The organism is Streptomyces sp. NPDC007896 (assembly GCF_042959425.1).
Classification (GTDB): Bacteria; Actinomycetota; Actinomycetes; order Streptomycetales; family Streptomycetaceae; genus Streptomyces.
The window spans coordinates 321,210-378,880 of sequence record NZ_JBIBKX010000012.1; the positions used below are offsets into that span (position 1 = coordinate 321,210).

Annotated in this window: 42 protein-coding genes and 1 pseudogene (1 of these 43 only partly in view); 31 read left to right on the top strand and 12 right to left on the bottom strand. The window is 70.5% G+C overall.

The genetic code is table 11. The features are described from left to right. From ACFZDJ_RS34640 to ACFZDJ_RS34655, 4 genes are all read left to right on the top strand, one after another. Nucleotides 1-4,954 carry the 3' portion of an SDR family NAD(P)-dependent oxidoreductase gene (locus ACFZDJ_RS34640; RefSeq protein ID WP_391064936.1) on the top strand. 521 nt of this gene lie to the left of the window's left edge, so 4,954 of the gene's 5,475 nt are visible here — the last part of the coding sequence; the start codon falls outside the window, past its left edge; the stop codon is at nucleotides 4,952-4,954. A gap of 27 nt (nucleotides 4,955-4,981) precedes the next feature. Beyond that, a complete protein-coding gene (locus ACFZDJ_RS34645) occupies nucleotides 4,982-8,098 on the top strand; it encodes a beta-ketoacyl synthase N-terminal-like domain-containing protein (RefSeq protein ID WP_391064802.1) in 3,117 nt (1,038 codons plus the stop codon). A gap of 64 nt (nucleotides 8,099-8,162) precedes the next feature. Next, a complete protein-coding gene (locus ACFZDJ_RS34650; RefSeq protein WP_391064804.1) occupies nucleotides 8,163-8,942 on the top strand; it encodes an arylamine N-acetyltransferase in 780 nt (259 codons plus the stop codon). A gap of 29 nt (nucleotides 8,943-8,971) precedes the next feature. Then, a complete protein-coding gene (locus tag ACFZDJ_RS34655) occupies nucleotides 8,972-10,591 on the top strand; it encodes a bifunctional 3-(3-hydroxy-phenyl)propionate/3-hydroxycinnamic acid hydroxylase (protein ID WP_391064807.1) in 1,620 nt (539 codons plus the stop codon). Nucleotides 10,592-10,678: 87 nt separating this feature from the next. Here the strand turns inward: ACFZDJ_RS34655 and ACFZDJ_RS34660 are convergent, their stop codons facing one another. Continuing rightward, on the bottom strand, nucleotides 10,679-11,164 hold the full coding sequence (locus tag ACFZDJ_RS34660; RefSeq protein ID WP_391064810.1) for a MarR family transcriptional regulator: 486 nt from the start codon (nucleotides 11,162-11,164) through the stop codon (nucleotides 10,679-10,681). Between the two features lie 109 nt (nucleotides 11,165-11,273). On the opposite strand from ACFZDJ_RS34660, the gene ACFZDJ_RS34665 reads away from it, so the two are divergent. The 5 genes from ACFZDJ_RS34665 (at nucleotide 11,274) to ACFZDJ_RS34685 (ending at nucleotide 21,669) form a co-directional block, all read left to right on the top strand. Next, nucleotides 11,274-12,818 (top strand): MFS transporter, encoded by a 1,545-nt coding sequence (locus ACFZDJ_RS34665; RefSeq protein ID WP_391064813.1) that lies wholly within the window; start codon nucleotides 11,274-11,276, stop codon nucleotides 12,816-12,818. Between the two features lie 104 nt (nucleotides 12,819-12,922). Continuing rightward, on the top strand, nucleotides 12,923-13,354 hold the full coding sequence (locus ACFZDJ_RS34670) for a DUF6069 family protein (protein ID WP_391064816.1): 432 nt from the start codon (nucleotides 12,923-12,925) through the stop codon (nucleotides 13,352-13,354). Nucleotides 13,355-13,629: 275 nt separating this feature from the next. After that, nucleotides 13,630-14,244 (top strand): hypothetical protein, encoded by a 615-nt coding sequence (locus tag ACFZDJ_RS34675; RefSeq protein ID WP_390941324.1) that lies wholly within the window; start codon nucleotides 13,630-13,632, stop codon nucleotides 14,242-14,244. 274 nt (nucleotides 14,245-14,518) lie between these two features. Then, nucleotides 14,519-19,900, top strand: a complete 5,382-nt coding sequence (locus ACFZDJ_RS34680; protein ID WP_391064819.1) for a hypothetical protein — start codon at nucleotides 14,519-14,521, stop codon at nucleotides 19,898-19,900. 248 nt (nucleotides 19,901-20,148) lie between these two features. Beyond that, nucleotides 20,149-21,669 (top strand): FAD-binding protein, encoded by a 1,521-nt coding sequence (locus tag ACFZDJ_RS34685; protein ID WP_391064822.1) that lies wholly within the window; start codon nucleotides 20,149-20,151, stop codon nucleotides 21,667-21,669. A 364-nt stretch (nucleotides 21,670-22,033) separates the two neighbouring features. Here the strand turns inward: ACFZDJ_RS34685 and ACFZDJ_RS34690 are convergent, their stop codons facing one another. Both ACFZDJ_RS34690 and ACFZDJ_RS34695 read right to left on the bottom strand, forming a co-directional pair. Then, nucleotides 22,034-22,576 (bottom strand): YceI family protein, encoded by a 543-nt coding sequence (locus ACFZDJ_RS34690; RefSeq protein ID WP_391064826.1) that lies wholly within the window; start codon nucleotides 22,574-22,576, stop codon nucleotides 22,034-22,036. 17 nt (nucleotides 22,577-22,593) lie between these two features. Beyond that, complete coding sequence (locus ACFZDJ_RS34695) at nucleotides 22,594-23,808, bottom strand: cytochrome P450 (RefSeq protein WP_390941316.1); 1,215 nt, start codon at nucleotides 23,806-23,808, stop codon at nucleotides 22,594-22,596. Nucleotides 23,809-24,081: 273 nt separating this feature from the next. Here ACFZDJ_RS34695 and ACFZDJ_RS34700 point away from each other — a divergent pair, with 273 nt between their 5' ends. From ACFZDJ_RS34700 to ACFZDJ_RS34715, 4 genes are all read left to right on the top strand, one after another. Beyond that, nucleotides 24,082-24,516, top strand: a complete 435-nt coding sequence (locus ACFZDJ_RS34700) for a type II 3-dehydroquinate dehydratase (protein WP_390941314.1) — start codon at nucleotides 24,082-24,084, stop codon at nucleotides 24,514-24,516. Nucleotides 24,517-24,593: 77 nt separating this feature from the next. Beyond that, nucleotides 24,594-25,772, top strand: a complete 1,179-nt coding sequence (locus tag ACFZDJ_RS34705; protein ID WP_390941312.1) for an aminotransferase class I/II-fold pyridoxal phosphate-dependent enzyme — start codon at nucleotides 24,594-24,596, stop codon at nucleotides 25,770-25,772. Then, complete coding sequence (locus ACFZDJ_RS34710; protein ID WP_391064829.1) at nucleotides 25,769-26,887, top strand: Gfo/Idh/MocA family oxidoreductase; 1,119 nt, start codon at nucleotides 25,769-25,771, stop codon at nucleotides 26,885-26,887. The genes ACFZDJ_RS34705 and ACFZDJ_RS34710 overlap by 4 nt, the downstream gene beginning before the upstream one ends. Next, a complete protein-coding gene (locus tag ACFZDJ_RS34715) occupies nucleotides 26,884-27,576 on the top strand; it encodes an HAD-IA family hydrolase (protein ID WP_390941308.1) in 693 nt (230 codons plus the stop codon). The genes ACFZDJ_RS34710 and ACFZDJ_RS34715 overlap by 4 nt, the downstream gene beginning before the upstream one ends. A gap of 228 nt (nucleotides 27,577-27,804) precedes the next feature. Here ACFZDJ_RS34715 and ACFZDJ_RS34720 read toward each other — a convergent pair whose 3' ends face one another. Then, a complete protein-coding gene (locus ACFZDJ_RS34720; protein WP_391064939.1) occupies nucleotides 27,805-28,821 on the bottom strand; it encodes an iron-containing alcohol dehydrogenase in 1,017 nt (338 codons plus the stop codon). 127 nt (nucleotides 28,822-28,948) lie between these two features. Further along, entirely contained in the window at nucleotides 28,949-29,677 is a 729-nt protein-coding gene (locus ACFZDJ_RS34725) for a lantibiotic dehydratase C-terminal domain-containing protein (RefSeq protein WP_390941306.1), read from the bottom strand. A 289-nt stretch (nucleotides 29,678-29,966) separates the two neighbouring features. Between ACFZDJ_RS34725 and ACFZDJ_RS34730 the strand changes: the two genes are divergently transcribed. Continuing rightward, the gene (locus ACFZDJ_RS34730) at nucleotides 29,967-30,839 is read left to right on the top strand and encodes an ROK family protein (protein WP_391064942.1); all 873 of its coding nucleotides are present in this window, start codon (nucleotides 29,967-29,969) and stop codon (nucleotides 30,837-30,839) included. A gap of 25 nt (nucleotides 30,840-30,864) precedes the next feature. Here the strand turns inward: ACFZDJ_RS34730 and ACFZDJ_RS34735 are convergent, their stop codons facing one another. After that, nucleotides 30,865-33,552, bottom strand: a complete 2,688-nt coding sequence (locus tag ACFZDJ_RS34735; protein ID WP_391064832.1) for a BTAD domain-containing putative transcriptional regulator — start codon at nucleotides 33,550-33,552, stop codon at nucleotides 30,865-30,867. A 586-nt stretch (nucleotides 33,553-34,138) separates the two neighbouring features. Between ACFZDJ_RS34735 and ACFZDJ_RS34740 the strand changes: the two genes are divergently transcribed. The 7 genes from ACFZDJ_RS34740 (at nucleotide 34,139) to ACFZDJ_RS34770 (ending at nucleotide 43,553) form a co-directional block, all read left to right on the top strand. Beyond that, the gene (locus ACFZDJ_RS34740) at nucleotides 34,139-36,970 is read left to right on the top strand and encodes an AAA family ATPase (RefSeq protein WP_391064945.1); all 2,832 of its coding nucleotides are present in this window, start codon (nucleotides 34,139-34,141) and stop codon (nucleotides 36,968-36,970) included. A 182-nt stretch (nucleotides 36,971-37,152) separates the two neighbouring features. After that, nucleotides 37,153-38,478 (top strand): class II 3-deoxy-7-phosphoheptulonate synthase, encoded by a 1,326-nt coding sequence (locus ACFZDJ_RS34745; protein ID WP_390941336.1) that lies wholly within the window; start codon nucleotides 37,153-37,155, stop codon nucleotides 38,476-38,478. Next, the gene (locus ACFZDJ_RS34750) at nucleotides 38,475-39,284 is read left to right on the top strand and encodes a shikimate dehydrogenase family protein (protein WP_391064835.1); all 810 of its coding nucleotides are present in this window, start codon (nucleotides 38,475-38,477) and stop codon (nucleotides 39,282-39,284) included. Before ACFZDJ_RS34745 ends, ACFZDJ_RS34750 begins: the two co-directional genes overlap by 4 nt. A gap of 345 nt (nucleotides 39,285-39,629) precedes the next feature. After that, nucleotides 39,630-40,685 carry a JmjC domain-containing protein gene (locus ACFZDJ_RS34755; RefSeq protein WP_391064839.1) on the top strand — a complete coding sequence of 352 codons (1,056 nt, stop codon included), beginning with the start codon at nucleotides 39,630-39,632 and terminating at the stop codon, nucleotides 40,683-40,685. Further along, complete coding sequence (locus ACFZDJ_RS34760) at nucleotides 40,682-42,019, top strand: MFS transporter (RefSeq protein WP_391064843.1); 1,338 nt, start codon at nucleotides 40,682-40,684, stop codon at nucleotides 42,017-42,019. The genes ACFZDJ_RS34755 and ACFZDJ_RS34760 overlap by 4 nt, the downstream gene beginning before the upstream one ends. Further along, the gene (locus ACFZDJ_RS34765; RefSeq protein WP_390941294.1) at nucleotides 42,019-42,147 is read left to right on the top strand and encodes a hypothetical protein; all 129 of its coding nucleotides are present in this window, start codon (nucleotides 42,019-42,021) and stop codon (nucleotides 42,145-42,147) included. Before ACFZDJ_RS34760 ends, ACFZDJ_RS34765 begins: the two co-directional genes overlap by 1 nt. 38 nt (nucleotides 42,148-42,185) lie before the next feature. Continuing rightward, nucleotides 42,186-43,553 carry a YcaO-like family protein gene (locus ACFZDJ_RS34770; RefSeq protein WP_391064847.1) on the top strand — a complete coding sequence of 456 codons (1,368 nt, stop codon included), beginning with the start codon at nucleotides 42,186-42,188 and terminating at the stop codon, nucleotides 43,551-43,553. 472 nt (nucleotides 43,554-44,025) lie between these two features. On the opposite strand, the gene ACFZDJ_RS34775 is transcribed toward ACFZDJ_RS34770, so the two are convergent. Continuing rightward, nucleotides 44,026-44,991: a helix-turn-helix domain-containing protein gene (locus ACFZDJ_RS34775; RefSeq protein WP_391064850.1), complete on the bottom strand. Its 966-nt coding sequence runs from the start codon at nucleotides 44,989-44,991 to the stop codon at nucleotides 44,026-44,028. Between the two features lie 77 nt (nucleotides 44,992-45,068). Between ACFZDJ_RS34775 and ACFZDJ_RS34780 the strand changes: the two genes are divergently transcribed. The 4 genes from ACFZDJ_RS34780 to ACFZDJ_RS34795 all read left to right on the top strand — a co-directional run bounded on the left by ACFZDJ_RS34780 (nucleotide 45,069) and on the right by ACFZDJ_RS34795 (nucleotide 48,404). Continuing rightward, complete coding sequence (locus ACFZDJ_RS34780) at nucleotides 45,069-45,416, top strand: DUF6616 family protein (RefSeq protein ID WP_391064852.1); 348 nt, start codon at nucleotides 45,069-45,071, stop codon at nucleotides 45,414-45,416. Further along, nucleotides 45,413-46,075, top strand: a complete 663-nt coding sequence (locus ACFZDJ_RS34785) for an HD domain-containing protein (protein ID WP_391064855.1) — start codon at nucleotides 45,413-45,415, stop codon at nucleotides 46,073-46,075. The genes ACFZDJ_RS34780 and ACFZDJ_RS34785 overlap by 4 nt, the downstream gene beginning before the upstream one ends. A gap of 282 nt (nucleotides 46,076-46,357) precedes the next feature. Further along, nucleotides 46,358-47,035 carry a response regulator gene (locus tag ACFZDJ_RS34790; protein WP_390941282.1) on the top strand — a complete coding sequence of 226 codons (678 nt, stop codon included), beginning with the start codon at nucleotides 46,358-46,360 and terminating at the stop codon, nucleotides 47,033-47,035. A gap of 40 nt (nucleotides 47,036-47,075) precedes the next feature. Further along, nucleotides 47,076-48,404: an ATP-binding protein gene (locus tag ACFZDJ_RS34795; RefSeq protein ID WP_391064858.1), complete on the top strand. Its 1,329-nt coding sequence runs from the start codon at nucleotides 47,076-47,078 to the stop codon at nucleotides 48,402-48,404. A 278-nt stretch (nucleotides 48,405-48,682) separates the two neighbouring features. Here the strand turns inward: ACFZDJ_RS34795 and ACFZDJ_RS34800 are convergent, their stop codons facing one another. Then, nucleotides 48,683-49,144 (bottom strand): winged helix-turn-helix transcriptional regulator, encoded by a 462-nt coding sequence (locus ACFZDJ_RS34800; RefSeq protein ID WP_391064860.1) that lies wholly within the window; start codon nucleotides 49,142-49,144, stop codon nucleotides 48,683-48,685. A 146-nt stretch (nucleotides 49,145-49,290) separates the two neighbouring features. On the opposite strand from ACFZDJ_RS34800, the gene ACFZDJ_RS34805 reads away from it, so the two are divergent. After that, entirely contained in the window at nucleotides 49,291-49,908 is a 618-nt protein-coding gene (locus tag ACFZDJ_RS34805; RefSeq protein WP_391064863.1) for a hypothetical protein, read from the top strand. Between the two features lie 74 nt (nucleotides 49,909-49,982). Continuing rightward, the gene (locus tag ACFZDJ_RS34810; RefSeq protein WP_391064866.1) at nucleotides 49,983-50,843 is read left to right on the top strand and encodes an MBL fold metallo-hydrolase; all 861 of its coding nucleotides are present in this window, start codon (nucleotides 49,983-49,985) and stop codon (nucleotides 50,841-50,843) included. 105 nt (nucleotides 50,844-50,948) lie between these two features. Here ACFZDJ_RS34810 and ACFZDJ_RS34815 read toward each other — a convergent pair whose 3' ends face one another. Together ACFZDJ_RS34815 and ACFZDJ_RS34820 are read right to left on the bottom strand one after the other, a co-directional pair. Then, entirely contained in the window at nucleotides 50,949-51,290 is a 342-nt protein-coding gene (locus ACFZDJ_RS34815; protein ID WP_391064870.1) for an aldehyde dehydrogenase family protein, read from the bottom strand. A gap of 86 nt (nucleotides 51,291-51,376) precedes the next feature. Further along, nucleotides 51,377-51,523, bottom strand: a complete 147-nt coding sequence (locus ACFZDJ_RS34820; protein WP_391064948.1) for an aldehyde dehydrogenase family protein — start codon at nucleotides 51,521-51,523, stop codon at nucleotides 51,377-51,379. Nucleotides 51,524-51,852: 329 nt separating this feature from the next. On the opposite strand from ACFZDJ_RS34820, the gene ACFZDJ_RS34825 reads away from it, so the two are divergent. From ACFZDJ_RS34825 to ACFZDJ_RS34835, 3 genes are all read left to right on the top strand, one after another. After that, on the top strand, nucleotides 51,853-52,215 hold the full coding sequence (locus ACFZDJ_RS34825) for a hypothetical protein (protein ID WP_391064873.1): 363 nt from the start codon (nucleotides 51,853-51,855) through the stop codon (nucleotides 52,213-52,215). A 281-nt stretch (nucleotides 52,216-52,496) separates the two neighbouring features. After that, nucleotides 52,497-53,147, top strand: a complete 651-nt coding sequence (locus ACFZDJ_RS34830) for a DsbA family protein (protein ID WP_390941268.1) — start codon at nucleotides 52,497-52,499, stop codon at nucleotides 53,145-53,147. 38 nt (nucleotides 53,148-53,185) lie between these two features. Next, the gene (locus ACFZDJ_RS34835; protein ID WP_391064876.1) at nucleotides 53,186-53,995 is read left to right on the top strand and encodes an MBL fold metallo-hydrolase; all 810 of its coding nucleotides are present in this window, start codon (nucleotides 53,186-53,188) and stop codon (nucleotides 53,993-53,995) included. Nucleotides 53,996-54,144: 149 nt separating this feature from the next. On the opposite strand, the gene ACFZDJ_RS34840 is transcribed toward ACFZDJ_RS34835, so the two are convergent. Continuing rightward, the gene (locus ACFZDJ_RS34840) at nucleotides 54,145-55,098 is read right to left on the bottom strand and encodes a helix-turn-helix domain-containing protein (protein ID WP_391064879.1); all 954 of its coding nucleotides are present in this window, start codon (nucleotides 55,096-55,098) and stop codon (nucleotides 54,145-54,147) included. Nucleotides 55,099-55,201: 103 nt separating this feature from the next. Between ACFZDJ_RS34840 and ACFZDJ_RS34845 the strand changes: the two are divergent. Beyond that, nucleotides 55,202-55,510: pseudogene (locus ACFZDJ_RS34845) on the top strand (NADPH-dependent FMN reductase); the annotation flags it as partial. Nucleotides 55,511-56,759: 1,249 nt separating this feature from the next. On the opposite strand, the gene ACFZDJ_RS34850 reads toward ACFZDJ_RS34845, so the two are convergent. After that, nucleotides 56,760-57,602 (bottom strand): hypothetical protein, encoded by an 843-nt coding sequence (locus ACFZDJ_RS34850; RefSeq protein ID WP_391064882.1) that lies wholly within the window; start codon nucleotides 57,600-57,602, stop codon nucleotides 56,760-56,762. Nucleotides 57,603-57,671: the final 69 nt, after the last annotated feature.

The following is a 57,671-nucleotide window of genomic DNA, read 5'->3' on the forward strand; positions in this document are numbered from 1 at the left end:
GTCGTACACCCTCGGTCTGGAGGGCCCGGCCATCACCGTGGAGACGGCCTGTTCCTCCTCGCTGGTGGCGCTGCACCTGGCGGTGCAGGCGCTGCGGTCCGGCGAGTGTTCGATGGCGCTCGCCGGCGGCGTCGCCGTGATGTCCACCCCCGACGTGTTCATCGACTTCTCGCGGCAGCGCGGCCTGGCCGCCGACGCCAGGATCAAGGCGTTCGCGGGGGCCGCCGACGGCACCAGCCTCGCCGAGGGCGCCGGAATACTGCTGCTGGAACGGTTGTCGGATGCGCGGCGGTTGGGGCATCCGGTGCTGGCGGTGGTGCGGGGTTCTGCGGTGAATCAGGACGGTGCGAGCAATGGTCTGACGGCGCCGAACGGTCCGTCGCAGCAGCGGGTGATTCGTGCGGCGTTGGCGTCGGCGGGTCTGACGGCTGTGGATGTGGATGTGGTGGAGGCGCATGGTACGGGGACCACGCTGGGGGATCCGATCGAGGCGCAGGCGGTGCTGGCGACGTATGGCCAGGGGCGTGAGCGGCCGGTGTGGTTGGGGTCGTTGAAGTCGAACATCGGTCATGCGCAGGCGGCGGCGGGTGTGGCTGGTGTGATCAAGATGGTGTTGGCGTTGCGGCATGGGGTGTTGCCGCGGACGTTGCATGTGGATGAGCCGACGTCGAAGGTGGACTGGTCGGTGGGGGCGGTGGAGCTGCTGACCGAGGCGCGGGAGTGGCCGCGGACGGGACGGCCCCGCCGCGCCGGCATCTCCTCCTTCGGCATGAGCGGAACCAACGCCCACGTCATCATCGAAGAGGCCCCCCCTGAAGAGGCCTCCGCCGAGGGAGCCCCTGCCGAGGAGCCGCCCGCCCAGGCGAAGCCGGCGCCGGAGGGTGTCGTCGCGCGTCCCGCGGCCGTCGCCCTCCCCTGGCTGTTGTCCGCGAGGTCCGCGCCCGCGCTGCGGGCTCAGGCCGCCGCCCTGCTCGCTCGCGTCGAGGGCGATCCGGGCCTCTGTCCGGCCGACGTCGCGCACGCTCTGGCCACCACCCGCGCGGCCCTGCCCCGGCGGGCCGTGCTGACCGCCGAGGAGCGCGAGGGCTTCGTCAGCGGCCTCAGGGCCCTCTCCGCCGGGGAGCCGGCACCCGTCGTCACCGAGGGTGCTGTCGTCGCCGGTCGGCTGGCGTTGCTGTTCACCGGGCAGGGCAGTCAGCGGGTGGGTATGGGCCGTGAGTTGTACGAGGCGTTCCCGGTGTTCGCCGAGGCGTTCGACGCGGTGTGTGCCGAGGCCGACGGGCAATTGGGGTGTTCGCTGAGGGAGTTGGTGTTCGAGGACGCCGGTGGGGTGTTGGACCGTACGGAGTTTGCTCAGCCGGCGTTGTTCGCGGTCGAGGTGGCGTTGTACCGGTTGCTGGAGTGGTTCGGCGTACGGCCCGATTTCCTTGCCGGGCATTCCGTCGGTGAGGTCGCCGCCGCGTATGTCGCGGGTGTCTGGTCGTTGCCGGATGCGGTACGGCTGGTCGTTGCCCGGGGGCGGCTCATGGGCGGTCTGCCATCTGGCGGGGTGATGGTCGCGGTCGAGGCCTGCGAGTCGGAGGTGGTCGAGACCCTGGCCGGTCGGTCGGGGGTTGATGTCGCTGCTGTCAACGGGCCCACTGCCGTGGTTCTGTCCGGAGTGGCGGAGGCGGTCGAGGAGGTGGCCGCGGAGCTGGCTGCGCGGGGGCGCCGTACCAAGCGGCTCACCGTGAGCCATGCTTTCCACTCCGTTCTGATGGAACCGGTACTGGAGGAGTTCCGTGCGCTGGTCGCCGGGCTGACCTTCAACGCTCCCTCGATTCCTGTTGTCTCCAACCTGACGGGAGAACTCGCGGGCGCCGAACTGCTGACCGCTGACTACTGGACCCGTCACATCAGGGCCGCGGTCCGTTTCGGTGACGGGGTGCGGCAGTTGGCCGCCTTGGGCGCTGTCACCTTCCTGGAGGTGGGCCCCGGCGGAGTGCTGACCGCGATGACCCAGGAAGTGCTGCGCGACGGTGCCGGACCGGACGGCGGGTTCGTGCCGCTGCTGCGCCGCGACCGCCCGGAGCCCGGTTCCCTGCTCGCCGGGCTGGCCCGGGCCCATGTGCGCGGCGTACACGTCCACTGGGCCGCGCTGTCCGCGGGCACGGACACGCGGCGGGTGGAGCTGCCCACGTACGCGTTCCAGCGCGAGCGTTACTGGCTGGCCGTAGACATCGCCTCCGCCGACGTGGCCTCCGCCGGACTCGACACCGGTGACCATCCGTTGCTCGGCGCCCTCGTCACCCTTCCGGGCTCCGGCGGTGTGCTCGCGACCGGTCGGCTGTCGGCGGGTACCGATGGCTGGCTCGCCGACCACCGGGTCGCCGGCGCGGTCGTGCTACCGGGTACGGCCCTGGTCGAACTCGCCGTCCGGGTCGGCGACGAGGTGGGTACCGGCGCGGTCGAGGAACTCGTCGTCGAAACCCCGCTGGCCGTCCCCGACAAGGGTGGGTTGCGGTTGCAGGTCGCCGTCGCGGGCCCGGACGAGACCGGACGGCGCGAGGTGACCGTACACAGCTCGCACGACGGCGGCGGATGGACCCGCCATGCGCGCGGCACGCTGGTGGCCCAGCCCGACCCGCCCGCCCGTGAACGGGGGGCATGGCCGCCGGCCGGCGCCGAACCCGTGGCACTCGACGGCTTCTACGAGAGTCGGTCGGACGCCGGGGTCGAGTACGGGCCGCTGTTCCAGGGGCTGCGGGCGGCCTGGCGGCGGGGCGAGGAGGTGTACGCCGAGGTCGCGCTGGACCAGGACGTCGACGCGGGCGGCTTCGGGCTCCACCCGGCGCTGTTCGACGCCGCGCTGCACGCGGGCGGCGCGGTCGGCGTCGGCGACGACGGCCAGGAGGGCACCCTGCTGCCGTTCGCCTGGAACGACGTGGCGCTGTTCGCGTCGGGCGCGACCGTTCTGCGCGTGACCCTCGCACCCGCCGCCGACGGCGGCATGGCCCTGCGGGCGGTGGACCCGGCGGGCGCGCCGGTGCTGTCGGTGGGTTCGCTGGTGCTCCGGCCGCTGACGGCCGGGTCGCCGGGCACCGGCCAGGGCACGGACGACGCGCTGTTCCGGGTCGACTGGAGGCCCGTGCCGGCGGGCGAACAGCCGGGTGCGCTGGAGGAGTTGACGGATGTCACGGCGCTGGTCGAAGCCGTGCGCCAGGGCGGCAGCGTGCCCCAGGCGCTGGTCGTCGACCTCACCGAGGCCGCTGCGGCTGTCGACTCCGCCTCCCTCCCCGACGCCCCCCGACGGGCCCGCACCCTCACCACCCGCGCCCTCGACGCCCTCGTGTCCTGGTCCGCCGCCGACGAACTCGCCGCCTCCCGGCTGGTTCTGGTCACCCGCGGCGCCACCTCCGACGTCCCGGACCCGGCCGCCGCCGCCGTATGGGGGCTCGTCCGGTCCGCGCAGTCCGAGAATCCCGACCGGGTCGTCCTCGTCGACCTCGACGACGACCCCGCCTCCCGCGCCGCGCTGCCCGCAGCCGTCGCCACCGGCCAGGCCCAGCTCGCCATACGCGCCGGAGTGCTCCTCGTACCCCGGCTCACCCGCGCCGCCGCGCCGCCCGCCACCGCCGCCCGTGACCTCGACCCCGACGGTACGGTCCTGATCACCGGCGGCACCGGTGCCCTCGGCCGGGTGGCCGCCCGGCACCTGGTCACCACGCACGGCGTACGGAGACTGCTGCTCGCCAGCCGGAGCGGCGAGCGCGCCGAGGGCGCCGTGGAGTTCGCGGCCGAGCTGCGGGCCCTCGGCGCGGAGGCCACGGTGGTGGCGTGCGACGCCGCCGACCAGGAGGCGCTGCGCGCCCTGCTCGACACCGTTCCGGCGGAGCATGCGCTGACCGCGGTGGTGCACACCGCGGGTGTTCTCGACGACGGCGTGATCTCCGCGCTCACCCCCGAGCGGCTCGACACCGTGCTGCGGCCCAAGGCGGACGCCGCCTGGAACCTGCACGAGCTCACCCGGGACCTGGACCTGGCCGCATGGGTGCTCTACTCCTCGGTCGCCGGCACGGTGGGCAGCGCGGGCCAGGGCAACTACGCCGCCGCCAACGCCTTCCTCGACGCGCTGGCCCGGCACCGGCGCGCCCAGGGGCTGCCCGCCACCTCGCTCGCGTGGGGCCTGTGGGACCAGGACAGCGACATGACCGGCGGGCTGGCGGCCGCTGACCTCGACCGGGTGGCCCGCAGCGGCCTGTTGCCGATCTCCGCCGAACAGGGCATGACGCTGTTCGAGACCGCGCTGCGCGGCGAGGAGCCGGCGCTGGTGGCGGCCCGGCTCGATCTGGCGGGCATTCGAGAGCGGGCCGGGACGGCGGGCGTGCCCACCTTGCTGCGCGGGCTGGTGCGGCCGCCGCGCGGCACGGCTGCCGGGAACACCGCGGGCGGCGGCGACTCGCTGGCCGTACGGCTGGCGGGGATGACCGCACCGGACCGTACCAGGACCCTGCTGGAGCTGATCAGAAGTCAGGTCGCCCTGGTGCTCGGGCTGCCGGGGGCGGACGCGGTGGAAGAGGAACAGGCGTTCAAGGACTCCGGGTTCGACTCGCTCACCGCGGTCGAGCTGCGCAACCGGCTGGCGGCCGCCACCGGGATCCGGCTGCCGGCGACGCTGGTGTTCGACTTCCCGACACCGGTGGCGCTGGCCCGCAGGCTGCTGGCCGAACTGGTAACGGAACCGGCCGCCGGCGAGGAGCTCGGCGAGGCGCGGGAGAGCGAGCTGCGCGCCGTGCTGGCGACCGTGCCGATCCGCCGCCTCCGTGAACTCGGTGTGCTCGACGCCCTGCTGGGCATCGTGGAGCCCCCCACGGCGCGGACACCGGCGCGTCCGGCCGAGGACGCCCGTGCCGCCATCGCCGAGATGGATGTCGACAGCCTCATCGCCAGGGCGCTGGACAGCGCCGACCACTGAAGCCGATTGCGAACGGGGAGCCTTTCGATGAATGCCCAGCCTGCCCGCGATGAGAAGCTCGTCGCGGCCCTGCGCGCCTCGCTGCTGGAGAACGAGCGGCTGCGGGTGGAGATCCAGCGCGCCACCGAACCGGTCGCCGTCGTCGGCATGGCCTGCCGGCTGCCCGGCGGAGTCGCCTCGCCCGAGGAGCTGTGGCGGCTGGTCTCCGAGGGCGGCGACGGGATCACGGAGTTTCCCGGAAACCGGGGCTGGGACCTGGACCGGGTCTACCACCCCGATCCCGACCAGCCGGGCCGCACCTATGTGAAGGAGGGCGGGTTCCTGCATGACGCCGGGGAGTTCGACGCCGGGTTCTTCGGGATCTCCGACCGTGAGGCGCTCGCGATGGACCCGCAGCAGCGGCTGCTGCTGGAGACCTCCTGGGAGGTGTTCGAACGCGCGGGCATCGATCCGACATCCGTACGCGGCACCGACGTCGGCGTGTACGTGGGGCTCATGCACCACGACTACGCGACGGGCCTGGAACGGCTGCCCGAGGGCGTGGAGAGCTTCCTCGGCATGGGGAAGTCGGGCAGTGTGCTCTCCGGCCGGGTCTCGTATGTGATGGACCTGGTCGGCCCGTCCGTCACCCTGGACACGGCGTGTTCGTCCTCGCTGGTCAGCCTGCACCTGGCGGTACAGGCACTGCGGTCGGGCGAGTGCTCGATGGCGCTGGCGGGTGGGGTGACGGTGATGGCCACGCCGGCCCCCTACGTCGACTTCTCCCGCCAGCGTGCGCTGGCGGCGGATGGCCGGATCAAGGCGTTCTCCGGTATGGCGGACGGTACGGCCTGGTCCGAGGGCGTTGGTGTGTTGCTGGTGGAGCGGCTTTCGGACGCGCGTCGGTTGGGCCACCCGGTGCTGGCGGTGGTGCGCGGTTCGGCGGTCAACCAGGACGGTGCGTCCAATGGGCTGTCCGCCCCTAATGGTCCGTCTCAGGAGCGGGTGATCCGCGGGGCGCTGGCGGTGGCGGGGTTGACGACGGCGGATGTGGATGTGGTGGAGGCGCACGGTACGGGTACCACGCTGGGTGATCCGATCGAGGCGCAGGCGCTGCTTGCGACGTATGGGCAAGAGCGGTCGGCGGAGCGGCCGTTGTGGCTGGGTTCGTTGAAGTCCAACATCGGTCACGCGCAGGCCGCCGCCGGTGTCGCTGGAGTGATCAAGATGGTGATGGCGCTGCGGCACGGTGTTCTGCCGAAGACGCTCCATGTCGACGAGCCGACGCCGAAGGTGGACTGGTCGGCGGGTGCGGTGGAGTTGCTGACCGACAACCGGGACTGGCCAGCTGTGGACCGGCCGCGCCGTGCGGGTGTGTCCTCCTTCGGTGTCTCCGGTACGAACGCCCACGTCATCCTGGAACAGGCCCCCGCCGACGAGACCGACGAGACCGACGAGACCCCCGAGCCCGTGCGGCCGGCACACGGGCTGCTGCCCTGGGCGGTGTCCGGCAAGAGTCCCGCGGCACTGCGCGCCCAGGCCGCCCGCCTGCTGGCCTTCGCGGAGGCCGACCCGGGGCTGGACCTGGTGTCCGCGAGCCATGCCCTGACCACCACACGGACCGCGTTCGAGCACCGCGCCGTGGTCGTCGCCGGCACCAGGGACGAACTGCTGCGTGGGCTGGAGCAGCTGAGCCAGGACCAGCCGGCCCCCGAGGTGGTGCGCGGCGCGAGGGTCTCGGGCCGGCTTGCGGTCCTCTTCACCGGGCAGGGCAGCCAGCGCCTGGGCATGGGCCGTGAGCTGTACGCCGGGTTCCCGGTCTTCGCCGCGGCCTTCGACGAGGTGTGCGCCGAGCTCGACGTACGGATCGGCCGCTCACTGCGGGAGCTGGTGTTCGCCGCCGCCGACGACGAGGGACTACTGGACCGCACCGGGTACGCCCAGCCCGCCCTGTTCGCGCTGGAGGTGGCGCTGTTCCGGCTGCTGGAGAGCTGGGGGATCCGCCCCGACCACGTCGGCGGACACTCGATCGGCGAGCTGACCGCCGCCTACGTCGCCGGCGTCTGGTCGCTGCCGGACGCGGTCGAACTGGTCGCCGCCCGCGGCCGGCTGATGCAGGGGCTGCCGGCGGGCGGTGCCATGACCGCGGTGCAGGCCACCGAGGACGAGGTGCTGCCGCTGCTCACCGAACGCGTCGGGCTCGCCGCGGTCAACGGACCCCGCTCGGTGGTGCTCTCCGGAGACGCCGACGCGGTCGCCGCGATCGCCGACGGGTTCGCCGCCGAGGGACGCCGGGTGAAGCGGCTGAAGGTGTCGCACGCCTTCCACTCCCCGCACATGGACGGCATGCTCGCCGCGTTCGAGAAGGTCGCCGCAGGGCTGGAGTACCACGAGCCCACGCTGCCGGTGCTGTCCAACCTGACCGGCCGCACCGCCACCGCCGCCGAACTCACCTCGCCACGCTACTGGGTGGACCATGTGCGGCAGGCCGTGCGCTTCCTCGACGGCGTCCGCGCCCTGCAGGGCCAGGGGGTCACCACCTTCCTGGAGCTGGGCCCCGGCGGCGTGCTGACCGGCATGGGCCAGGACTGCGTCACCGGTGACACGGCGAAGCTCGCTTTCGTACCGGCCCTGCGGCCCGGGGTGGCCGAGAGCCGCGCCGTGCTGACCGCGCTGGCCCAACTCCACGTCAGGGGCCGGGCCGTCGACTGGCCCGTCTCGCTGACCGGCACGCGGCGGATCGACCTGCCGACGTACGCCTTCCAACACCGTCACTACTGGCTGGAGGCCACGACTTCCATGACTTCCATGGACACGACCACCGAGGATGCCGCACCCGAGGAGACCGAGCAGGCGGAGGCCACCCGGAAGGCGCTGATCGCCAGCCTGGAGGGGCTCAGCGACGACGAGCGGCTGCAGAAGCTGCTCGACCTGGTCATCGCCGAGGCGACCGTGGCGATGTCGCTGCTGGAGGAGCCGACGGTAGAGGCCATCGAGGCGGACAGCGCCTTCTTCGAGATCGGCTTCAACTCGCTGACCGCCGTGGAGCTCCGCAACCGGCTCGTGGAGGCCACCGGGACCGCGCTCACCCCGATGCTGCTCTTCGACTACCCGACCCCTGAGTTCATCGCCGACTTCCTCAACGACGAGCTGAAGACGGCCTGACCCCCACGTTCCTGCCCCGGCTCCCGCGACGCGGGAGCCGCTCAACCCCGAGGTGGTACCGGACATGTTCGACGTCGACCTCTACTTGCGGAAACTCGGCTGCACCGGGTCGCGGGAGCCCTCCCTCGACCTGCTGAACGAGCTGCAGAAGCGGCACATGATGGCCATCCCCTTCGACAACTCCCTCAACGCGGACGCCGAGCGTGGGTTCGACGTGCTGCTGGAGGTGGACATCGACGACGACACCGTCTTCAGGGCCGTCGTCGAGGGCGGCCGTGGCGGGGTCTGCTATGAGCTCAACGGCCTGTTCCGGCGACTGCTCACCGAACTGGGCTTCGAGGTGAAGGTCCTGGCGGCCGCCGTCATCCAAGTGAACGGCACCTTCGGCCCGGAGCTCGAGCACATCTTCAACTGCGTGGAACTCGACGGCGAGCGCTATCTGGTCGACGTCGGGCTCGCCGGCCCCTCGTACCTGGAACCGCTGCGGATCACCGACGAGATCCAGGAGCAGCACGGCTGCCAGTACCGGCTGGTGGAAGAGGACGGCTACCAGGTGCTGCAGCGCCGCGCCAAGGGCGGCGACTGGAGCGCCTCGTACCGCTTCAAGGACCAGTACCGCGAGATCTCCGACTGGCAAAAGCTCGTGCCCGACATCGCGAACTTCCCGCTGGAGCAGGTGCTGATCGGCACCCGGATACACAGCCGCGCCTTCGACAACGGCCAGATGGTGCTGATCGGCAAGCGTTACCTGCGGGTGGAGGACGGCGTGGAGGAGATCAAGGTGCTCACCAGTCCCTCCACGTTCAAGCAGGTCGTACGCCAGATCCTCACGCCCGACGCCTGACCCGAGGCCCGACCCGAGCGGAGAAGACGATGCACACCTCACCCACCGACGGCCACGCCGATGTACTGATCGTGGGATACGGGCCCGTCGGCCAAGTGCTGGCGCTGCAACTGGCCGGTCGAGGCCGGCGGGTGACCGTCGTCGAGCGGTGGCGCACCGGCTACCCGATGCCGCGCGCCGTGGCCTTCGACAGCGAGGGCGCCCGGATCCTGGCCGCCGCCGGCATCGGTGAGCGGATCGGCGAGATCGGCGAGCCGTCCGGCGACTACACCTGGAAGAACGCGGCGGGGGACGCGCTGCTCCACATCGACGTGGCCGAGCGGGGCCGGTGCGGCTGGCCGGAGTCGACCTCCATGTACCAGCCGGCCCTGGAGGCCGCGCTGGTGGAGCAGGGAGCCACCCTGCCGGAGCTGACGGTGCTCCGCGGCGAGGAGGTCGTGGCGATCACCGACCACGGTGACCGGGTGGAGGTCACCTCGCGCGCCCCGGACGGTCCGGAACGGGTCCACAGCGCGAGCTGGGTGGTTGGTTGCGACGGTGCCAACAGTTTCGTACGCCGGGGCATCGGCACCGCGATGGCCGATCTCGGCTTCTCGCACGACTGGCTGATCTGCGATGTGCTGCTGCACGAGGAGCGTCGGTTCCGGCCGAACAATCTGCAGATCTGCGATCCTCGGCGGCCGCGCACCTCCGTGTCGGCAGGCCCCGGCCACCGGCGCTGGGAGTTCATGCGAGCGGCCGACGAGACGGTGGAGGAGCTGAACACGGAGAAGAGCGCCTGGCGGCTGCTCGAGCTCTTCGACGTCCACCCGGGCAACGCCACGCTGGAGCGGTTCCACGTCTACTCGTTCTCGGCCGCGTACGCCCAGACCTGGCGCTCCGGTCGGCTGCTGCTCGCCGGTGACGCCTGCCATGTCATGCCGCCCTTCGCCGGCCAGGGCATGACCGCGGGTTTCCGCGACGTCACCAACCTGTCCTGGAAGCTGGACGCGGTGCTGCGCGGCACGGCCGGCGAACAACTGCTGGACAGCTACCCGGTGGAGCGCCGCCCGCACGCCAAGCACGCCATCCAGATGTCGGTGAACCTGGGCCGGATCATCTGCCAGACCGACCCCAAGGCCGCCGCCGACCGGGACATGGTGATGCTGGCCACCGCCGAACGGCCGGTGACGGCAGCCGCCGCGCAGCAGCGTTCGCCCCTCCAGCCGCTCACCGGCGGTCTGCTGGACCTGGGCGAGAAGGGCCGGCCGGTACGCCCGGCCGGGGTGCTCACCCCGCAGGGCCGGGTCGCCCGCGGGGGACGTGCGGGCTGGTTCGACGAGGTGGCGGGGGAGGGCTTCGTGCTGATCTCCACCGAGGACCCGGCGGCTCAACTGTCCGACGAGGACCGGGAGTTCCTCGACACGCTCGGCGCCCGGCTGGTACGGGTCCTGCCGCAGGGTGCCGACCCGCACACGGCGGACGAGGGCGCGGTCGTCGACACTGACGGCGTGTACCTGCCGTTCCTCGCTGAGACCGGCTCCACGGCCGTACTCGTACGGCCCGACTACTACGCCTTCGGCGGCGCCGCGGACCGGGCGGGGCTGGCACGGCTGGTGGCTGGTTTGAGGGCGGGGCTGGCGGCGCCCGCGCCGTCGAGCGCGGGCTGACCCCGCCGCAACACCCCCTTCGGCCCCGGGGAGGCGAAGCCTCATCCCGGGGCCTTTCACCTTCGGTCGTCCCCTCGGCCCGATGCGTCAGATGCGTGAGGAGCGCCTGCGGGGCGGTTGCTCGCACTCGGCGAACGAGGACAGCCGCCCTTCGACGAGCCGGCTGAGCGCCTCCACGAAGGGCCCGCGCAACTCCTCGGGGAGCGTGCCGAGCACGTCGTTCTGGATGCCGGACACGATCTCGTTCGATCGGGCGAGGAGTTCGAGACCTGCCGGGGTGGCCTGGATGATCCGGGCCCGGCGGTCGATGCTCGACGGAACGCGCTCGGCGAGCCCGTCCTTCTCCAGCTTGTCGGTCAGGACGACCATCGTCGTCTTGTCCAGCCCGAGCGAGTCGGCGATCTGCGTCTGCGTCAGATCGCCGGAGACGGCCTTGTGCAGGATGCAGTGCGCGCGGGGAGTGATGCCGAGGTCGCTGAGGCCGGCGGTCATCTCCGTCTGCAGCGCGTGGCTGGCCCACGACAGCAGAAACGTGAGGTCCACCTCGGGTGGGGCGGCAACGGTTGGCTTCATGGCGCCCATGATAGCCGAAAGGGCAGAAGCTTTTTATTTTGTAGTAGACGATTTCGAACGTGACTATATGCTACGGTCCCGTCTGTTGTCCCAACCAGGAGGCGTCTCCATGTCCCAGCCCGCCCAGCCGAGTTCCGGCAGTCGCTGGCTCGCGTTCGCGGTGCTCTGCGCGATGCAGTTAATGGTCGTCATCGACATCAGCATCGTCACCGTGTCCCTCCGCTCCATCCAGAGCGACCTCGGTTTCACCGAGGCGCGGCTGGCCTGGATCACGAACGCCTACACCATCGGTTTCGGCGGACTGCTGCTGCTCTCCGGACGGCTCGGCGACCTCATCGGCCGCAAGCGGATGTTCGTCTCCGGGCTCGCGCTGTTCACGGTCGCCTCGGCACTGTGCGGCGCCTCCCAGACGCAGGAGATGCTGATCACGATGCGGTTCCTGCAGGGAGCCGGGGCTGCGATGGCCAACGCCGTGATCATGGGCATCGTCTTCACGATCTTCAGCAACCCGGCGGAGCTCGGCAAGGCGATGGGCATCTCCGGCTTCAGCCAGGCGGCCGGCGCATCGATCGGCATCCTCTTCGGCGGTCTGCTCACGGACGGCATCAACTGGCACTGGGTCTTCTACATCAACGTCCCGATCGGCCTGGCCGCCCTGCTGATCGCGGTCCGCTCGATCCCCTCCGACCAGGGCATGGGCCTGGACAAGGGCGCCGACTTCCTGGGCGCCGTCCTGGTCACCGCCGGAATGATGCTCGGCGTCTACACCATCGCCACGATGAGCGAGTACGGATGGGGTTCCGGGCACACCATCGGCTTCGGCCTCGGCGCCGTCGTCCTGCTCGGAGCCTTCGTCGGCCGCGCGGCCACCGCTGCCCAGCCCCTGGTCCCGCTCAGCATCTTCCGCTCGCGCAACCTCTCCGGCGCCAACGTCGTCCACCTCCTCCTGGTCGGCGGCACCATGTCGTTCAACATCCTGATCGCTCTGTACCTGCAGGAGGTCGCGGGCTACTCCCCGGCCCAGACCGGCTTCGCCTACCTGCCGATCGCGATCGCCGCCGGCGCCTGCGCGGTGACCCTGTCGGCCCGGCTCAACATGAAGTTCGGGCTGCGCAACATGATCATCGCCAGCCTGGGCCTGGTCGTGGCAGGCGTGCTGCTCGCCCTCCGGGCGCCCACCGACCCCGACTATGTGCTGGACATCCTGCCCACCGCCGTCCTGCTCGGTGCCGGCAGCGGTCTGGCCATGCCCGCGGTCATCATGATGTCCATGCAGGTCCGCTCACCCAGCGAGGCCGGTCTCGCCTCCGGCCTGGCGGGCAGCGCGGGCACGATCGGCGACTCGCTGGGCATCGCCGCCCTCACCGCGATCGCCGCGGCGCACACCCAGAGCGCCCTCGACGACGGCGCAGACGTCAAGACCGCGCTCGCCGACGGCTTCCGCCTCTCCTTCGGCGTCGGGGCCGCCCTGCTCGGCGCCGCCATCGTGGTGGCCGTCACCGTGCTGCGCGAGGTGCCGATGGGCCCGCCCCCGGGTGCGGGCGGCCCGGGCGGACCCGGCGCCGAGGGCATGCTCGGCGAGGCGGGCGCCCCCGGATCGCAGGACGCGCCCGGTGTGCCGCCGTCCGCCGACCCCGAAGGTGTCATGCCCTGACACCAGGGCGCTCGCCCTGGGCGCCCGGTCCGGCTCAACCCTTGCCAAGAACCGCGCGGCGGCCACGCCGCGGTGAAGTTTCGTCCCCATCGAAGGAGAATTCCATGACGTCCCCCACCACGGCCGCCCCCTCCGCAGCCGCGTCGACGGTGAAGTCCCGCGCCATCGCGGTCGGCGCCGCGACCGTCGCCGCTGTCCTCGTCTGGGCCCTGGGCAAGGCCTTCGGGGCCGAATACGAGGTCGCCCAGGGCGACGGCAAGGACCCCATGACGGTCAACGTGGGCCTCGTCGCCATGTTCGCGCTGATCTCCTCGCTGCTCGGCTGGAGCCTGCTGGCCGCACTGGAGAAGTTCGTGCCCGCCAGGGCGGCCACGATCTGGGGCGTCGTCGCCGCGGTCGTCCTCGTCGCCTCGTACGCAATGGTCTTCTCCGCCGACACCACGGGCGGCACCAAGGCCGCGCTGGCGCTGGTCCACACCGCGGTGGGCGGCGTGCTCATCCCGCTGCTGTGGCGCGGCGCCCGCCGGGGCGCCTGACCCGCCGCCGGCGCGGGCCGGCAAGCCGCAGAGCCAGTGCCGACCGTCCCCGAGACGCCGGTCGGCCCATTCCCGGAGGAGTGGTGAATCCCCCGTCGCCCCCTCCACCCCAGTCCGTCGTCCGCCCGGCTTTCCCGGGCGGACGGCGGACTTCTTCGTGTCAGCCCGCCCAATGGTCGTGCGATTGCCGGGGCGTTGCCGCCGCGTGCGACGCTCGCCCGGACCGGCGCAGTGCACCGATCCGGGCGCCGGGACACAAGGGCTGAGGACGGGTGATGGGACGGACGAAGACAGTGCGCGGCGAGCTCGGACGACCGCCCCGGCCTGCCGGGGTGGTCGTCCGGTCGATGTGCTCGGTGCTGGTGGCCCTGACGGTGGTGACCGCCGTCCTGGGCACGGCCCTGTGGCATGAGCGGCAGGCGGCGGCCGACGACAGGCCCACCGCCACCGCCAGCCTCGGCGGGCTCGACGTGGTGCCCGGCCCTGCCGACTGGGCAGCCATGGCCGACCACTCCATGGACGGCCAGAACGGATACCAGATGCCCTCGGCGATGATGCCGGGGGCGCCCGAGGGCGACGAGATGCGGCTGGGCATCCCCATCACCCTGACGAACAGCACCGGCTCGGTGCGGCAGTTCGACCTCGCCCGGGAGTTCTCGCTGAGCGCCGGCAGGGGCGGCGGATCACGGCGGCTGCACTCCGACACCCTGGGGAAGCTGCCCAGACTCAACGGGGGCAGCGCGGTACGCGGCGTCCTCTACTTCGACGTCGAACCCCCCAAGGCGGGCGACCCGCCGCTGAACCTGGTGTGGAAGCGCGACGGCGACTCCCGGCGGATGACCGTCCGGCTGCCGGGCCGGACACCCGCACAACACCAGCACGGCTCCTAGGCCCTGTCGTCAAACTCCCGTCTGCCCCGCGACGCCATGCACGCGCCCCCAAGTTCTCAGCTTCGCTCGCACAGGGAGGGACCCCCTTCGCCGCACCGGGCACTGACCCAAGTACGTCCAGTACGAGGGCCTGTGCCCGGCACGCCGAGAGCACGCACCTGACGCCGCAGGGCCCGCCCTCCGGGCGGACGACGGGAATGTGACGACAGGCCCTAGCCGTGTCTCAGAGGACCCGACTCCTCGGCCCTCCATCCAACCGACAAGGAGACCCGCCATGCGCCAGCCACCGGCTGCGCCCGCATTGGGGCCGGACGAAGGGCGGGCGGCCGGTCCGCCCGCCAGAGGCCGGCCGGACCACCCCGTTCTGACCGCGCTCGGCCGCAGCCTCGGCCTGATCACCGTGCTTGCTCTGGGCTCGGTGTCATGGCAGCACTGGGCCGTCTTCCCGGCCGACGGCGGCCCGGCCGCGCACGGCCCGTACCTCCTGGCCGACCTGGCCCTCGCGCTCTACGCGGCCGCGACCGCCGTGCTGCTGGTCCAGTGGGCCCGGCGCGCTGTCGGCCCGCGCTTTGCGGCGCGTTGGGAGAACGTGGTCGTCGCCTGCGCCACGGCCCTCACCATGACCGCCCTGTTCGTCCCGCTCGCCATGGCGCAGGCCGTCCTGCACCGGGCGCTGGGAGGCGCGGCCGGCGGTCACCACCACGGGGCGGGCGCGCTGCCCGACGACGGCGCGATGGGCCTGCTGCGGTACGGCGTGGGCCAGGCGGCCCAGGTCGAGGTCGCGATCCTGACGCTGGCCCTGCTGGGCGCCGTCCCGGCCCATGTGTGGCTCGCACCGCGCCGCTGGGCGGAGTCTCGCCGTCATGCCCGTAGCGGGCGCTCCGTCTTCGTCGCCCTGCCGGCGCGTCCTCGACGCCATGCCGTCGGGATGCGCCTCGCCCTCGTCGCCGCCCTGTCGGCGGCGCTGCTGGCGCCGGTCGGCAGCGCGGTGGCCGAGCCCGGTACACAGCGGTCGGCCGGCGCCGGCAGCTGCGCGACCGCGCCCCAGCGGGAGTTCGACGTCAGCGCCATCAACGTCGACATCACCGTGGACCGGTTCGGCGACCACGACCCGTACGGGATGATGTACGTGCTCGACGGTCGGCTCGACGCGGTACGCGAGCAAGAGGCCGCCCTGCTGCGTGCCTCGAAGCTGCCGAAGAACGATCCGACCGCCGCGAAGGTCTCCGTCGGCCTCGGCCAGGACGCCATCCAGCCCCTGGTGATCCGCGCCAGGCTCGGCGAATGCGTCGTCATCAACCTCACCAACAAGCTGGAGAAGGCTCCCCGCAGCGGGTCGTTCGGCAACCCGGCGATCGTCCAGCCCGGCGGCGTCCCGTCGGTCTCGGTCGACATGGCCGGCGTGGCGTTCGACGCGGCGGGGGGCGCCGGGGGCCAGGCCGTGGGGAAGAACCCGGAGTCGGCGATGGCCGCGCCCGGGCAGACCAAGCAGTACCGGTATTACCTCGATCCGCTGATGGGCGAGGGGGCCAAGGTGTTCCGCAGCGGTGGAGATTCCACCCAGATGACCGCCCACGGCCTTTTCGGCACGCTGATCGCCGAGCCGGTCGGGGCCCGCTGGTACGACCCGATGTCCGGCGCGGACCGGACCGACGAAACCTCCTGGAGCAACTGGGAGGCGATGATCAAGCCGGCCGACGGCAGGTCATTCCGCGAGTTCACGCTGATCTACCACGAGATCGGCGACGAGGCATTCAACCTTCGGCGGCCGCTCCGGGAGAACGACGAGGGCATCCCGTTCGGCGGCGACGACGGCAAGCCCCACGGCGACCAGGTGGAGTACGGCCGGCCGTTGCCCATGATCGACACCCGGCCGCCGTCCGCGGCCATCCCCAACGAGGGCGGCGGCGGGACCGCTTCGTACCGCCCAGGGAGCCGGGCCATCAACTACCGCAGCGAGCCGTTCATGCGCCGGCTGCAACTGGAGGCCGCCCGCGGCGCCGCCGTACAGCGTGCCAACAAGTCCCTGGCCTACAGCTCCTACACCTACGGCGACCCGGCCACCCCGATGCCCCGCTCGTACCTGGGCGAGCCCACCAAGACCCGGCTCGCGGACGCCGGCGTGGAGCAGCTGCACGTGCACCACGTGCACGGCGGCGGCACTCGCTGGTGGCTCAACCCGGGTGCCGACGACACGACGATGGGTGCGGGTCTGACCAAGAACCCGGTCCAGAAGGCCAAGTCGGTGCGGCTCGACTCGCAGACCGTCAGCCCGCTGGAGTCCTTCAACCTGGAGCACGAGTGCGGGGCCGGCGGCTGCCAGCAGGCGGCCGGCGACTTCCTCTACCACTGCCACATATCCCAGCACTACGTCACCGGGATGTGGGGACTGTGGCGGGTGTTCGACACCGCCCAGCCCACCCTGGCCCCGCTGCCCGGCCGGGACGCCGCGCCCGACGCGGTGAACTCCGCGGGACTGCTCGGCAGGACCGTTCTGGGCAAGAAGGTGGTTCTCGCGAAGGATCTCACCGACCCCACTGCCCAGGTCGCGCTGGAGAAGCTCGTGGAGGACGCGCTGCCCCCGCAGGGCACGCGCTGGCAGAGCGGGAGCGGCTCGGACCCCGACGACGCGACCGTCTGGGACTGGCGCAAGGGCGGCACCGACGAGTCACCGGTCTATCTGGGGGAACCCGAGACCACCGCGGTCTGGGCCGACTACCGTTCGCCCGACCCGGGTGAGCGGCCGGAGATCCTCTTCAACCCGCTCACCGGAAGACCCGCCTACCCGATGCTGCGGCCCCATCTCGGCCAGCGGCCGCCGTTCGCACCGAATGGACACGCCGGCGCACCCGGGGTGGGGGAGACCGTCTCGGACGACCGCCCAGGCGGACTCTGCCCACGCGGCGCCAGAGTGCGGGACTTCGATGTGACCGCTGTCCCGGTCTCAGTACGGGCCACCGCCCGGGAACGGGATGACAACGGTGAGATCTACGTCCTGAACGAGGACAAGGCCGCCGTCCTGGACGGGAGGAAACCCGTCGACCCGCTCGTCATCCGGTCCAATGTCGGGGACTGCGTGGCGATCACCTTCGGCAGCGAACTGAAGACGTCCGTACAGGCCAAGGCGAACATGCACACGCACCTCGTGCAGTTCGACCCGCTCGCCTCGGACGGCGTCGTCGCCGGGTTCGCCTTCGAACAGGGGGTGTTCAGCACCGCCAAGGAGAACCGCACCCTCGTCTCGCAGGACGCCCCGGAGAAGGTGACCGTCTCCCAGCTCGGTCAGCTGCGCACCGGGGTATCCGTCGCAGTGGGCGTCGGCCGGTCGGACATCGAGATCAGAACGATCAAGGCGATCGACGGCGACCAGCTCACCTTCGACCGGCCGTTGGAACACACCCACGAGGCCGGTTCACCGGTCACCGTCGAGTTCGTCCAGTACCGCTGGTTCTCCGACGCAGACTCGGGCACGGTCTTCTGGCACGACCACGTCGACGGCATGACCTCCTGGGCGCGCGGTCTGTTCGCCGCGCACATCATCGAGCCCAAGGGCTCGGAGTACCGCGACCCGGTCACCGGCGCCGAGGTCAGGAGCGGCACCATCGTGGACATCGTCAACCGGTCCGGAGGCTCGGTCGGCTACGGCCAGTCCGGTTCGTTCAGGGAGTTCACGATCTTCCTGCACAACGGGCGAAGAGGCAGGGGTGAGCTCTATGAGCCGCCCTCGGCCACCGGACTCAACCCGTTCAACCAGGGACAGGAGTGCGAGGAGGGCTCCATCAACCTGAGAGCCGCCCCCCTCGGGGAGCGGACCCCGCCGGGCGCCACCCCGGCCGACCCCAGGACCACCGACCAGCGCCAGGAGTACAACGGGGCCCGCTGCCGCAACGCCACCAGCAGGGCGCCGTACACGACGGGCAACCCCGACGCGACCACCGCGCGTGCCACGGTGACCACCGTCGACCCGTATGTCTTCTCCTCGGTGAAGTACGGCGATCCGGACACCCCGCTGTTGCGGGCGTACGCCGGTGACCCGGTGGTGATCCGTACCGTCGGGGTCAACGACCGCGGCGAGGCACTGCGTATCCAGGGTCACCGGTTCCGGCTCGAACGCTTCAACGGCGACGGGCAGTTGACGGACACCGCGACCACGGGAATCTCCGAACGGGCCGACTATGTGCTCGACGGTGGCGCCGGCGGACCCAAGGCCAGCCCGGGTGACTATCTGTACTACTCCACCCGGACCTTCGCCCTGGAGAGCGGCGCCTGGGGGTTGTTCCGCGTCCACGACAAGCGGCAGAGCGATCTGCTGCCCCTGCCCGGACGCCCGGAGCCGCCGAACGGGGACGGCTTTCCCAGGCAGAAGGCGGCCACCGGGGACACCCAGAGCGACCCGGGCCCGGCGCCCGCCCCCGCCTACACCGCGGACGGTGAGCCGGACACCACGGTGGTCACCTCGACAGCCACCGGATGCCCTGCGGGCGCCCCGAAGCGGCACTACGCGATCTCGGTGTTCGACAAGACGCTGCCGACCGCGCCGTTCCAGGACACCGGCGGTGTCGTCTACGCCCTCACCTCGGACGTGGCCGCGATCAAGTCCGGTGCGAAACCGGTCGAACCCCTGGTGCTGCGCGCCGACAAGGGGGACTGCCTCACCATCACCCTGAAGAACGAGACCTCACCCGACTCCCTCTACGGGGGCAGACGGGCCGGGCTCGACATGAGCAAGCTGGTCCGCAACCAGCAGCTGTCCGCCGGTTCCGCGGTGGGTCTGAACCCGGACTCCACGGTGGCCGTCGGCAAGACGATCACCTACACGTTCCACGCCGACCGGGAGCTCGGTTCCTCGCTGTTCCAGAACCTGGGCAGTCCGGCCTCGCTGCGGCACGGCGCGTACGGCATGCTGATCGTCGAACCGAAGGGCTCGACATGGTCGGACAGCGAGACGGGCGCCCGGCTCGACGCCACCCGCACCAGCACCGAGGCGATCATCCGGGCACCGGGCGGGCGGAAGTTCCGGGAGTTCGCACTGACCATGCAGAGCACGGACCAGCACTTCTCCCGCAGCATCACTCCCTACGGCGACCAGGTGGCGGGCAACGGACTCAACAGCCCCGACGCCTTCCTGCGGCCGGTCGCCCCGGTTCCCGGCGCACCACCCGGCACCGGGAACAACAGCGGTACGTTCGACAAGGCCTACAACCACGTCAACTACCACAGCGAACCTCTGACCGTACGGCTCGGGCTGACCGCCAGCGTCGACGACTTCAGCCGGGCGAACGTCATCGGTTCCTACGGCGCCGCCTTCGGCTCCGCGACCTATGGTGACCCGGACACCCCGGTGTTCAGGGCCAACTCCCGCGATCCGGTGGTGTTCCGGGTCGGGGTGGGCGCCTCGGACCAGCTGCACTCCTTCACCGTCGGCGGGCACACCTTCCCGCTGGAACCGGGGATGAAGGGCTCGCAGATGATGTCAGCCCGTACGATCACCGCGGGTGAGACGATCGACGCCCACCTGGGCCTTGCGGGGGGCCGCGCCGGATACACGGGCGACTACCTGTTCCAGGACGCCCGAATGCCTTTCGCGGCGGCCGGCATGTGGGGCATCTTCCGGGTACTGCCGCCCGGCGACAAGGACGCCCCGGCGCCACTGTGATCTATTCGTGAACACCTGAGAAAAGCGCCGAAGCGCCCTCGGTTCCGAGAGGACCGGGGGCGCTGCCGTATCCGCGCCCGGAATCGCGCGACAGAATCCCGAGAGGGAATCTCGCGAGGGAATCTCGCGAGGGAATCTCGCGAGGAAAGTTCGATACGGAACAGGGGGAATTTAGGGGATGCCATGTCGCTCTCCCGCTCATTACATTCTCATCGTTTGCACAGCGGAACAGAAGGACGGGGAGTATCTTGATCAGCAGAAGGTCACTCATCCGCGCGAGCGCCGGCGCCGGACTGGCAGCCGTGGCCGTCGGTTCGGGAGCCGCACCCGTACACGCCGGGGCCCGTGACAAGTGGAGCAGGCTGCGCGCGGCGGTCCAGGGCGACGTGGTGCTGCCCACCGACGACGGTTACGCGCTCGCCAAGCAGGGGCAGTTCATCCAGTTCGACTCGATCAACCCGGTGGGCGTTGCCTTCTGCGAGACACCCGAGGACGTACGCGCCTGCATCCACTTCTCCCAGGCGCACGGGATCCCGCTGCGGGTACGCAGCGGCGGGCACAACCTCAACGGCTGGTCGACCGGCGAGGGTCTGGTCATCGACGTCGGCCGGATCGGACACGTCGCCGTCACCGGTTCCACGGTCCGGGTCGGCCCCGGCGCCCAGTCCGTCGACGCGCTGTCGGCCCTCGCCCCGCTGGGCAGGCAACTCCCCGTCGGCACCTGCCCCACGGTCCGGGCCGGCGGCTTCGTCTCCGGCGGTGGCGTAGGTTTCCAGACCCGCAAGTTCGGCATGGCGTCCGACAGGGTCGTCTCGGCTCAGGTGGTCCTTGCCGACGGCCGGATCGTGCGCTGCTCCCCGACGGTCGAGCCCGACCTGTACTGGGCGGTGCGCGGCGGCGGTGGCGGCAACTTCGGAGTGGTGGTGGACCTGGAGGTCCGGCCCATCGATGCGCCGCGGCTGGTCACGTACCACACCATGTGGTCGTGGGACGACGCCGCGGCCGTGACAGCCGCCTGGCAGGCTTGGATGCTCGATGCCTCCCGGGACCTGGGCTCCTCGCTGTTCGTTCTGCCCGCCACGGCCGGCGGCAACGGCACAGAACCGCTCATCAGGATCTACGGCGGCCACCACGGCACGCCGGCCGCTCTCGACGCGGCGCTGGCCGAACTCACCGAGCGGGCCGGCGTGCAGCCGATCAGCAGCACCACGCACGACGACAGCTTCGGCGACGGCATGAGGAGCCTGTACGGCTGCGGCGAGCTGACGCTCGACCAGTGTCACCGGACCGGCAGCCAGACCGGCGCGAAGCTGCCCCGTACGCCCTACAAGCGGCAGAGCTTCCAGCTCAGCGACCGTGCCGCCACCTCCGCGGAGCTCGGTGACCTGATCGACGCGTACAACGCACAGGGCGCCGAACTCCCGTACCGCTACATCCAGATGTTCGCCCTGGGCGGGGCCGCGAACGACGTCTCGCCGGGGGCCACCGCGTACGTGCACCGCAGCGCCCGGTTCCTCATCGGCCTCCAGTCCTGCGACATCACCCCGGAGCCCGCGCCCGAGGTCCTGGCCAAGCACACCGCATGGGCGGACCGCGCGGCCACCGCCCTGGCGCCGCTCTCCAGCGGCTCGTACATCAACTTCCCCAGCTCCCGGCTGAACACCGACTGGGGCCGGTCCAACTACGGTGCGAACTACACCCGACTGCGCTCGGTCAAGAAGAAGTACGACCCTTGCGGGCTCTTCCGGCACCCGGGCGGCGTCGCCTGACCGGACCGTGCGGGGTGCGTCGCTCACGCCGCGAGCAGTTCGGACAGAGGCTCGGCCGGGGTCTCCCGGCCGAGCCTCTGTCCGTGGGGGGCTGTCGAGTTCGGCGGCGACGGCGCTGAGATGCTCGCGGCTGCGGCGCGGGGCCGCCCGCTGCGGACCGGTTCGGCCGCGATCGTCCGGACGGCGGCCTTCTCTCGTAGCCGGTCGGCCCTGTGGAGGCGATCGGCCTCGGGCAGACAGCGGGAACGGGCAGGAGGCGCCGGCCCAACGATCGGCGGCACCACCGCGTTGACAGGTGACGCCGCCTCGAACCGGCCGGACGATCACGGGATCGCCCGTGATCGTCCCTGGTGCGGCCTCGGCCTCAGTCCTTGCGGGTCGCCTCGATCTCCAGGGTGATGGTGACCTTGTCGCCCAGGGTGGCGCCCATGGGGCCGCCGGTCACCCCGAACTCCGCGCGGCTGATCTCGGTAGTGGCCGAGAAGCCCGCGACCTTCGCCCCGCCCCAGCCCTCGGCGAAGCCGTTGGGTTCCAGTCGCAGCGCCACCGCCCGGGAGACGCCGTGCACGGTCAGCTCGCCGTCCGCTTCGAAGCCGTCGTCGACGGCGCGCAGCCCGGTGGAACGGAACGTGAGGGTCGGGTACTTCTCGACGTCCAGGAAGTCACCGCCCCGGACCGCGTCGTCCCGCATCTGGTTGTTGGTGTCGATGGAAGCGGCCTGGATGGTCACCGACACCGAGGACCGCAGTGGGTCCTCCGCCGTGACGATCTCGCCCTCGAAGGAGTCGAACCGGCCCCGCACCTTGGAGACGCCCAGGTGGCGGATGGTGAATGAGATGTCGGAGTGGCTCGGGTCGATGGCCCAGGCGCCGGTCAGGTAACCGGGCACCTCGATCTGCGCTGTCATGGTTTTCCCTCCAGGTCTTACCAGGTCGCGGGGATGCTGACGGGGGCGGACCAGACCGCGTGCGGCGGCAGCCACGGCACCTCGTCGGGCTGCACCGCCAGTCGCAGCCCGGGGAAGCGGCGCAGCAGGCTTGCGATGGCCAACTGCATCTCCATCCGGGCGAGCTGCGCGCCGACGCAGTGGTGCGGGCCGTGACCGAAGGCGATGTGCGGGTTGTGCGTGCGGGTGAAGTCCATGGTGTCCGGGTTCTCGAACACCGATGCGTCCCGGTTCGCCGACATCGACGAGGGCAGCACGGCCTCACCGGCCTTGATCAGCACCCCGCCGAGCTCCACGTCCTCGGCGGCGACCCGCGGGATGCCCTCGCCCGTCGCGGGCCTGATGTACCGCAGCATCTCCTCCACGGCCTGCGGTATCAGCCCCGGGTCGTCCCGCAGCTGCTGCAGGTGGGAAGGGCTGGAGAGCAGGGCGTAGAGCTGGCTGCCGAGGTTGTTGCTGGTGACGTCGAAGCCTGCGATGAGCACAGCGGCCGCCAGGCCGACCATCTCGTTCTCCGTCAGCCGGTCGCCCGCGTCCCGCGCTTCCACCAGGACGCTCAGCAGGTCCTCGCCCGGCTGCTCACGGCGCTGGGCCACCAGTTCGGCGAGATACCCCATGAGGTCCGCGTTGGCCTTCATGGCCACTTCGGGGGTGTGCTCGGCGGAGAAGATGATGCCGACCCAGGTGCCGAACGTGTCCCGGTCCTCGTAGGGCACACCGAGAAGTTCGGTGATCACGGTCAGGGAGACCGGCACAGTGAACGAACGCATCAGGTCGCCCTCGTTGCCGGCCTTCTCCAGCACGTCGAGCTGCTCGTCGATGACCTGCTGGACCCGCGGCCGCAGCTTCTCCACCCGGCGCATGGTGAACGCCTGCGCCAGCATCTTGCGGAGCCTGTTGTGCCCCGGTGGGTCCATCGCCATGATCGTGTCCGGCGGCGGCAGGAACGGCACCATGCGCGGAACGTCCTCGCCCAGTGCCAGGGCCCGGCTGAACCGCGGGTCGGCCAGCACCGTCTTGACGTCCTCGTAGCGGGCCGCCAGCCATCCCGGACCGCCGAACGGCGGCTGCACCCTGGCCAGCCCCTCCCCGGTGCGCAGCCGCGCGTACGTGGGGTCGACTTCGAGTCGTTCGGACTCCTGGAATGGATAGGCCAGTACATCCGGACTGTTGTTCATCGGGCATTCGCTCATGCGTATTTCTTCCCTCGTCACGCCTCGTTCGGACTGGCTCGGCTGTCGGGGACGCAGAATTTCATGTCGCCCCCACTGCTGGGCAATTCACCGCCCACTCAGCATTTTCCGGCCCCGACCCGTCGGGCTCCCCCCTATCGCTCCCCCTAACCCACCCTTCACTTGCCCCTGCCCGCTCATCGGCACTCGACCCCGACGCCCGTTGCTATAGCGTGGCCGAGGTAAACGAGATCCACCCTTCCATGATGCGGACACCATTGATCGAGGGGCTTCGTGAAAAAACTCCTTCTGCTCAACGGACCCAATCTGGGAATACTCGGAAAGCGTGAACCCGAGGTGTACGGAACAGCCACGCTCGCCGACATCGAGGAATCCGTCGCCAAGACGGTCGCGGACCGCGGCTGGCAGGTGATCGGCGTCCAACGGGAATCCGAGGGCGAACTCATCCACGCCATCCAGGACAACTACGAGACGGTCGGCGCGATCGTGAACCCCGGCGCGCTGATGATCGCCGGCTGGAGCCTGCGGGACGCCCTCGCGAACTATCCGCGGCCGTGGATCGAGGTTCATCTCTCGAACGTCTGGGCCCGGGAGAGCTTCCGGCACGAGTCGGTGCTCGCCCCGCTGGCCAGCGGCGTCATCGTCGGCCTCGGCGCCGACGGCTACCGGCTCGCCGCCCAGGCGCTGCTGACGAAAGCCTCCGACTGACCCGGCCGCATCACCGGCACTCCGCCACCGGCGGCTTCAGGCAAAACCAATCGAGAACCTATCTGGGAGAACTCATCATGAATGCCGACGCACGCCCGCTTCCCGAATTCCCGGCGTGGCCCCAGTTCGATGAGGCGGAGCGGACCGGACTCATCCGCTCCCTGGAACAGGGCCAATGGTGGCGCATGGGAGGCAGCGAGGCCGAGACCTTCGACCGAGAATTCGCCGACCATCACGGCGCCGCCCAGTCGCTCGCCGTCACCAACGGCACACACGCGCTGGAACTCGCCCTCCAGGTGCTGGGTGTGGGCCCGGGCACCGAGGTGATCGTCCCCGCCTTCACCTTCATCTCCTCCTCCCAGGCGGCTCAACGCCTGGGCGCGGTCGCCGTGCCGGTCGACGTCACCCCCGACACGTACTGCATAGACCTCGCCGCGACCGAGGCCGCCATCACCTCCCGCACCCGGGCGATCATGCCGGTCCACATGGCCGGTCACTTCGCGGACATGGACGGGCTGGCGAAGCTCTCCGAGGCCAGCGGGGTGGCGTTGATCCAGGACGCCGCGCACGCGCACGGCGCGCAGTGGCGGGGCAGGCGGGTCGGTGAGCTGGCCTCCCTGGCCGCGTTCAGCTTCCAGAACGGCAAGCTGATGACGGCTGGCGAGGGCGGCGCGGTGGTCTTCCCCGAGGGGGAGGAGTACGCCGAGATGTACGAGGAGGCCTTCCTGCGGCACAGCTGCGGCCGGCCCCGTACCGACCGCCGCTACCTGCACGGCACCTCCGGGTCCAACTTCCGGATGAACGAGTTCAGCGCCGCCGTGCTGCGCGCCCAACTGGGCCGCCTCGAGAGCCAGATCGACACCCGCGAGCTGCGCGCGCCGCTGCTGACCAGCCTGCTCGCCGAGATCCCCGGCGTCGTTCCGCAGGCCAGCGACGAGCGGGTCACCCGCAACCCGCACTACATGATGATGTTCCGGCTCCCCGGTCTGGACGAGTTCAAGCGGAACGAGCTGGTGGACAAGCTGGTCGAGCGTGGGCTGCCCGCCTTCGCGGCCTTCCGGGCCATCTACCGCTCGCAGGGCTTCTGGGAGACCGCCGCCCCCGACCTGACCGTGGACGAACTGGCCGCCCGCTGCCCCAACACCGAGGCCATCTACAGCGACTGCGTCTGGCTGCACCACCGCACGCTGCTCGGCACTGAGGAGCAGATGCACCAGATCGCCGAGATCGTCGCCGACACCCTGGCAGCCGCATGACCCGCACCGCGGAGGCACCCGTGAGGATCGCCCTGGTGGGGCTCGGCTGGGCCGCCACCTCGATCTGGCTGCCGCGTCTGCGCCGGCACCCTGGCTACACGGTCACCGCGGTCGTCGACCCGGCACCCGGCGCCCCCGCGCTGCTCGCCGCCGAGGGCATCGACGCCCCCCTTTTCACCGACGTCGGTCGACTCCCCCCGGAACTGGCCGACCTGGCGGTGGTCGCGGTCCCCAACCATCTGCACGCCACCGTCGCCGCCCGGCTGCTCCGCCGGGGCACGGCGGTCTTCCTGGAGAAGCCGGTCTGCCTGAGCACCGAGGAGGCGCGGCAGTTGGCGGCGGCCGAACAGGCGGGCGGCGCCGTGCTGCTGGCCGGGAGCGCGGCCCGCTTCCGCGCGGACGTCACCCTGCTGCGCGAGACGGTGGAGAAGGTGGGACGGATCCGCCATGTGGACCTGGAGTGGGTCCGGGCCTGTGGAGTGCCGGACGCGGGCGGCTGGTTCACCAGTTCCTCCCTCGCCGGCGGCGGCGCCCTGCTCGACCTCGGCTGGCACCTGCTGGACACGTTGACCTCGTTGCTCGGCCCGACCGACTTCGGTCAGGTCGTCGGCACGGTCTCCAGTGACTTCGTCAACCGCGGTTCGGCCCGTGCCGCCTGGCGACGCGACGAGCCGGTGCGGAACGCCGGGGCCGGCGACGTGGAGGACACCGCACGCGGTTTCCTCATCACCGACGAAGGGGTGTCGGTGGCCCTCCGGGCCAGCTGGGCCTCGCACGTGGCGACCGACGTCACCCGGATCCGAGTGGAGGGCAGCGACGGCTCCGCCGCCCTGGAGTGCACCTTCGGCTTCAGCCCCAACCGGGTGGCCGGTTCCACGGTCACGCACACCAGGGACGGCATCACCACTGGGCTCCCGGTGCCGGCCGAGGAGATCGGTGCGGAGTACGTACGCCAACTCGACGCGCTGCCTGGGCTGCTGGCCGATCCGGCGCTGCGCGGCCAGGCGGTCGAGGACGCCGCCCGGACCATCGGCGTCATCGAGCGGGTCTACGGGTCGGCCCGCCAGGCGCACGCGGCACAGGCACTCGTTCCGACACTTGGGAGGCAGCCATGAGCAACACCCTGGGCACCGATGTACCTTTCCTGACCGGCGAGAGCTCCGGGCTCCGGGCCGTCGTCTTCGACCTAGACGGAGTGCTGGTCGACAGCTTCGACGTGATGCGCGAGGCGTTCACCATCGCGTACGCGGAGATCGTCGGCCCCGGCGAGCCACCGTTTCGCGAGTACAACCGGCACCTGGGCCGATATTTTCCCGACATCATGCGGATCATGGGGCTGCCGCTGGAGATGGAAGAGCCCTTCGTACGGGAGAGCTACCGGCTCGCCCACCGGGTCCAGCTCTTCGACGGCGTGGTGCCGATGCTGCAGGAGCTGCGCGACCGTGGGCTGAAGCTGTCGGTGGCCACCGGTAAGAGCGGCCCCCGGGCCCGCTCGCTGCTGGGCCAGCTCGGCGTGCTGCCGTTGTTCGACCATGTCATCGGCTCCGACGAGGTGGCCCGGCCCAAGCCGGCCCCGGACATCGTGCTGCGGGCGCTGGACCTCATGGACACCGGGGCCGAAGAGGCCATGATGATCGGGGACGCGCTCACCGACCTGGCCAGCGCGCGGGCCGCGGGGGTGACCGCGGTGGCGGCGCTGTGGGGCGAGACGGCCGAGGAGGAGATGCTGGCGGCCGGCCCCGACGTGGTGCTGCGGGCACCCGCCGAACTCCTCGTCCTCTGCCCACCGGTGCCGGCCCGCTGAACCATCGACGCAGACACGGCAAGGGCCCGGAAGCCGGTTCGGCTTCCGGGCCCTTGCCGTGCGGGTGCTGGGGCCTGTCCGACAATCCCCGCCTGCCGCGCGGCGTCCGGCACGCATGCGCGGGGAACCCCCATCGCTGCCGCGCGGCCCGCCCTGCGGCGGAGGGCGGGAACGGTCAGACATGCGCTGGGCGCATCGCGCAGCGAGCACGGCCCGCGGCGGGGTGTCTCAGGTGAAGTCGTAGCGCTGCCGCGGCATCGCCGCCAGGGTGGCGGCGACCAGCGACTCGTCGACGTCCCTGACCAGTTCGGCTCCGGCCGGGCCGTCCAGTACGAAGGAGAGCCCGCGGGTCGCCTTCTTGTCCAGCCGCATCAGGGCGATCACCTCGGTGATGTCCAGCGACTCGGGCAGCCCGGTGGGCAGCCCGTAGTGTTCGACGACCTCCAGGTGTTCGGCGATCCGCCCTTCGTCGATCCGGCCGAGGGCCCCGGCCAGCCGCCCGGCGAACACCGTGCCGATCGCCACGCCCTCGCCGTGCCGCAGCGTGTACTTGGTGGCCCGCTCCAGCGCGTGCCCCAGGGTGTGGCCGTAGTTGAGCAGGTGCCGCAGTCCGGCGTCCCGCTCGTCGGCCACCACGATCTCGGCCTTGCGGGCCACGCTGGCCGAGATCTGCTCGGGCAGGGGCAGCCCGCGCAGGTCACCCGTACCGATGAACATGCAACGGGCGATCTCACCGTAGCCGTTGGTCCACTCGCGCGGCGGCAGCGTGCTCAGGTAGTCGGTGTCGCAGAACACGGCCTTGGGCTGCCAGTAGGCGCCCACCAGGTTCTTGCCCTCCGGCAGGTTCACCGCGGTCTTGCCGCCGATGCTGGCGTCCACCTGAGCCAGCAAGGTGGTGGGCAGGTGGATCACGGGTACGCCGCGGTGGAAGAGCGCGGCGGCCAGGCCCACGGTGTCGGTGGTGGTGCCGCCGCCGACCGAGACGACCACGTCGTCCCGGGTGAGCCCGAACCGTGCGAACCGGCTGCAGAGTTCACCGACGGCCGACAGGGTCTTGTCGGGTTCGCCGTCCCTGGCCGGCAGGACCAGGGTCTCCACACCGGTCTCGGGGTTCCACTCGTCCGGCCGGGCGGACACCAGCACCGCGCGCCGGGCACCGAGGGCGGCGACGGCCCCCGCCAGGGCGGAGCGTGCCCCGGGCCCGATGTGCACGGAGTACGAACGCTCGCCGAGCGGGACCTCTATGACATGGAGCGCGGCGGATGCCGGGGAACCGGCTGCCGGTGGTCCGGCCGGCTGCGCGGGCGCGTGCAGGGCGTTCACGGGATGCTTCCTCTCTCAGCTCGTGTGACTGGTCCGGCGGTGCACCGGATCAGGCGTTCTCCAGGGCGGGCGCGGTGAGGGCGCCGGTGGTGTCGAGTTCGGACCGGACGATCCGGGCCGCCAGGGCCTCGACGGCGAGCGGCAGGCCCAGCCGCCCATGGGTCCGGTGGGCGTGTTCGAAGAGCAGGAAGTTGGCCGGGGCGTCCGCGGCGAATCCGGGCGCGAGGGCGATCGCCCGGGTGGTTCCGGCGTAGCGGCCCCAGGGCCCGGCGGCCGGACCGGTCGTACGGCCGGCCGTGTCCCGGGTGACCGACTCCGCCTCGAGCCTGGCCCGGACGCCCAGGTCGACCCGGTGGCCGGGCTCCAGGGCCACGGTCCAGTGCTGCCAGCAGAGGAACAGGAACGCCCGGCGCTCCCGCTGGGGGACCAGGTCCACGAGATGTCGCAGATGCCGTACCGCCCAGGCCAGCCCGTTCTCCGGGCGCAGCGCCCCGCTCGCCGCCAGCGCGACGGCCAGCTCGCTGGAGAGCGCGGCCAGTTCGTCGGCGAGATCGACACCCCGGCCGCCCGGGTACGCCGACGGGCGCTCCGTCATCCGCTCATCGGCGATCCGGAGGGCGCCGTCGGCCCGTAGCGTCGCGCGGATTTCCGCGAGCCGTTCGGGCGCCGCGTGGAACCACAATTCGAGACCGGGACCGTGGGAATCCGCTGCCGGGTCGAAGAACCAGATGTCCTCCGCGGCGCGCAGCGGGTGGATCAGCTCGGGAAGTTCCGACAATCCGGCTCCGGACAGTCGGCAGAACAACCAGTCGTGCGGTGACACGAGTCCCCCATCGGCTCGGAAATCCGGACACTGCGGAGAGGCTAATCACTTCCGGTGATCATCTGCCATTGCGGACGGCGGCAATCCGGGGCTGCGACGGAATCAGGGATGTCTTAGGGGGGAGGGCAGGGGTGTTGCCACAGCTCCCGCACCGTCACACTTTGGCTGTTCGCAGCATCACGGACACTCATCGGCCATGAATTTTCAGGTCAAGTGAGCGGGAGTCGTCATCAGCTATCTCGGAATCGACATCGGCGGGACGAAGGTGGCGTTGAAGGCGGTCGGCCCGGCGGGTGAGGTCTGCGAAACCGTATTCCGGTGGCCTTCGTTCGAAGGAACGCGTCAGGATCTGGCCGCACTCGCCGCGTGCGTCAGCGAATTGCGCGACAAGGGCACGTACGACCTCGAGGCGGTGGGTGTCGCGATTCCGGCGACCGTGAACCGGACGGGCACGGTGGTCACCTGGCCCGGCCGGCCCGGCTGGGCTGGATTCGACCTGGCCGACTCGCTGGACGGGCTGTTTCCCGGGATTTCCGTCCGGTACGCGGACGACGGCGACCTGGCCGCGCTCGCCGAGGCCCACGAGGCCGGTGTCCGCGACCTGGTCCACCTGGGCGTGGGCACCGGCATCGGCGGCGGGATCGTGCTGGACGGCCGGTTGTGCCCCGGCTCCGCCCGCGGCTCCTGCGAGACCGGCCACATGATCGTGGACCGGGACGGGCCGGAGTGCGACTGCGGCCGGCACGGCTGTCTGCAGGCCGTGGCCTCCGGCCCGGCGACGCTGCGCCGGGCCGCCACGCTGCGCGGCCGCGACGTCTCGTTCACCGAGCTGCGGACCGCGCTCGCACAGGAACGGTCCTGGGCAGTCGACACGTTGGAGGAGAGCTGTGCCGCACTGGCGGCCGCCGCGACGAGCCTGGCCGAGCTGGTCCACCCCGACCGGATCACCGTCGGAGGCGGGTTCGCCGCCGGGCTGCCGGGCTTCGTCGAGCGGGTACGACGGCACGCGCGGCGGCTCGCCAGACCAGGTGGGGCCCCGGTCGTGCTGGCCGACGCGGCGCTCGGCGGACTCTCCTCGCTCCAGGGGGCGTTGCTGCTGGCGCGCATGCCGGGCTGACCGGCACGCGCACCCAGGGCACCCGTCAGGTCGGTATGGCCAACGGCGCGGGCTGTGCGAAGCGCTGGCTCCGCTGGACGTAACGGACGGACAGCCGCTCGTCGTCGGCTCGGCTGTGCCCCGAGGCGTCCGCCGCCAGCTCGTAGTGCAGGGCGAGCAGGTCGGCCCGGTGCGAGGGCATGCTCTCCAGCCAGGCCGCGGCCCGCAGGTGCTTGGCGGCCCGCACCGCGCGGGGCAGCTGGGAGTACGCGACCTCGCGCACCAGCTCGTGCCGGAAGAGGTACGCCACACCGCCCGGCATCGAGCTGTCCCGTACCCGGTGAAGCAGCTCCAGCCGCTCCAGCCGTCTCAGACAGGCCGCGACATCGGTCGACTCGTCCTCCCTGAGAGCCGCCACCGCGTCCGCCCACACCTTGTTGCCGAAGACCGCGGCGTCGGACAGCACCTCCTTCTCCTCCGGTGCCAGACGGTCCAGTCGCGCGGCGATGACCGTGTACACCGACTGGGGCAGCGGCGGGCGGCTGCTCCCGGGACCGACCGGGGCGCCGGTCTCGCCGGTCCGCGCGCAGTCGTGGTACATGCGGATGAACTCCCAGGCGAACAGCGGGTTTCCGCCGATCTGCCGGACCAGAGCGGCACCGAAGCCGTCGGGTCCGGCACTGCACGACCCGGGTGGCGGAGCGGGCAGCCGCTCGCGCTCCCGGTACCGCGTGGCGAGCTCGTTGAGCAGCAGCCCGCTCTCCTCCTGCGACAGCGGGGCGAGCGTGATGGTGGTGGCGTTTCGCTTGCCGCCGCCCCAGTACGGCCGCGCCCGCAGGAGTTCGGGCCGGGCGGTGGCGATGACCAGGATCGGCACCGCGCCCACGTGGTCGGTGAGGTATCCCACGAAGTCGAGCAGCGTGTCGTTGGCCAGGTGGAGGTCCTCCAGGACGACGACCAGAGGACGCTCGGCCGCGATCTCCTCGAGGAACTTGCACCAGACGGCGAAGCACTCGGCCATCGCCTCCGGGCCGCAGTCGGCCGGCACGGGGTTGCCCTGCAGCCCGAGCAGTGGCCGCAACCGGTGCAGCATCACGGCCCGTTCGTCCTCGGAATCGGCCAGCCGGTCCACCGTGTCGGTGAGCATCCGCTCGGTGACCGCCACCGGGTGCGAGTCGGTGATGCCGAGAAGGCCGCGGACCATCTCCGACAGGGCGCCCAGCGGTGTCTCCCAGCCGAACGGCGACACCCGGCTCACCAGCCAGCGTGCGGGCTCGGCCGTCCGGGCGTCGGACGTGGCCAGTTCGTGGATGAGCCGGCTCTTGCCGATGCCGGGCTCGCCGAGCAACGTGACCAGGTGCGGCTGGTGCTGGTACTGGATGGTGCGCAGGATTCTGTTCAGCGTGTCGAGTTCGGCGTCCCGGCCGATGAACGGACTGAGCGTGAAGGCGTCCGAGAATTCCGGACTTGGCGTGCCCCGGCGCTCGCCGATCGGCTCGTTGGCGTCCGCGAACTCGAACGCGTCGCGGGTGACCCGGCTGGTGTGGTCGCAGACCCGTATTCGGCCGGCCGGCACCCGGTCGAGCAGCCGCTGGCAGGTGTCGAGTACGCCGCCGATCACATCGGCGGGCCGGGCGTCCCCGGTGGCGCCGTAGGTCATCATCACCTCGCCGGTGGCCACGGCCACCTGAAGCGACAGGGCGGGCGGCTGGTCGGTGTCGTCGGCCGGGGCGGGAGCCGGTTGCGGCCGGAACCGGTCCCTGAGGGCCAGGGCGGCTCTGGTGGCCCGCTCCGGGTCGTCCTCCCTGGTGCGCGGTGCACCGAACAGGACCCACCACTGGGCGCCCATCCGACCCTGGAGGACCCCGCCGAAGCGCCCGCCCTCCTCGGTGACGGCCGTGGTCACCGCCTTCAGGGCCTGGTTCACGTGCTCCGGGTCGTCGGCAGCGGTCAGCCGGGCCCGCACCATCAGCACGCTGACCCACTTGCGTTCGGTGCGGTACCGCCCGGCGGGGGTTCTCGGCGGACCGTCGGAGGCTGCGGCCGCCGGCCGGGTGACCGGCTCCGGAGCGGCGGACGGGGCGGCCGGGTTCGTTGCAGGGACAGGGACAGGGACAGGGACAGGAACAGGGACCGTGGCCGCAGGCCGGTCCAGGGCCAGCGACGGGTGGTGGTTGAGGATCTTGTGTTCCAGGTCCTGGAGCGCGCGCCCGGGTTCGAGACCGAACTCGGTGCGCAGCACCTTGCGGGTGCGGTGGTAGACCATGAGCGCCTCGCGTTGCCGGCCGCAGCGGTAGAGCGCCAGCATCAGCTGGCCGCACAGCCGTTCGCGGTCGGGCTCCGCATCGACGATGGCCTCCAGTTCACCGACCAGCTCATGGTGTCGGCCCAGGCACAGCTCGGCCTCGTACAGATCCTCCACGACGGCTCGCCGGGTGCTTTCCAGGGCGCTCAGGTCCGGCCAGTTGATTCCGGTCTCGGCCAGGTCGGACAGTACCGGCCCCCGCCACAACGCCAGCGCCTCGCGCAGCGAGACGGCGGCGGATTCCCAGGAGCCCGCGGCGAGTTCGGCCCGGCCCTGCTTGCTCAGGCGCTGGAACGCGTACAGGTCGATGGAGTCCTCGGGCACGGAGAGCAGGTAGCCGGGGGAGCGGGTGATCAGTTCGGTGCCCTTCCGCGAGCCACCGTGCTCGGCGATCAGCCGACGGAGGCCGGACGCGGCGTTCTGAACCATTTTCCGGGAGGTTGCCGGTGCGTCAATTCCCCACAGCGCCTCAATGAGTCGGCTGGTCGCGACTACCTGGTTGGCGTTGAGGAGCAGAAATCCCAGTGTCGCACGCTGATTGATGCCCCGTAAGGGGACCGGATGTCCGGACACGCGCACTTCGAGTGGTCCCAGCAGGCTGAACTTCATGCATCCCCCATGTGCGACTCGTTCATTCCCAGGCCACGCGTTCGGCTGGTCGAGCGTTCTGGTGACCGTTGAACCTTCCTAAGGAAATGCTGTGGGTTCTCCATTGTCAACGTTCCCTGGCGATCACCAGGCCACTGTGGCTCGGCGCCCGCCGATGACGGCGTCCCGCTCCGGTCCGTCGGGCGTAATACCTCGTATAGGAGGAATTTTCAGGCATCTGGGTCGATGTGAACGACTGCGCGTCCTGCGAGGCTGCGTGTCGGCCGGACTCGGCGTGGCCGGCGGTCATGATCCGTCGCTCCGGATGGGTGCCTGATTCCCCGGCAGTTGGTCCGGCCCTGCTAACGATTGTTCCTGGCCGTGAAAAGGTCCGGTCGCAGCTGGTCAGGATTGCTCAGGGGGGATGATGGGAATCATTGAGCGGGATGAGCAGACCGATTATCTCCGTGCTTTACTCGATGAAAGCAAAAGCAGAAGAGGGCAGGTCGTTCTGATCGAGGGGCCGGCCGCGAGCGGGAAAAGTGAATTGATGCGCTCCTTCGCCGGGCAGGTGGCCGGGCCGGGAGTGCTGGCCCTGGGCGCCGTGTGTTCACCGGCGGAGCGGACCCTTCCGTTCGGTGTGTTGAGCCAGTTGTTCCACGGTGCTGCGCTCTCTGTCGACGCGGAGTCCGAGGTCGCTGAGTTGCTCGTCGCCGGAATGTCCGCACCGAGGGCCACCGACTCTTCACCTGAGGTGACCGACCAGGGCCTTGCGCGTATTTTCCACAGCATTTGCCTGGCCCTGCTCGGCTTGGCCGCCGAGAAACCGCTACTGATCAGCATCGACGACGCACAGCACATGGACGATCGCTCGCGGCGCTGCCTGCTCTACCTGGCCCGGCGGCTCTCGTCGACCCGCGTCCTGCTCGTGCTCACCGAAGGCGCGGATCTCGCGGGCGTTCACTGCCCGTTCCGCAGTGAGCTGGAGCGGCTGCCGCACTTCCACCGGCTGACCCTCGCGCCGCTCTCGCCCCAGGGTGTCACCCAGATGCTGCGGCGTGACCTCGACGAGGCCACCGCCCACCGGCTCGCCGACGAGGCCTACCAGGTCAGCGGCGGCAACCCGCTGTTGCTCCAGGCCCTCGTGGAGGATTTCCGCCAATCGGGCGGCGTCCGCGCACAGGGCTACGGCGCCGCCTTCGTCAACCACCTCCACCGTGGCGACCCCGTGCTGCTCCAGGTCGCCCGCGCGCTCGCGGTGCTCGGGGAGGGCGCCACCCCCAAGGAGACAGCCAGGCTCGCCCGGCTGGACGCCGAGACCGTGACCGGCGCGCTGCACTCGATGACCGCCGCCGGCCTGCTCGCCGCCGGCCGGTTCCGTCACCCGGTGGCCTCTCTCGCCGTCCTCGGCACTCTGCCGCCGCAGGAGTGCCAGGAGCTGCACCGCACCGCGGCCCGGCTGCTGCACGAGCAGGACGCGTCCTCCAGCCGGATCGCGCACCACCTCGTCGCGGCGGACCGGGCCCAGGAGCCCTGGGAGATCGACCTGTTGCTGGAGTCCGCCGAACACCTGCAGCTCGGCGGCAACCTACGGGCCGCCGTTCAGTGCCTGCGGCTCGCCGACGCCGCGCCGGGCATCACCGACCGGCGACAGGCCGCGATCCGCGCCGAACTGGCCCGTACGGAATGGCAGCTGAACCCCTCCTCAGCCGTCCGCCACCTCGGTCGACTGACCATCGCGGCCCGGTCCGGTCGGCTGGACCGGCGTGAACTGCCCACACTCGTACGGCAACTGCTCTGGCACGGACGGGAATCCGACGCCGACACCGTGCTCGAGCGGATGCGTGGCGCGGTCCGTGAGGGCAACGGCGGTGACTCCTGCGAACTGCGCGACACCGAGATGTGGCTGGCCGCCACCTACCCGGCGCACGCCCGGGGGAGGCAGCTTCCTTCCGTCTCCGCCCACCAGCGCGAGAGCCTCGTCACCGCGGGCGCCGACCCCGGGTTACGGGCCACCGCCGCGCTCTGCGAGCTCCTCGCCCGCGGTCGGGACCGCGAGGCGGCCGCGCGCGCCGAACAGGCTCTGCGCGACCTGCGGCTCAGCCGGCGCAGCGCCTGGGCCGAGGAGACCGCGCTGCTGGCGCTGTCCACCCTGCTCTACGCCGACCGGCCGGATGGCGCCCTCGCATGGTGCGGCAGTTCCCAGCCCGAGCTCGGGAGCGGCCAGACCGCGGTGTGGCGCGCAGTGCTCGCAGCGGCGCGCGCGGAGGCCGCGATACGGCTCGGCGATCTGCCCGAGGCCGTCGACCAGGCCCAGACCGCGCTGACCCATCTGGCGCCGAAGGCCTGGGGCGTGGCCGTCGGGCTGCCGCTGGGCAGTCTCGTGCTGGGCGCGACGCGGACCGGCGACTGCGACACGGCCGCCAAGTACCTGGCCGTGCCAGTGCCCGAGGCCATGTTCCAGAGCCGCTACGGGCTGCACTACCTGCACGCCCGAGGGCATCACTACCTCGCCACCGGCCATGCCCATGCCGCCCTCGCCGACTTCCTCTCCTGCGGCGAGCTCATGCGCAGCTGGGGCCTGGACCTGGCCGGCATCGTGCCGTGGCGGACCAGTGCCGCCGAGGCATGGCTGCGGCTCGGCAACAAGGACCAGGCCCGGCGGATGGTTCAGGACCAGCTGGCCCGCCCGGCCACCGACAGCCCGCGCACTCGCGGTCTGTGCCTGCGGCTGCTCGCCGCGGTGAGCCCGGCCGGCCAGCGGCCCCAACTGCTCGCAGAGGCACTGGACCTCTTCGAGGACTGCCGCGACCGCTACGAGCAGGCCCGGGTGCTCGGCGACCTCGGCCGATCCCACTACGCGCTGGCACAGCGTCCGCGGGCTCGCATGGTGCTGCGTCGGGCCAGGCATCTGGCCGCCATGTGCGCGGCGGCGCCGCTCTCCCGAGAGCTGCTCTCCATGTCCCGCGAGCCGCACGGCCAGGCGCAGACCGCCCAGGAACCGAAGGCGGCGCCCGCACTCACCGATTCCGAGCACCGGGTGGCCTCGCTCGCCGTCATGGGCTACACCAACCGGGAGATCGCCGACCGGCTGTATGTCACGCCCAGCACCGTCGAGCAGCATCTGACCCGGGTGTTCCGCAAGCTCGACATCAAGCGCCGCAGCGACCTGCCCGCGGATCTGGTGGCCCTGCCGGCCGAGCAGCGGCGAGGACGCGGTGTGCCGAGCGCCGTCGGTGGATCCGGGGCGACCGCGTGACCTGGACGCGGCGGGCGCCGGGTTCCGGCACTGCGGCTCCGGCCGGGCGGTCCGGCCGAACCCGGGCGGATTACCCCTCCATGGACGGGTAGTTGTCGTCGGCCCTTAGCGTCGGCGCCATGACTCGGATCACCGACGTGCCCGTATGCGTGCTGCCGGGGGCGCCCGGCCTCACATCCGACATGCGAGCCCGGGTGGCGGACGCGCTGCGCCGCCCGGCCGCCCAGCAGCCGCCCTGGCCCGACCCGGCCAGGGCCGCGGGGGCGGCCGCCGTGCTGGCCGGCCGGCCGTCCCTCACCTCGCTCGCCGAGATCGACCGGCTGAGCCAAAAACTGGCCGCGGTGGCGCGCGGCGAGGCGTTCCTGCTCCAAGGCGGCGACTGCGCGGAGACCTTCGCCGAGAACACCGAATCCCACATTCGGGCGAACGTCCGCACCCTGTTGCAGATGGCCGTGGTGCTGACCTACGCCGCCGGGATTCCGGTGGTGAAGGTGGGCCGGATGGCCGGGCAGTTCGCCAAGCCCCGGTCGAACTCCGTGGACACGCTCGGCCTGCCCGTCTTTCGCGGTGACAACGTCAACTCGCTCGCGCCCGATCCCGCCGCCAGGGTCCCCGACCCGACCCGGATGCTGGAGGCATACGCCAACTCCGGCAGCACCCTGAACCTGGTCCGGTCGCTGACCGGTTCCGGCATGGCCGATCTGACGAGGGTGCACGACTGGAACCAGGACTTCGTCCGTACCTCGCGGGCCGGTGCTCGCTACGAGGCACTGGCCGACGAGATCACCCGCAGCCTGCGGTTCATGACCGCGTGCGGCGCGGACCACGGCACCCTGCACCGCACGGAGATGTTTGTCAGCCACGAGTGCCTGCTGCTCGACTATGAGGCGGCGATGCTGCGGGCGGACGAGTCCGGCCCCGAACCCCGACTGTACGACGCTTCCGGTCACTTCCTGTGGATCGGTGAGCGGACGAGGCAACTGGACGGTGCGCACATCGCCTTCGCGCAGCTCCTCGCCAACCCGATCGGGCTGAAGATCGGCCCGTCCACCGAGCCGGAGCTGGCCGCGGAATACGTCGAGCGCCTCGACCCGCACGGCGATCCGGGCCGGCTGACCCTGATCAGCCGGATGGGCCACGAGCGGATCCGCGACGTGCTGCCCGGCATCGTCGAGAAGGTGACGGCGTCGGGCCACCAAGTGATCTGGCAGTGCGACCCGATGCACGGCAACACCCATGAGGCGCCAAGTGGTTACAAGACCCGCCGGTTCGACCACGTCGTCGACGAGGTACGGGGCTTCTTCGAGGTGCACCGGGCGCTGGGCACCCACCCGGGCGGTATCCATGTCGAGCTCACCGGCGATGATGTCACCGAATGCCTGGGCGGCGCGCAGGAGATCTCGGACGCGGAGCTGGCCGGCCGGTACGAGAGCGCCTGCGACCCGCGGCTGAACACGCAGCAGTCGGTGGAACTCGCCTTCCTCATCGCGGAGATGGTTCGCTCGTGATCCGTATCTCCGGTACGACGCGGCTGTACGCGGTACTGGGCGACCCGATAAGCCAGGTGCAGGCGCCAGCCATGCTCAACCCGGTCTTCGCCGAACTCGGCGTCGACGCGGTTCTGGTGCCGGTGCACGTAGAGACCGCGCATCTCGCCGACGTCGTCACCGGCCTGCAGCGGATCGGCAACCTGGACGGGCTGCTCATCACGGTCCCGCACAAGATCGAGACGTGTGCCTTCGCCGATGTGTTGAGCCCGGCCGTCCACGCCGCCGGCAGCACCAACGCGATGCGCCGCGAGCGTGACGGGCGCTGGACGGCGGAGAACTTCGACGGTGTCGGCTTCGTCCTCGGCATGGCCGCGGCCGGTCACCAGCTCGCCGGTCGCCGGGTCACCCTGGCCGGGGCCGGCGGCGCGGCCGGCGCTATCGCCGCGGCCGTGCTCGACGCGGGCGCCGCACGCCTGCACGTCTGCGACCCCGACGAGGAGAGACTGTCGGCCCTGCTGGACCGGCTCGCCGCGCGCTGGCCGGACCGGGTCGCGGTGGGCCCCACACCGGAGCTGGAGCGAGCGGACGTGGCGGTGAACGCCACACCGCTCGGGCTGCGACCGGACGATCCGCTGCCCTTCGACCCGGCCCTGCTGCCGGTCGGCGCGGTGGTGGCCGACATCGTCATGAAGCCACGTGAGACGCCCCTCCTGCGTGCCGCGGCCGCGGCGCACAGGCCCGTTCACCACGGCGCTCACATGCTCAGCCACCAACTGGACCTCTACCGCGAGTTCTTCCGGCTCGCAGAGCCGAGTCCAGCCTGACGATCCGCTTGCTGCCGCTGCCGCTGCCGCTGCCGCTGCCGCAGCGGCCGGTCAGGAGCCGGAGCGGACGGACGGCGGAGGCGTCTCAGTATCCGCCGCCACGGTCGCGGGCACGTGTCCGCACTCGGCTGCACGCCGGGCCGGCGAGCGGAGACGCACTGTTCGCGCGCGTCGGCGCCCCCACGACAGCGCACGTCACGAACTCGGCTACCTGCGCCTGGCACTCGGGCAGGGGGCAGGGGGCAGGGGGCAGGGGGCATGAGGACAGGGGCACATAGGGGGTGGTTGTCCCGGGACCGCGCTGACTAGCGTCACTCACACGCAACCGACAGGGGGAGGGTAGTCATGTACGCCCTGGAAGCGGTGGGCTCGGGGTTCGTTCCGGAAATGCGACCCGGCCTCAGCCGGCTGATCGCTCCGCTGGAAGAGGGCGAGTTCCTCCGGGACCATCTGGGCCGACGCCCCCTGCTGCTGATGGGCCGGCCCGGCCGGTTCGGCGCCCTGTTCGGCTGGGCTGACCTCAACGAGCTGCTGGCCGCCTCCCGGGTGGATCCGGCCCGGATGCACCTTTCGCGCGCGCTTCAGGGGGTGCCCGTCACCTCTTGCGCCGAGCCCCTGCCCCAGCTCGCGCCCCGGGGCCGGCCACTGCGTCTGCGGCCCGACCGGGTGCGCGAAGCCCTCCAGGAGGGGGCGACCCTGGCCATCGACGGCGTCGAGGAAGTCAACCAGCGGCTGCGGAGCCTGGTCGCCTCGGTGGAGCAGAGTCTGGGCGCCCTGGTGCAGGCGAACCTCTACGCGAACCTCGGTGGCGCCGCAGAGGGCTTCGGCATCCACTGGGACGACCACGACGTCCTGATCATCCAGGCCGAGGGCGCCAAGCACTGGGAGGTGCACGCCCCGACCCAGGAGGTTCCGGTGGGCGTGCTCAGCGCCCCCGAGCCGCCCACAGGTCGGCGCCCGTACTGGACGGGGACGCTCACCGACGGCGACGTGCTGTACCTGCCCCGCGGCTGGTGGCACCGCGTCACCCCTGGCGACGGGCCTTCCCTCCATCTGACCCTGGGCGCCCGCCTGCCGTCCGTCGGCGACGTGCTGAGCCGGCTGCTGCGGCACATGGCCGCCGAGCAACCGGCCGTACGGTACGACCTGCCTCGGTACGCGGACGAGCACACCACCGCACTGTTCTACGAAGAACTGCGCGCCGTGCTCACGAAGACCATCGGGGAAGCGGGGCTGTTGGAGCGGCTTGCGGAAGAGGTCTGCCGCGCCGCGGTCGGTGAACGGCCAGTCTTCACCCTGCCGTACCGCGATGCCGATGCCGATGCCGATGCCGATGCCGATGCCGATGTCGATGTCGATGTCGATGCCGTCGCCGTCGCCGACGCCGCAGAGCAGCGGTGACGCCGTCCAGCGTGCTCGCGCGGGCCCTTCCGGGGGCAGCCCGCGCGCTTCCGGCAGCCTTCTGGTGGATCTGGCTGAGCATTCTGGTGAACTGGACCGGCAGCTTCGCCAGTCCGGTCCTGGCCGTCTACCTGACGCTGGAACGGGGCTACTCCCCGTACCACACCGGCCTCGTCGTCTCGCTGATCGGCTTGGGCGGAATCCTCGGTACGACTTGGGGCGGGTTCGCGGCCGACCGTATCGGACGCCGCACAACACTGGTCCTCGCACACTGCTGGACGGCGGCGTGCATGGTGCTGGTCGGGGTGTGCGCGAGCCCCGCGGCGCTGGCCTGTGCCGCGCTGGCACTGGGCGTCGGGCAGACAGCGGCGCGCCCGGCGATGCAGGCGGCGCTCACCGACGTTGTCGCGCCGGAGGACCGCCAGCGTGCCTTCGCCCTCAATTACTGGGCCTTGAACCTGGGCGTCGCCGTGTCCGGCGTACTCGCCGGACTCTTGGTGGCCCACGGGTACCTCGTCGTCTTCCTGGCGGACGCGGCCGCCACGCTCCTGTGCGCAGTCGTCGTCCTGGCCAAGGTCCCGGAGACCCGTTCCGCCCCCGGGTCCGCGCACGGCGTGAGTCCGGCACGGCCAGGCCAGGAGGGCGGGGACCCGGGAACGTCCCGGCCCGTACTGCGAGACCGCCGCTTCGTGGCCTTCGTCCTGGTCACGCTCGTGTTCGCCACCGTCTACCAGCAGATAAGGACGTCACTTCCGGTCACGATGTCCCAAGACGGTTACGCGCCATCCTCGTACAGCCTTCTGTACGGTCTCAACGCGCTGCTTGTCATCGTCCTCCAGATACCGCTGACCATGCTGGTGCGCGGCCGTTCCCGATCGGCTGTCCTCACCGCCAGCGGCCTGCTCATGGGCGCGGGCCTCGGACTGACCGCGCTCGCCGTGGGCCCGGCCGCCTACGCGGGCTGCGTGGTCGTGTGGACCCTGGGCGAGATGCTGCAGGCCCCGGCGGGGATCGCCGCGGTGTCCGACCGGGCGCCGGAACAACAACGCGGGCGGTATCAGGGGCTCTACGGGACGGCTTGGTCCGCCGCCGCCTTCCTCGCCCCGGCCGGGGCCGGCTGGGTGCTCGACCACGGCGGCGCGACCACGCTGTGGATGGCCTGCGCCGCAGGGGGCCTGCTCTCCGCCATCGGGTACGCCTGGACCACCGGGCCAGACCACCAACTCCCGCACGCCGAGAAGCCTTCGGACGTGCGGGCCGGGAAAGAGACACCTTTCCCGGGTTCCGTCCGCGCACCGGCGGACGGGTCAGCCGAACACACAAGGAGAAGCTGATGAACAACGAGTACGAGCTCGAGACCCAGGACGAACTGTTCGTCGTCGAGAACTGTGTGAAGGCCTACCTCCCCACCGAGGACGAGCACTTCGTGGTCGAGAACTGTGTGAAGGCCTACCTCGCCTGATGCCCAGAGCTCATCACCGTTCGGCAACCGGCCGGGGCATGCTCAACCGCCCCGTGCCGGGGCCGGACGGTCCTCATGACGGCATTGTCACCCGCATCCGCTCCTTCAGGGGACTGCGCGGCACTCCGCCCTCTTTGCACCTGGCAGTCGCCGACCTGCCGGACCTGAGAGCGGACGTTCCCTGGCAGTCCGACCGGCAAGCGTTCGGCATGGCGTGGAACGACGCCGGCCAGGCCCGCATGGCCGCGTGGGGTGAGGCCGTCGAGCGGATCAGCGGCACCATGCTCCCGGCAGCCGACCGGATGCGGTACGGCAGCCACATCCAGCTCACGCGGGAAGGTGTACGCGCGCTCGCACCTGAGCGACTCACTCTCTACTCGCCCCGGCAGTACACGGACGGAGTCCAGCCGTTCCGGCCGTTCCTGCCCACCTCGCCGGTCCACTGGATGCCCGTGCGGTCCCTCACCCGTCAGGAGGAGATCCACGTGCCGGCGTTCCTGGTGCACACGGGGTGGCCGCGCGTACCGAAGGAGCAGCCGGAACAACTGCACGCCTTCCCCGCCGTGGGCGGGACGGCCGCCGGAACAAGTCTGGAACAGGCTCTGCTGGCCGGCCTCGGGGAGGTCGTCGAACGGGATGCCGCCGCCGTGTGGTGGGCCAACGCGGCACCCCTGCCCCGGCTGCCGCTCAGCGCCCGTATCCGAGCCCTGCTGGGTCCGATGCTCGAAACGCACGAAGTGACGCTGGCACACATTGACAACGACTTCGCCATCCCGGTCCTCGCCGCCTGCGTCCGCACCCGTGCCGAAGGATGGCTCACCATCGGCTTCGCGGCGCGTGCCGACCCCGAGGCGGCCGCGCTGAAGGCCCTGGCGGAGGCGTTCGGTCTCCAGCTGACCTGCCGTGCCCTCGATGATCCGGCGGCCGCGGCGCACATCGCCGGGGGATTCACAGACCGGCGCAACCCGCTGAAGGCCTGGCGGCAGGACCGGGCCTATCTGAACGACTACCGCGAAGACGGACGGGACGGCACCGAGCTCCTGTGTCACCAGCAGCTGTACCTCGATCGCCGGGCCGGTGACCGCGCCATGGACTGGATCGGCCGTGGCCCGCGGGGTTCATGGACACAGGTGCCCCGGGTACCGGGCGGTACCTTCGGGACGCTGCGCGCGCGAGGGGAGGCGGCGGGCCATGAGGTGCTGTACGCGGATCTGACTACACGGCAGGCCAGGGCTGCGGGAATGCGCGTCGTCCGCGTCATCGTGCCGGGGATGATCGGCACGGCCCCAGCCTGCTGTCCGTACTTCGGCGGCCGTCGCGTACGGGACCAGGGCGTCACCCTCGGCTGGCGACGAACGCCGCTCACCGTGGAGCAGTTGAACACCTTCCCCATGCCGCACGCCTGATGCGACGGCGGGCACTGCTTGATCGGCACCTGTCGGCCGGACGGCTCGTGCTCGTCGGCGCGAGCGTCCGTGACCGCCTCGGCGGATCCGGACGGGCGGTGTCCGTCCACGGATACCCGGACACCCGGCGGGTGCTGGCCTGGCTCCCGGCCGCGCGCTCGGCCGCGACCCGTCTCGCCGCAACTGCCTCTCGGCCAGGAAAGCAAAGCCCCGCAAGCGTATGCCTGGTAGAGCCGACCCTGGGCAGACCGGCATCCCAGGCGCCATCGACCCCAGCCCCGGCGACCGCACCGGCATTCGGGCAACTGAGGCCGCGGCGACGATCCCGGGAAACGCGCGGCCGCCAGGTGCCGCCCAGGTGGCTCGACACCTCGGCGTGCCTCGACGCTCAAATCCCCCGTACGGGGTAAGGCCCTGGCGGGCCTGTCCGTGAGGCTCCGTCGGCTCGCTGTTCGGAGACGGAAGCCAGCGGTCAGGCGGCGAAGGTGCGGCGATATCTCGACGGGCTGGTCCTGGTCATCGCGGTGAAGTGGATACGCAATGACTCCGCGGAGCCGAAGCCGCATTGGTGGGCGATGTCGTCGATGCCGAGGCGAGTGGTCTCGAGGAGTTCGCGGGCGCGGGCTACGCGTTGCATGGCCACCCAGTTCATGACGCTCGTTCCGGTCACGGCCCGGAATCTGCGGCGCAGGGTTCGTGGGCTCATGTGGCTGTACCGGCCGACCGACTCCAGGGTGAGCGGCTCGTCGAGGTGTTCCAGCATCCAGGTGATCACGTCGGTGATCTCGGGGTCGCCGCCGGGCGGGACGTGCTCGATGAACTGGGCCTGTCCCCCTTCACGGTGGGGCGGGCTGACCAGGAAGCGGGCCATCGTGTTCGCGGCGGCCTGACCATGGTCGAGCCGCAGGAGATGCAGGCACAGGTCGGTTCCGGCGAGGACACCCGCGGAGGTGAAGACACCGGTGTCCTCGACGTAGAGCTCCGCTTCGCGGACCCTGACCGACGGATGGCGGTCTCGCAGCAGTCTGGCCCAGTGCCAGTGGGTGGTGGCGCTGCGGCCGTCCAGGATCCCGGCCGCCGCCAGGGCGAAGGCGCCCGTGCAGATCGACACCATCCGGCTGCCCCGGTCGTATGCGTCACGCAGTCGCTCGACCAGCTCGGCGTCCGGAGACTCGACGGGATCTTGCACTCCGGCGACGATCACGGTGTCCGCCGTGTCCAGCCGGTCGAGCGGCTCGACCTCGCGGGGCACCAGTGAGTCTTCCGCGGGAACGGCACTCACCAAGGTCAGCTCGTAGGGGGCGCCGCCGGGCCAGCAGGCGGTCACCCAGTCCGGCCAGTGGCCGAACACCTGCTGGGGAACGGCCACGTCCAACAGGACGTAGCCCGGCTGCACCACCACTGCGACCTTGGCCGGATCTTTGGGATTCTTGTCCATCTGGCCATCGTACGGCGGCCGCGGTCTTTCTAGGCTGGTCTCATCACGTCGATCACGATTAGCGAGGGATGCGCAACATGTACGTAGTAGTCGAGACGTGGACACCGAAGCCCGCGTTCTTCGCCGCCGACGAGGAGGCGCGGAACGACCTGTTCACAGGGATTCAGGAAGCCATGAAGCAGCTCGCGGACATCGGATTCGTGACGCTCGGCTGGGGCAGGGTGGAACCGGCCGCGCATTGCGCGTCCTATGAGTGGTTTGCGGTCTGGCAGGCCCCTTCGAGGGAAGTGGCCGACGTGTTCCTGGGCGGTGTCGAGAGCTCCGGCTGGTACACCTACTTCGAGCAGACCAACGTCGTGGGTGAGCTGCGGCCGGCCGAGGCGGTCATCGCCGAGCACCTGGCGCTGGAGGCTGAGGTCAAGTGAGCGTGCTCGAGAACCTGCCGGAGGAGATCGGAGGGTGGCCGCGTACGGCCGCTACGGAGGCCGCTGTTGCCTTCACTGCCGAGCACTCCCCGGAATGGCTGCTCAACCACACCGTCCGCAGCTACTTCTATGCTCGCAGTATCGCCACCGCCAGGAACCTCGTTGCCGGGGAGGACTTCGACGACGAGACGCTCTTTCTCGCCACGGTGCTGCACGACATCGGTCTGACCGACGCGGGGCAGGGTCCGAACCGGTTCGAGGTGGACGGTGCGTTCCGGGCCGCTCGCTTCGCGCGGGAGCACGGGCTGTCCGATGTCGCCGTTGACCAGATCTGGGATGCGGTGGCGCTGCACACCTCGGCGGGGATCGCGCCCCACAAGCATCTGCTCGGCGCTCTCGCGCATTTCGGTATCGGTGCCGACATGTTCGCCTTCGGTGTCGAGGAGGTGGACCGGGCGGTCCTGGACGCGGCGCACGCGGCGTTTCCGTATCTGGATCTGCGGAACAAGATCCATGCGCAGGTGGTCCATCAGATCGACGAGCAGCCGTCGAAGTGGGCGCCGGTGTCCTTCGTCGACATCGTGTATCGCAAGCACCGGCCGGACAATCCGTTCCCCGGGTTGGACGAGCTGGCCGCTGCCCCGGTGCGTCCGGACTGACGACGTCTCGCGGTGGCTGCGGTCGGGTGTTCTTCGGTGAGGGCTTTCACGGCTGCGTCGAGGGCGGCGGTCATGCGGGAGGCGCTCAGGGCGCGCAGTTCGGGGTCCACCACCCGGTCGATCACGTCGTCGCCGCTGAAGTTGCTGCCGGGCCGGGCGGCGAAGTCCGCCGCCTCTGCCCGCCGGTCGCGCAGGCAGTCCGATCCGCCGGCTGAAGGGCCGCTGAACGTCCTGAAGATTCTCTTCAGCGCCAGGTGCGACCGGTCAGGCATGGTAGACGGCATGCGTGTGCTGGTGATGGACGATGATGCCCGTCTCGTGGAGCTGCTCCAACAGGGCCTTCGAGCCGAGGGGTTCGCGGTGGACGCCGCGAGCGAGGGCCTTGACGGTCTCGCCAAGGCAGCGGCCGACAACTACGACGTGATCATTCTCGACGTCATGATGCCCGGCCTGAACGGCTACAAGGTGTGCGCCCACCTGCGGTCGATCGGCGACAACACCCCGATCCTGATGCTGACGGCGAAAGACGGTGAGTACGACGAAGCGGAAGGGCTGGAAACCGGGGCCGACGACTACCTGACGAAGCCCTTCTCCTTCGTCGTCCTCACCGCTCGTCTGCACGCCCTGATGCGCCGCGCGCGCCCTGAGCGGCAGATCGTCCAGCACTTCGGGGACCTGGAGATCGACACAGGAGCCCGCCGCTGCCGCCGTGCAGGTACGGACATCGCCCTCACTCCTAGGGAGTTCGACGTCCTGACGCTGCTCGCGACCACGCCGGACATCGCCATCGGCAAGGCCGCCATCCTGGACCGGGTCTGGGACAGCGCGTACGAGGGTGGCCCCAACATCGTGGAGGTCTACGTCAGTGCTCTTCGCCGGAAAATCGACCGGCCCTTCGGCCGGGCCAGTATCGAAACCGTACCCGGCGGGGCCTACCGGCTCCGCTCCGACGGAGCCTGACCGCGGACACCGCCGGCGTCTGTGGCCGCGGCCGCGGACCGTGCGCGGCCGGGCCACCGCCGCCGTCGCACTCGTCGCCAGTCTTGCCCTCGCCGCCTGCTCGGTGGTCCTGCTCTACGCCGTCCACACCAACCTGGTCGCCTCCGCCCAGAACGCGGCCCGCGACCACGTCGACAAGGCAGCCCACCAACTCGGCTCAGGCACACCTCCGGCCGACGTACAGGCCGCTCTGCCGGACATCGTCCTGGACACCGCGCCCTCCGCCGGCTCATCGTCCACCGCATCAGCCGACCAGGGTGCGAGTGCCAGTGTGGGCACGCCCACGGGGCCGATCCTGGTGCAGGCCTTCCCGAACCGTGCTCCCGCGCATACCGCCGTCATCACTCTGACCTGGGCCCTGGTCCCCTGTACCGCCCTGATGGTCCTGCTGGTCGCCTATCTGACCTGGTACGCCATGGGCCGGGCGCTGCGACCGGTTGAGAACATCCGTGCCGAGTTCGCCGACATCACCGCCCACAGTCTTCAACAGCGCGTCCCCGTCCCCGACTCCGACGACGAAGTCGCCTCGCTGGCGGAGACGATGAACGCCACTCTCGATCAACTCCAGCGTGCCGTCGGCCGGTTGCGGACCTTCACCTCGGACGCCTCGCACGAACTGCGCGGCCCCCTCACCACGCTGAAGGCCCGTCTCGAGCTGGCCCTGGCCCGTCCCGACCGGGCTGAATGGACCGCGGTCGGCAACGAAGCCCTGCGGGACACCACACGACTCGAAGACATCGTCACCGATCTCCTGCTCCTTGCCCGCCTGGACGCCCGCCAGCCTCTGAAACTCCAACCCCTGCGCGTCACCGACCTCTTGCGACGGACCATCGCCGAGCGCTATCCCCGTCAACCTGTCGTCCTCGTCACGGACTCCGGCTCCGACGAGGCGATTCTGGGCAGTCGCACGGCGCTCACCCGCCTCTTCACGAACCTCCTCGACAACGCGCTGCGCCACTCGCACAGCACCGTGCCCGTGGAAGTGCGCCACACCGAGCACGAGTTGATCGTCGAGGTCAGAGACGACGGTCCCGGCATCCCCGAACCCGACCGCGAGAGGGTCTTCGACCGCTTCACGCGTCTCGACAACGCCCGTACCCGAAGTGAGGGCGGCACAGGTCTTGGCCTCGCCATCGCCCGCGACATCGCGACCGCCCACGGGGGAACGCTCACTGCTGAACCACCTCGGAACACCGACGGGGGTGCCCGCCTGCTCCTGATCCTCCCCAGGGGACACGAGCCGCGCAGCACGTCGCGGCCGCGCGACCGAAGATCGGGCGCCGACCAGAAAGGTGACCGCCGCCAACGGAATCGAGTACGCGTACCGTGAGGTCGGCGAGGGCGGAGTGCCCCTGGTTCTGTTGGTGCACTGCAGGGGCAACCTCGACAACTGGGACCCGGCGCTGGTGAACGTGCGTGGGCTGCGGGGGCGGCGCTGCTTTTGACGGGTCCGGCGGTCCCAGGGTCCGTCTTCGAGGCTTCCTTGGACTGCGCGACGGCCTCACGGGCAGCACGGTCCCGCCCTTCGTACGTGCGGGCCCGGCTCCGGCGCCCGGAGGCGGCCGGCGCGAGGTCCAGGGCCGGAGGGCGTACGAGACGCGGGGCGGCTCAGGGTCGTATCTGCGGCGGGTGGGTGCCTCCCACCACGGTCAGGTCCTCGAAGCGGATCTCCTCGCCGCAGGCGGCGCAGTCCGCTCGGGTGTGCAGGACGGCACCGCATCGGTGCTGGAACTCCGTTGTGGCGATGCCGTCCCGGCAGTACGTGTCGCCCCACTCCTTGAGGGCGGCGAGCACGGGGAGCAGGGCACGGCCCGCCTCCGTGAGGACGTATTCGTCGCGCGGCGGATGCTCGCTGTAGCGCCGCCGTTCCACGACGCCGGCCGTCTCCAGCCGACGCAGTCGTGTGGACAGCAGCGTCCGGGAGAGCCCGACGGCGTCGGCGATCTCGGAGAATCGCCGGTTGCCGTACAGCAGCTCGCGCACGATCAGCAGCGAATGGCGTTCACCGACGACGGCTACCGCGTCGGCCACAGAACAGACACGGGGTGTCAGTGCAGATTCAGTACTCACTGTGCTAGGTTAGCGTCATCAGTGAGTACATTTTTTGTACTCACCTCTCCGGTGCGGCCACCGCCCTCGACGGGGTCCGGTGCGGCCGTACGGCAGTCAAACCCCGCTCACGAACGACAAGAGGCGAACGACAAGAGGCGAACGCCATGAGTAACGAAGCCGACAAGCAGGTCGACCTCGCGGCCATCGACGACACCACTGGGCGCAAGAACCGGGTGCACCGCGTGCTGGCACAGGGGGACTTCGTCGTGACTCACGCCACCACGACGTTCCCCGACGGCGGCCAGGCCGCAGCCTTCGATCTCTGGCGGATCGCGGATGGGCAGATCACCGGCCACTGGGGTGACCAGGAGTCGATCGTGGAACAGACGGCCAACGGTCACACCCAGGTCGACGGCGCCGCCGTCATCGACACGACGGCCGACACGGACGCCACGCGCAGAGTGGCGGAAGAGACGGTGCGCACGATTCTGGTCGACAACGACTTCTCCGACCTGGACCACTACCTGGCGGGCGAGTCCTACATCCAGCACAATCCCCGCTTCGCCGACGGCATCAGCGGGCTGGCGGCCGCACTGGGTGAGTTGGCGAAGTCCGGCCAGTCCCTCAAGTACTCCGACGTACTGGACGTCGTCGCCGAGGGGAACTTCGCCTACGTCCGTTCGGTGGGCGTCTTCGCGGGCGCCGACTTCGTGTTCCACGACCTGTTCCGGGTGGCGGACGGGCGAGCCGTCGAGCACTGGGACGTCATCGCCCCGAGGTGAGAGGGGCGGCCGAGCTGTCCGTCCGCATCAAGGTGCCACCAGGCAACCACCACACGGAAAAGAGCGTGGTAGAGATGGTCTCCCAGACCGATTTGGCGTACGAAGTCTTCATCTCCGATCCGATCCCCACCAGCGTCACGGATCCCATTCCCAACGGAGAGCTGTTCTCCTGGTCACCGATGTCGACCACGCTGATCTATGGGGAGAAGAACGCAGTGCTGGTCGATCCCCCGCTGACGATCGAGCAGGCCCGGAGGGTGGGTGACTGGGTCGAACAGTCGGGCAAGCACCTTGAACACATTTACATCACGCACGGCCACGGTGATCATTGGTTCGGCTCCGGCCCTCTGGTCGAGCGCTTCCCCGGCGCCGTGGTGCTCGCCGGCGAGGACAGCATCCGCCTCATGCGGCAGCAGAGCTCGGCGGAATTCAGAAGGGAACGGTGGGACAACCTGTTCCCCGGTCAGATCCCGCCGACTCCCGTGCTCGCACGGCCCGTACCACCGCAAGGGTTTCTTCTGGAGGGCAACGTTCTGCGCTCCGTCGAAGTCGGGCACAGTGATACCGACGGCACCACCGTGCTTCACGTTCCCTCGATCGGGCTCGTCGTCGCCGGCGATGTCGTTTACAACGGCGTGCACGCGTACCTCTCCGAATCCGTGGATGGTGGGCGTGCAGAGTGGCTTCATGCGCTCGACGCGGTCGAGCGTCTCGCGCCGCGCCACGTCGTCTGCGGACACAAGAACAAGGCGCTTCCGGACAGTCCGGCCTCCATCGAGGAAACTCGGCAGTACATCCGTGACGCGGACCGGCTCCTGAAGGAGACAACGAGCCGGATCGAATTCTTCGATGCCATGTGCTCCCGTCATCCCGAACGCCTCAACCGGGCGGTCGTGTGGCTCACGGCCTCCGCGCTCATGGATGCGCAGAGCTGAGCCTGCTACCGGCTTCGCCTGCGGGCCGCCTACTTGCCCCTGAAGAAGTCCGGGCTTCCGCTGGGGTGACCTGGGCGGAGTGTTGGTGCGGGTCGTCCGTGGCCGTCACAGTGGGGAGTGGGTAGTCGGCGGCCGCGCACACCCCGACCGGCTCCCGCTTGGTGTATCGCAGCACGTCGGGAAGGGACATCGGGGCCGTCTCCGCGTAGAGCTTGGTGACCCAGGACGCGTAGTAACGAAGTGCTCGGCTGCGACCTTGACGCTCACCATCCGCGAGACGCCGATCGGCCGGCCCTGATCGAGGGTCTCCAACTGGGCCAGTTCGTCGGCGTGTTCGTCGATCAGGTTGCCCACGTGCCACAGGATGCGAGACCGTTCGGCTGGCGCGAGGCCCGCCCAGGCGGGGCTGTCGAGCGCCGCCCGGGCTGCCGCGACCGCCCCGTCCACGTCCGGTCGGCGTCGGCGCAACTTGCGCGCGACGGACCGGTCGCCGGGTCGACGGTGGGGGACTCGGCGCCGGACGCGGCCGACTGTCAGGTGCCGCCGATGAAGAGGGTCTGGCTCATACGCGCGTCACGCCCGACGTCGGCGAAGACGACGGCCGGGGACTTGCCGCCCAACTCCATCGACGTGGTCTTGAGGTACTGGGCGCTGGACCGGATGACGTGCCGGCCCGGCACGCTCGCCAAGCCCACTCCGGGAAGGCGGCGCCGGGCTGCCCGCACGGCCCGGTCGACGTCGGCCGCGTCGACGAGTTCGCCGCCATGCGAACCAGGAGGAACGAGACCCGCACGCTGATCGAGCTACTGGGCAAGCTGACCGCCCACTCCGTCCACTTCGACGCCAGGCATCGGGCCTGAGACATCAGGTGCTGAAGGGGATCTTCAGGACGTTCAGCGGATCTTCAGCCGGCAGGAACGAGAGTTGCCTCGTACTCGATCCCGAGGGAACCGGGGCCGGACGCGTGCCGGTACGCCTGTGTCCCTCCACCTGCGAAGGAGTTGATCACATGAAGGTGCGTAGGAACAGCATCTCGCGTCGTCGGGGTGCCGTGATGGCCGGCGCACTGGCCGTACTGCTCGCCTCGGGCGGGGTTGCCGCTGCGGCCTCGACCGGCAGCAGTACCACCAAGCACGGCGGCGTCACGGTCTCCGAGGTGCCCGGCAACCCGCACCTGCACCACATCAAGCCGGGCACCGCCAAGAAGCTGCGGGACCTCACGGTCGTCGAGGGCGGCCCCGTCACGGCCGAGAAGCCGTCCGTCGTCGAGGTGCCCGGCGCGAAGCCGAAGAGCTGGGATCTCGGCGAGGCCACGCCGGTGAAGGACGCCCCCGTGGTCGTCGGCGGCGAAGGCAACACCACGCTGCGTTAGCCGCACAGCGACATGGCAGACGTGGGGCTGCCGAGTCGCAACCACGGAACGCCCTGCCGGAGACGTCCGGCCGGGCGTTTTGCATGACATCTGCACGACGTGCAGCCGACTGCGCCCGAAATCTCGACCTTCTCCCCTGAGGGGATCGCCGGACAGTCGGATTTTGACCATGGAGAGTCGTCTGCGCATCCGGCAACGACGGGATTCTGAGCATAGTTTTGCTGGCATCGGCCCGACCGATCAGAGAGCCGGGTGACGGATTTCGGAAAGGACGAAGCACGATGAGTTCGGTGGAGCGCATTCGGCTGACCTATGCCTTCGACGCCTACTGCGGCTGGTGCTACGGCTTCGGACCCGCCTTGCACGAGTTCGCCACCGCCAACGCGGACCGGATCGAGCTGCGAGTGCTGTCCGGCGGCCTGTTCACCGGCTCGCGCGCCTTGCCGGTGTCGGCCTACCCGCACATCCCCGGCGCCAACGAGCGCATCACCCAACTGACCGGTGTCACCTTCGGTGACGGTTACCGGGCCGCGCTGGCGGACGGAAACGTGGTGATGGACTCCGCCGATGCCGCCACCGGCCTGGTCGCGCTGCGCAGTCAGCCAGGCGTGAACGCCCTGGAAGCGGCGGCCGCGATGCAGCGTGCTTGGTACCGTCACGGCCGCAGCCTGTCCGCTGCCGGAGTGTACCGGGAGCTCGCGGCCGAGCTGGGTCTGGACGCCGAGGCGGTGGCGGCCGCGTTCGCTTCGCCCGCCGCTCGTGCCGAGGCCGAGGCCGACTTCCTCGAGGTGCGCCGTCTGGGCGTGGACGCCTACCCGACGCTGCTGCTGCACACCGCCCACGGCACCGACCGCCTGGGCGGCCCGGTCGCCTCGGCCGACGCGCTCACCCATGCCCTGGACCAGCACATGGCCGCCACCACGGCCGCCTGAAGCCACTCTCACGCAACCCCTCGAAGGGCAGTGCACCCATGTCCAGCCTGACGTATTCCGTACACACGGCCGGCGACACCGGCCTGAACAAGTCGTCCGTCCTCATCACGGGCGAGCGCGAAGCACTCCTGGTCGACGGCCAGTTCACGCTCGCCGAGCAGCACCGGGTCCTGGGGGACATCATCGACAGCGGCAAGGAGCTGACCACCGTCGTGGTCACCGCCTCCGACCCCGACTACTACTTCGGCCTGGAAGTGATCCGGCAGGCGTTCCCCGACGTCAGGATCGTCGCCACCGCCACCACCGTGGAGCGGATCAAGAGCAGTTGGCAGGGCAAGCTCAAGACCTGGGCACACCTGGGCAGGAATCTGCCCACCGAGGTGATCGTCCCGGAGGTGCTGGAAGGAGACCGCGTCAGCATCGAGGGCCACGACTTCGAGCTGCGCGGCGGTCACCCCGACCTGGTCTGGCGCACCGAGTACCTGTGGCAGCCCGAGGACCGCGCGGTGGTGGGCGGGGTCCTGCTCTTCGCCGGTCTGCATGTGTGGACCGCCGACACCCCTACGCCGCGTGAGCGGCACGCCTGGGACGAGACGCTCGCCGAGATGGAGCGGCTCGCCCCGCGGTTCGTGGTCGCCGGCCACCGTTCCGCCGACTCCGCCAGCGATGCTTCGGTGATGGGGTTCACTCGCACCTACCTCGCCGAGTTCGAGGAGGAGCTGGCCAAGCACGGCAGCGACTCCGAGGCTCTGAAGTCCGCGATGCTCCAGCGTTACCCGGACCTGGGCCTGGCGGTGGCTCTGGATCTGGGCACCAAGGTCGCCACCGGCGAGATGAGCTGGGGCTGACTCATACTCACGACGGACCCGTGCGCCGGGTGGTGGGCCACCGTGACCACCCCGCCGCGGCCGCGAGCCGAAGATGCGGCTACGGCCGGTCCCGGCCAACGAACTCCGCGGCGGTCTCCGTCTCTTGGCACCGCTCGCGGGAGCGGCCCTCACCGCTCAGGTCGCCTGGCGTCGGTCGCTTCGCTCCCGCCGTCCTCCGAGGAGCGGCCGCGGACGGTCGCGCGGAAGGCGAGGGGAGACTGGCCGGTGCGCTGGCGGAAGAACTTGCTGAAGTTGGTCGCGCTGGTGAAGCCGAGCTGCGCCGCGACACGGGCGGCTGACTGATTGCCGTGCGCCAGGAGGCGCTTGGCTTCCAGGACGACCCGCCGGTCGATGAACTCCTTCGCCCCCACTCCGGCTCCGGTCAGCGTGGCCCTGGAGAGAGTGCGGGGTGAGTAGCCCAGGGCCCGGGCGTAGTCCTCCAGGCGGCGCGTGCGGGCGAAGTCGCGTTCGACCGCGTCACGGAAGTGGAGGAATGTCTCCCCGGGGTCCGGTGCCGGGCTGCCGACGGGCGCGGTGCGCTGCGAAAGGCGCAGCACGAGGACTGCCAGGACGTGGCGCAACACCGCCACGTGCGCTTCCAGGGAGATGCCACGCAGCGCCTGGAACTCCAGCGCCAGATGGTCCACGGCCAACTCCAGCGCGTGACGGTCCTCGGGACCGGGAACCTGGAGCGCGGGGGCGTACGGATCGTCCATCCGCGCCGCGGCCACGGTGGCCGGATCCAGGAAGTCGCCCTCGAAGAGGACCAGGGTGCCCTCGGCGTCGTCCAGATCACCCCACTGCTGTACCTGACCAGGCCGGATCCAGAGCCAGGAGCCCGGCTCGAGGGCGTAGCCGGTGAAGTCCACCGTGTGCCACAACGAGCCGCTGGAGAGGGTGATCAGGTGGTGGAACGTGGGTCGCTGCGGTGCCTGCAGCCGTTCTTCGCCCATGTGGACGGCGGCCCGCTCCCGCAGGTCGGACAGAGAGATGATCTCGATGCCGGCAGGTGTGCCGACAGCGGGAGCGAAGCCGATGTCCGCGATCTCGCGCGGTTTGCTCTGTCGTTCTCTCACCGTCACCAGTAGCCACCATCACGCAGGGAATCTGGCCGATGCCAGCGTAACCAGAGCAGTCGGCACACCCAAGTGTCGGATTTTAACCATGATCAGTCCGCGTCCTACCGGATTCACCAACTCGGCTTCCAAGGCGGGCGACAAGCAGTCGACGCTCCAGTACTTCGCGACGCTGGCGTCGCAGCACGGTATGCGCTGGATCGCGCTCGGCCTGCCGGGCGGCTGGAACTCGTCCCAGGGGAGCGAGAACGATCTCAACAGGCTGGGCCTTTTCCTGGGTGCCGCCGCTCAGTCCAACGCGGATCAGGGGACCGAGGGAGTGACGGCCAGGGACATCGCCACCGCCGAGGCGCTGGGTCGCCGCGTCGCGGATGCCGCCGGCACGTGGGTGGCCGACCGCACCGCATGCGCCGCCTGAACGCGGGCCCTTCGCCCCCGGCTGCCGGGTTACCGTACGGCGCCGGGGCGCGCGGCAGATCCTTGGCCGGGCTGCCGATCATGCGAGTCGACGGTGTCTCCAAAGGTGGAGACCCCGTCGAGGTTCATGTGCGTAGCGGGGTGTGCCACGCATACGTAACCAGCGGCATCGAGATCGACCTGGTGATGCCCTCGACTCGCTGGTCGCTGTGGATTTTCGTGACCGGCGAGTTCCGGGCGAACTCCAGTTTCGGGCGGCAAAGGCTCGCTCTTGCGTCGCGCCGATGAACTGCGTAGACCTTCTGGGCGAACCGAGGTACGCCTCCTCATCACGGCACTGGCTCAGCCCGACCACACACCGGGCACAGTCGAGGAAGACCGTTGATACCCCTGCCCGGTACGCGCGGCATGCAGGTCGCTGTGATCGACGGCCGTTGGCGGAGAGTGCTGCTGTGTCCGGATCAGCCGCTCCAGTCCGCGGGCTGCCGACGGCCGGCTGGTCCTTGCCGTCGATGTCACCTGCCGGCTGCGGCTCTACGCCGAGCCTCGGGTGCGCCACCACACGCGATGCTGCAACCCGAACCACCCGGAGGCCGTGACCAAGGAGGAGGCTCTTCGACGCCGAGACTGGGAGAAGGCGCGCGCCCGGAGGACCCACTGTCGACACGGTCACGCGTACACGTCGGAGAACACGTATCTGGACCCTTCTCATGTCTCACCGGATCTCACGTGGGCAGGGCGAACTCATCGGCTTTTGTTCACCTCGCTACGACAGGTCTTGCACTGTCGGAACCCTCGACCCCGGTCCTGATCTTGGGTCCCTCACTGGGTACGACATGGCACATGTCGTAAAAGCCGTCCAGGGGCGTCCAGTTGGTTCAGTGGGGGACGGATCGGGGCCTGTGCTGGGACTCCATTGTGCTCCGGCTCACCCCTCTCGAGTACGTGAAGGAGTGAGGCGGTGACGACGCGGGCGGGGCGTCCACCGACGAGCACCGGCTGGGTGTCTGCTTGGTAGCGCCTCGTGGATCTCAAGCCCGTTCGAAGGGGGCTGCGGCGCTTCACCAGATGGCCGGGCGGGGCGACTGGCTGAGCCAGATTCAGCCACGAGAGCCCACCAGAAGCAGGACAGGTAACAGGTAACAGGTAACAGGTACAGGCCTAGGTCGAGGTTGAGGGACGGGTGCCGTCCGCCCCTCGGGCTGTCGGGCCGTCGGGCCGTGCCGCCGGCTCCCTCTAGCGCGCCGCCCTCAACTGTTCCGGTTCAGGTCCTGGAGGAATATAGACATATATGTCCGATCGGCGGCTTGCGAGCAGGGAAATGTCGCCACGGCGGCATCGAGTTCCGATTGATGGAACTTCCGCCACGTAGAATTCTGAGCGGCCAGCGCCGCCAATTGGTCCCGGGACAGCACTCGGTCCCCACCCTGAACTCCGGCCATCACGGACGTGTATTCCTTGCGCAGGTCCGTGATGAGCGCGAGACGGGATTGCGCCGGATGACCGGCCGCCGCCGCACAGGATCTCCACGTCTCAAGTGCCGATTGGTAACGTCTGTCGTGTTGCACCTCACCGTCCACCCGAGCCCACTCGGAGTTCGCCTCCGGGATTCCATATTCCTTTTCGGTCGTACGCTGTGAGCTGTCGACGCATCCGGGAAGGGTCGCATCGTAAGCCTTGAGGGAAGCAGCGGAAAGGGTCTTCAGGTAGCTCTTGGCTGCCGTGGCCTCAGGGGCGAAGTGGGGAAATACCGCTATTCCGAACCCGTGCTTGCGCGCGTAGTCGAGGCTCGAAAAGTCTGATGCGTCCTCGACATCAACCACGCTGTGCGGGTTCTTGGGCAGGTACTGGAAGCCGTGCGACTTCATGCATGTGGATGTCAGGGCCTCCGTGCGAGCGGCAACCTCAAGGTCGAATTTCTCCGACTCCGAGTGGCCGGAAGCACCTGCCAGGATCAGCACGAAACGACGGGTGTTGGCCGTCGCCCGGGCCGTCTGGCCGTCGTCGGACGGGAAATACGCGAACCCCGCCGCGACCATCGCGGCAATGATCACGGCCAGCGCGACCGCAAGGGTCTTGTGTTTGCCCAGCATCGTCCGGGCCTCCTCCTTCGACTGGTGTGCCCTGGTGCGCTCCGAACCGGGGCGCACCAGGGCTCCTGT

Excerpts from the sequence above, each read along its gene's own strand:
- ACFZDJ_RS34645 (WP_391064802.1), top strand. The coding sequence starts at position 4,982 with ATGAATGCCCAGCCTGCCCGCGATGAGAAGCTCGTCGCGGCCCTGCGC.
- ACFZDJ_RS34650 (WP_391064804.1), top strand. The coding sequence starts at position 8,163 with ATGTTCGACGTCGACCTCTACTTGCGGAAACTCGGCTGCACCGGGTCG.
- ACFZDJ_RS34655 (WP_391064807.1), top strand. The coding sequence starts at position 8,972 with ATGCACACCTCACCCACCGACGGCCACGCCGATGTACTGATCGTGGGA.
- ACFZDJ_RS34660 (WP_391064810.1), bottom strand. The coding sequence starts at position 11,164 with ATGAAGCCAACCGTTGCCGCCCCACCCGAGGTGGACCTCACGTTTCTG.
- ACFZDJ_RS34665 (WP_391064813.1), top strand. The coding sequence starts at position 11,274 with ATGTCCCAGCCCGCCCAGCCGAGTTCCGGCAGTCGCTGGCTCGCGTTC.
- ACFZDJ_RS34670 (WP_391064816.1), top strand. The coding sequence starts at position 12,923 with ATGACGTCCCCCACCACGGCCGCCCCCTCCGCAGCCGCGTCGACGGTG.
- ACFZDJ_RS34675 (WP_390941324.1), top strand. The coding sequence starts at position 13,630 with ATGGGACGGACGAAGACAGTGCGCGGCGAGCTCGGACGACCGCCCCGG.
- ACFZDJ_RS34680 (WP_391064819.1), top strand. The coding sequence starts at position 14,519 with ATGCGCCAGCCACCGGCTGCGCCCGCATTGGGGCCGGACGAAGGGCGG.
- ACFZDJ_RS34690 (WP_391064826.1), bottom strand. The coding sequence starts at position 22,576 with ATGACAGCGCAGATCGAGGTGCCCGGTTACCTGACCGGCGCCTGGGCC.
- ACFZDJ_RS34695 (WP_390941316.1), bottom strand. The coding sequence starts at position 23,808 with ATGAGCGAATGCCCGATGAACAACAGTCCGGATGTACTGGCCTATCCA.
- ACFZDJ_RS34705 (WP_390941312.1), top strand. The coding sequence starts at position 24,594 with ATGAATGCCGACGCACGCCCGCTTCCCGAATTCCCGGCGTGGCCCCAG.
- ACFZDJ_RS34710 (WP_391064829.1), top strand. The coding sequence starts at position 25,769 with ATGACCCGCACCGCGGAGGCACCCGTGAGGATCGCCCTGGTGGGGCTC.
- ACFZDJ_RS34715 (WP_390941308.1), top strand. The coding sequence starts at position 26,884 with ATGAGCAACACCCTGGGCACCGATGTACCTTTCCTGACCGGCGAGAGC.
- ACFZDJ_RS34735 (WP_391064832.1), bottom strand. The coding sequence starts at position 33,552 with ATGGTTCAGAACGCCGCGTCCGGCCTCCGTCGGCTGATCGCCGAGCAC.
- ACFZDJ_RS34740 (WP_391064945.1), top strand. The coding sequence starts at position 34,139 with ATGGGAATCATTGAGCGGGATGAGCAGACCGATTATCTCCGTGCTTTA.
- ACFZDJ_RS34745 (WP_390941336.1), top strand. The coding sequence starts at position 37,153 with ATGCGAGCCCGGGTGGCGGACGCGCTGCGCCGCCCGGCCGCCCAGCAG.
- ACFZDJ_RS34755 (WP_391064839.1), top strand. The coding sequence starts at position 39,630 with ATGTACGCCCTGGAAGCGGTGGGCTCGGGGTTCGTTCCGGAAATGCGA.
- ACFZDJ_RS34765 (WP_390941294.1), top strand. The coding sequence starts at position 42,019 with ATGAACAACGAGTACGAGCTCGAGACCCAGGACGAACTGTTCGTCGTC.
- ACFZDJ_RS34770 (WP_391064847.1), top strand. The coding sequence starts at position 42,186 with ATGCTCAACCGCCCCGTGCCGGGGCCGGACGGTCCTCATGACGGCATT.
- ACFZDJ_RS34775 (WP_391064850.1), bottom strand. The coding sequence starts at position 44,991 with ATGGACAAGAATCCCAAAGATCCGGCCAAGGTCGCAGTGGTGGTGCAG.
- ACFZDJ_RS34780 (WP_391064852.1), top strand. The coding sequence starts at position 45,069 with ATGTACGTAGTAGTCGAGACGTGGACACCGAAGCCCGCGTTCTTCGCC.
- ACFZDJ_RS34790 (WP_390941282.1), top strand. The coding sequence starts at position 46,358 with ATGCGTGTGCTGGTGATGGACGATGATGCCCGTCTCGTGGAGCTGCTC.
- ACFZDJ_RS34805 (WP_391064863.1), top strand. The coding sequence starts at position 49,291 with ATGAGTAACGAAGCCGACAAGCAGGTCGACCTCGCGGCCATCGACGAC.
- ACFZDJ_RS34810 (WP_391064866.1), top strand. The coding sequence starts at position 49,983 with ATGGTCTCCCAGACCGATTTGGCGTACGAAGTCTTCATCTCCGATCCG.
- ACFZDJ_RS34825 (WP_391064873.1), top strand. The coding sequence starts at position 51,853 with ATGAAGGTGCGTAGGAACAGCATCTCGCGTCGTCGGGGTGCCGTGATG.
- ACFZDJ_RS34830 (WP_390941268.1), top strand. The coding sequence starts at position 52,497 with ATGAGTTCGGTGGAGCGCATTCGGCTGACCTATGCCTTCGACGCCTAC.
- ACFZDJ_RS34835 (WP_391064876.1), top strand. The coding sequence starts at position 53,186 with ATGTCCAGCCTGACGTATTCCGTACACACGGCCGGCGACACCGGCCTG.
- ACFZDJ_RS34850 (WP_391064882.1), bottom strand. The coding sequence starts at position 57,602 with ATGCTGGGCAAACACAAGACCCTTGCGGTCGCGCTGGCCGTGATCATT.